This window comes from Streptomyces sp. NPDC021749 (assembly GCF_040640655.1).
GTDB lineage: Bacteria > Actinomycetota > Actinomycetes > Streptomycetales > Streptomycetaceae > Streptomyces.
This window is the reverse complement of sequence record NZ_JBFACE010000030.1, coordinates 56,512-104,293: the sequence shown is the minus strand read 5'-3', so window position 1 is coordinate 104,293 and position 47,782 is coordinate 56,512. Positions and strand designations below refer to the sequence as shown.

At 72.3% G+C, this 47,782-nt stretch carries 47 protein-coding genes and 1 pseudogene (1 of these 48 cut by a window edge); 24 read left to right on the top strand and 24 right to left on the bottom strand.

Annotation, left to right across the window (positions count from 1 at the left end; translation table 11 throughout):
- Window positions 1-87: 87 nt before the first annotated feature.
- The 5 genes from AB0G35_RS26470 to AB0G35_RS26450 form a co-directional block, all read right to left on the bottom strand.
- The gene (locus AB0G35_RS26470; protein WP_360954364.1) at window positions 88-753 is read right to left on the bottom strand and encodes a squalene/phytoene synthase family protein; all 666 of its coding nucleotides are present in this window, start codon (window positions 751-753) and stop codon (window positions 88-90) included.
- A 162-nt stretch (window positions 754-915) separates the two neighbouring features.
- Entirely contained in the window at window positions 916-1,842 is a 927-nt protein-coding gene (tgmB, locus tag AB0G35_RS26465; RefSeq protein ID WP_360954361.1) for an ATP-grasp ribosomal peptide maturase, read from the bottom strand.
- A gap of 6 nt (window positions 1,843-1,848) precedes the next feature.
- Complete coding sequence (gene tgmA, locus AB0G35_RS26460; RefSeq protein ID WP_261953374.1) at window positions 1,849-2,040, bottom strand: putative ATP-grasp-modified RiPP; 192 nt, start codon at window positions 2,038-2,040, stop codon at window positions 1,849-1,851.
- Between the two features lie 283 nt (window positions 2,041-2,323).
- Window positions 2,324-2,599 (bottom strand): hypothetical protein, encoded by a 276-nt coding sequence (locus tag AB0G35_RS26455; RefSeq protein WP_360954358.1) that lies wholly within the window; start codon window positions 2,597-2,599, stop codon window positions 2,324-2,326.
- A gap of 60 nt (window positions 2,600-2,659) precedes the next feature.
- Window positions 2,660-3,697: an AI-2E family transporter gene (locus AB0G35_RS26450; protein WP_360954390.1), complete on the bottom strand. Its 1,038-nt coding sequence runs from the start codon at window positions 3,695-3,697 to the stop codon at window positions 2,660-2,662.
- Between the two features lie 488 nt (window positions 3,698-4,185).
- On the opposite strand from AB0G35_RS26450, the gene AB0G35_RS26445 reads away from it, so the two are divergent.
- Window positions 4,186-4,530 (top strand): EamA family transporter, encoded by a 345-nt coding sequence (locus AB0G35_RS26445; protein ID WP_360954355.1) that lies wholly within the window; start codon window positions 4,186-4,188, stop codon window positions 4,528-4,530.
- Between the two features lie 28 nt (window positions 4,531-4,558).
- Here the strand turns inward: AB0G35_RS26445 and AB0G35_RS26440 are convergent, their stop codons facing one another.
- Window positions 4,559-5,347 carry a DeoR/GlpR family DNA-binding transcription regulator gene (locus AB0G35_RS26440; protein ID WP_360954352.1) on the bottom strand — a complete coding sequence of 263 codons (789 nt, stop codon included), beginning with the start codon at window positions 5,345-5,347 and terminating at the stop codon, window positions 4,559-4,561.
- A gap of 42 nt (window positions 5,348-5,389) precedes the next feature.
- Window positions 5,390-6,439 carry an NAD(P)-dependent alcohol dehydrogenase gene (locus AB0G35_RS26435; protein ID WP_360954349.1) on the bottom strand — a complete coding sequence of 350 codons (1,050 nt, stop codon included), beginning with the start codon at window positions 6,437-6,439 and terminating at the stop codon, window positions 5,390-5,392.
- 460 nt (window positions 6,440-6,899) lie between these two features.
- Between AB0G35_RS26435 and AB0G35_RS26430 the strand changes: the two genes are divergently transcribed.
- Entirely contained in the window at window positions 6,900-7,607 is a 708-nt protein-coding gene (locus tag AB0G35_RS26430) for a hypothetical protein (protein WP_360954346.1), read from the top strand.
- A 41-nt stretch (window positions 7,608-7,648) separates the two neighbouring features.
- Here the strand turns inward: AB0G35_RS26430 and AB0G35_RS26425 are convergent.
- Window positions 7,649-7,984 (bottom strand): annotated as a pseudogene (locus AB0G35_RS26425) (hypothetical protein); the annotation flags it as partial.
- Window positions 7,984-10,224 carry an ATP-binding domain-containing protein gene (locus AB0G35_RS26420; protein ID WP_360954387.1) on the bottom strand — a complete coding sequence of 747 codons (2,241 nt, stop codon included), beginning with the start codon at window positions 10,222-10,224 and terminating at the stop codon, window positions 7,984-7,986. The pseudogene AB0G35_RS26425 and the gene AB0G35_RS26420, both read right to left, overlap by 1 nt.
- A gap of 288 nt (window positions 10,225-10,512) precedes the next feature.
- Here AB0G35_RS26420 and AB0G35_RS26415 point away from each other — a divergent pair, with 288 nt between their 5' ends.
- The gene (locus AB0G35_RS26415; protein ID WP_360954343.1) at window positions 10,513-12,327 is read left to right on the top strand and encodes a TIGR03767 family metallophosphoesterase; all 1,815 of its coding nucleotides are present in this window, start codon (window positions 10,513-10,515) and stop codon (window positions 12,325-12,327) included.
- A gap of 62 nt (window positions 12,328-12,389) precedes the next feature.
- On the opposite strand, the gene dhaM is transcribed toward AB0G35_RS26415, so the two are convergent.
- On the bottom strand, window positions 12,390-12,785 hold the full coding sequence (gene dhaM, locus AB0G35_RS26410) for a dihydroxyacetone kinase phosphoryl donor subunit DhaM (protein WP_360954340.1): 396 nt from the start codon (window positions 12,783-12,785) through the stop codon (window positions 12,390-12,392).
- A gap of 57 nt (window positions 12,786-12,842) precedes the next feature.
- Between dhaM and AB0G35_RS26405 the strand changes: the two genes are divergently transcribed.
- The 10 genes from AB0G35_RS26405 (at window position 12,843) to AB0G35_RS26360 (ending at window position 22,730) form a co-directional block, all read left to right on the top strand.
- A complete protein-coding gene (locus tag AB0G35_RS26405) occupies window positions 12,843-13,619 on the top strand; it encodes an IclR family transcriptional regulator (protein WP_360954337.1) in 777 nt (258 codons plus the stop codon).
- A 467-nt stretch (window positions 13,620-14,086) separates the two neighbouring features.
- Window positions 14,087-14,728 (top strand): dihydroxyacetone kinase subunit DhaL, encoded by a 642-nt coding sequence (gene dhaL / locus AB0G35_RS26400; RefSeq protein ID WP_360954385.1) that lies wholly within the window; start codon window positions 14,087-14,089, stop codon window positions 14,726-14,728.
- 113 nt (window positions 14,729-14,841) lie between these two features.
- Window positions 14,842-15,981, top strand: coding sequence for a 4-hydroxyphenylpyruvate dioxygenase (gene hppD / locus AB0G35_RS26395; protein ID WP_360954334.1), 1,140 nt, complete (start codon window positions 14,842-14,844; stop codon window positions 15,979-15,981).
- Entirely contained in the window at window positions 15,978-17,189 is a 1,212-nt protein-coding gene (locus tag AB0G35_RS26390) for an alpha-hydroxy acid oxidase (protein ID WP_360954331.1), read from the top strand. The genes hppD and AB0G35_RS26390 overlap by 4 nt, the downstream gene beginning before the upstream one ends.
- Window positions 17,186-18,103, top strand: a complete 918-nt coding sequence (locus AB0G35_RS26385; RefSeq protein ID WP_360954328.1) for a phytanoyl-CoA dioxygenase family protein — start codon at window positions 17,186-17,188, stop codon at window positions 18,101-18,103. The genes AB0G35_RS26390 and AB0G35_RS26385 overlap by 4 nt, the downstream gene beginning before the upstream one ends.
- Window positions 18,100-19,419, top strand: a complete 1,320-nt coding sequence (locus tag AB0G35_RS26380) for a PLP-dependent aminotransferase family protein (RefSeq protein WP_360954325.1) — start codon at window positions 18,100-18,102, stop codon at window positions 19,417-19,419. Before AB0G35_RS26385 ends, AB0G35_RS26380 begins: the two co-directional genes overlap by 4 nt.
- Entirely contained in the window at window positions 19,416-20,363 is a 948-nt protein-coding gene (locus tag AB0G35_RS26375; RefSeq protein ID WP_360954322.1) for a DMT family transporter, read from the top strand. The genes AB0G35_RS26380 and AB0G35_RS26375 overlap by 4 nt, the downstream gene beginning before the upstream one ends.
- Window positions 20,364-20,455: 92 nt before the next feature.
- Complete coding sequence (locus tag AB0G35_RS26370) at window positions 20,456-21,550, top strand: prephenate dehydrogenase (RefSeq protein WP_360954319.1); 1,095 nt, start codon at window positions 20,456-20,458, stop codon at window positions 21,548-21,550.
- A gap of 146 nt (window positions 21,551-21,696) precedes the next feature.
- Window positions 21,697-21,954: a WhiB family transcriptional regulator gene (locus tag AB0G35_RS26365; RefSeq protein WP_360954316.1), complete on the top strand. Its 258-nt coding sequence runs from the start codon at window positions 21,697-21,699 to the stop codon at window positions 21,952-21,954.
- A gap of 116 nt (window positions 21,955-22,070) precedes the next feature.
- Window positions 22,071-22,730: an NAD(P)H-dependent oxidoreductase gene (locus AB0G35_RS26360; protein WP_360954382.1), complete on the top strand. Its 660-nt coding sequence runs from the start codon at window positions 22,071-22,073 to the stop codon at window positions 22,728-22,730.
- A 24-nt stretch (window positions 22,731-22,754) separates the two neighbouring features.
- Here the strand turns inward: AB0G35_RS26360 and AB0G35_RS26355 are convergent, their stop codons facing one another.
- The gene (locus AB0G35_RS26355; RefSeq protein ID WP_360954313.1) at window positions 22,755-24,347 is read right to left on the bottom strand and encodes a N,N-dimethylformamidase beta subunit family domain-containing protein; all 1,593 of its coding nucleotides are present in this window, start codon (window positions 24,345-24,347) and stop codon (window positions 22,755-22,757) included.
- A gap of 160 nt (window positions 24,348-24,507) precedes the next feature.
- Here AB0G35_RS26355 and AB0G35_RS26350 point away from each other — a divergent pair, with 160 nt between their 5' ends.
- Window positions 24,508-25,737 carry an aromatic acid exporter family protein gene (locus tag AB0G35_RS26350; protein WP_360954310.1) on the top strand — a complete coding sequence of 410 codons (1,230 nt, stop codon included), beginning with the start codon at window positions 24,508-24,510 and terminating at the stop codon, window positions 25,735-25,737.
- A 102-nt stretch (window positions 25,738-25,839) separates the two neighbouring features.
- Here the strand turns inward: AB0G35_RS26350 and AB0G35_RS26345 are convergent, their stop codons facing one another.
- Together AB0G35_RS26345 and AB0G35_RS26340 are read right to left on the bottom strand one after the other, a co-directional pair.
- A complete protein-coding gene (locus tag AB0G35_RS26345; protein WP_360954307.1) occupies window positions 25,840-26,715 on the bottom strand; it encodes a CoA ester lyase in 876 nt (291 codons plus the stop codon).
- A gap of 4 nt (window positions 26,716-26,719) precedes the next feature.
- On the bottom strand, window positions 26,720-27,793 hold the full coding sequence (locus AB0G35_RS26340) for a CoA ester lyase (protein ID WP_360954304.1): 1,074 nt from the start codon (window positions 27,791-27,793) through the stop codon (window positions 26,720-26,722).
- A 177-nt stretch (window positions 27,794-27,970) separates the two neighbouring features.
- On the opposite strand from AB0G35_RS26340, the gene AB0G35_RS26335 reads away from it, so the two are divergent.
- Window positions 27,971-28,813, top strand: coding sequence for an endo alpha-1,4 polygalactosaminidase (locus tag AB0G35_RS26335; protein WP_360954301.1), 843 nt, complete (start codon window positions 27,971-27,973; stop codon window positions 28,811-28,813).
- 48 nt (window positions 28,814-28,861) lie between these two features.
- Here the strand turns inward: AB0G35_RS26335 and AB0G35_RS26330 are convergent, their stop codons facing one another.
- Window positions 28,862-29,203 (bottom strand): hypothetical protein, encoded by a 342-nt coding sequence (locus AB0G35_RS26330; RefSeq protein WP_360954299.1) that lies wholly within the window; start codon window positions 29,201-29,203, stop codon window positions 28,862-28,864.
- Between the two features lie 134 nt (window positions 29,204-29,337).
- On the opposite strand from AB0G35_RS26330, the gene AB0G35_RS26325 reads away from it, so the two are divergent.
- The gene (locus AB0G35_RS26325) at window positions 29,338-29,649 is read left to right on the top strand and encodes an aminopeptidase P family N-terminal domain-containing protein (protein ID WP_360954298.1); all 312 of its coding nucleotides are present in this window, start codon (window positions 29,338-29,340) and stop codon (window positions 29,647-29,649) included.
- Between the two features lie 193 nt (window positions 29,650-29,842).
- A complete protein-coding gene (locus AB0G35_RS26320; RefSeq protein ID WP_360954295.1) occupies window positions 29,843-30,559 on the top strand; it encodes a hypothetical protein in 717 nt (238 codons plus the stop codon).
- A gap of 56 nt (window positions 30,560-30,615) precedes the next feature.
- On the opposite strand, the gene AB0G35_RS26315 is transcribed toward AB0G35_RS26320, so the two are convergent.
- Window positions 30,616-31,875, bottom strand: coding sequence for a LuxR C-terminal-related transcriptional regulator (locus tag AB0G35_RS26315; RefSeq protein ID WP_360954292.1), 1,260 nt, complete (start codon window positions 31,873-31,875; stop codon window positions 30,616-30,618).
- A 134-nt stretch (window positions 31,876-32,009) separates the two neighbouring features.
- Here AB0G35_RS26315 and AB0G35_RS26310 point away from each other — a divergent pair, with 134 nt between their 5' ends.
- Window positions 32,010-32,924 carry an NADP-dependent oxidoreductase gene (locus AB0G35_RS26310; protein ID WP_360954289.1) on the top strand — a complete coding sequence of 305 codons (915 nt, stop codon included), beginning with the start codon at window positions 32,010-32,012 and terminating at the stop codon, window positions 32,922-32,924.
- An 87-nt stretch (window positions 32,925-33,011) separates the two neighbouring features.
- Here AB0G35_RS26310 and AB0G35_RS26305 read toward each other — a convergent pair whose 3' ends face one another.
- Window positions 33,012-33,614, bottom strand: coding sequence for a DUF6461 domain-containing protein (locus AB0G35_RS26305; protein WP_360954286.1), 603 nt, complete (start codon window positions 33,612-33,614; stop codon window positions 33,012-33,014).
- Between the two features lie 241 nt (window positions 33,615-33,855).
- Between AB0G35_RS26305 and AB0G35_RS26300 the strand changes: the two genes are divergently transcribed.
- From AB0G35_RS26300 to AB0G35_RS26290, 3 genes are all read left to right on the top strand, one after another.
- Window positions 33,856-35,232 carry a M64 family metallopeptidase gene (locus AB0G35_RS26300; RefSeq protein ID WP_360954283.1) on the top strand — a complete coding sequence of 459 codons (1,377 nt, stop codon included), beginning with the start codon at window positions 33,856-33,858 and terminating at the stop codon, window positions 35,230-35,232.
- Between the two features lie 196 nt (window positions 35,233-35,428).
- The gene (locus AB0G35_RS26295) at window positions 35,429-35,977 is read left to right on the top strand and encodes a DinB family protein (protein ID WP_360954280.1); all 549 of its coding nucleotides are present in this window, start codon (window positions 35,429-35,431) and stop codon (window positions 35,975-35,977) included.
- Window positions 35,978-36,105: 128 nt separating this feature from the next.
- On the top strand, window positions 36,106-36,432 hold the full coding sequence (locus tag AB0G35_RS26290) for a hypothetical protein (RefSeq protein ID WP_360954277.1): 327 nt from the start codon (window positions 36,106-36,108) through the stop codon (window positions 36,430-36,432).
- A gap of 125 nt (window positions 36,433-36,557) precedes the next feature.
- Here AB0G35_RS26290 and AB0G35_RS26285 read toward each other — a convergent pair whose 3' ends face one another.
- The 5 genes from AB0G35_RS26285 to AB0G35_RS26265 form a co-directional block, all read right to left on the bottom strand.
- Window positions 36,558-38,831 carry a DUF4132 domain-containing protein gene (locus tag AB0G35_RS26285; protein WP_360954274.1) on the bottom strand — a complete coding sequence of 758 codons (2,274 nt, stop codon included), beginning with the start codon at window positions 38,829-38,831 and terminating at the stop codon, window positions 36,558-36,560.
- 115 nt (window positions 38,832-38,946) lie between these two features.
- Entirely contained in the window at window positions 38,947-40,365 is a 1,419-nt protein-coding gene (locus AB0G35_RS26280) for a cytosine permease (protein ID WP_360954271.1), read from the bottom strand.
- A gap of 88 nt (window positions 40,366-40,453) precedes the next feature.
- Window positions 40,454-42,289: a glycoside hydrolase family 15 protein gene (locus AB0G35_RS26275; RefSeq protein WP_360954268.1), complete on the bottom strand. Its 1,836-nt coding sequence runs from the start codon at window positions 42,287-42,289 to the stop codon at window positions 40,454-40,456.
- A gap of 233 nt (window positions 42,290-42,522) precedes the next feature.
- On the bottom strand, window positions 42,523-43,059 hold the full coding sequence (locus AB0G35_RS26270; protein ID WP_360954265.1) for a hypothetical protein: 537 nt from the start codon (window positions 43,057-43,059) through the stop codon (window positions 42,523-42,525).
- Window positions 43,060-43,135: 76 nt separating this feature from the next.
- On the bottom strand, window positions 43,136-43,756 hold the full coding sequence (locus AB0G35_RS26265; protein WP_360954262.1) for a DinB family protein: 621 nt from the start codon (window positions 43,754-43,756) through the stop codon (window positions 43,136-43,138).
- 392 nt (window positions 43,757-44,148) lie between these two features.
- On the opposite strand from AB0G35_RS26265, the gene AB0G35_RS26260 reads away from it, so the two are divergent.
- From AB0G35_RS26260 to AB0G35_RS26250, 3 genes are all read left to right on the top strand, one after another.
- Window positions 44,149-45,174 carry a trypsin-like peptidase domain-containing protein gene (locus AB0G35_RS26260; protein WP_360954259.1) on the top strand — a complete coding sequence of 342 codons (1,026 nt, stop codon included), beginning with the start codon at window positions 44,149-44,151 and terminating at the stop codon, window positions 45,172-45,174.
- A gap of 144 nt (window positions 45,175-45,318) precedes the next feature.
- The gene (locus tag AB0G35_RS26255; RefSeq protein WP_360954379.1) at window positions 45,319-45,813 is read left to right on the top strand and encodes a potassium channel family protein; all 495 of its coding nucleotides are present in this window, start codon (window positions 45,319-45,321) and stop codon (window positions 45,811-45,813) included.
- 39 nt (window positions 45,814-45,852) lie between these two features.
- Window positions 45,853-46,215 carry an MmcQ/YjbR family DNA-binding protein gene (locus tag AB0G35_RS26250; RefSeq protein ID WP_360954256.1) on the top strand — a complete coding sequence of 121 codons (363 nt, stop codon included), beginning with the start codon at window positions 45,853-45,855 and terminating at the stop codon, window positions 46,213-46,215.
- A gap of 96 nt (window positions 46,216-46,311) precedes the next feature.
- Here the strand turns inward: AB0G35_RS26250 and AB0G35_RS26245 are convergent, their stop codons facing one another.
- The 3 genes from AB0G35_RS26245 to AB0G35_RS26235 all read right to left on the bottom strand — a co-directional run.
- Window positions 46,312-46,476, bottom strand: coding sequence for a hypothetical protein (locus tag AB0G35_RS26245; protein WP_360954253.1), 165 nt, complete (start codon window positions 46,474-46,476; stop codon window positions 46,312-46,314).
- Window positions 46,477-46,793: 317 nt separating this feature from the next.
- Window positions 46,794-47,534: a MerR family transcriptional regulator gene (locus AB0G35_RS26240; protein ID WP_360954250.1), complete on the bottom strand. Its 741-nt coding sequence runs from the start codon at window positions 47,532-47,534 to the stop codon at window positions 46,794-46,796.
- Between the two features lie 37 nt (window positions 47,535-47,571).
- Window positions 47,572-47,782: the end of an alpha/beta hydrolase gene (locus tag AB0G35_RS26235; protein WP_360954247.1), read on the bottom strand. Its footprint extends 704 nt past the window's final position; 211 of the gene's 915 nt are visible here — the last part of the coding sequence; its start codon lies off the right edge, out of view; its stop codon occupies window positions 47,572-47,574.

Below are 47,782 nucleotides of genomic sequence, written 5' to 3'. Positions count from 1 at the left end.
TCTGGCACAACGACAAGACAGGGCAGCCAGTCAAGCGATCACTGACCGCCTATGATCACTGACCGCAACGGCACCCCTTGGACTCATTCATCTAGCGGCGGCGGGGCCGGCCTGGGCCAGGTCCCGGTGCGTGAGTCCGTGCCGGGCCAGGGCGTCCTGGGGGATGCCGAGCCGTCCGTGGGACAGGTCCTCGGCGATGTCGTCCAGGAAGTCGAGGCGCTGCATCCCCTCGATGAAGCTGCGGCAGCCCGCCACGTAGGCCTCCGTGCCGGTGTCGGGCGCGAGCAGGCAGGTGAGGAGCATGAAGGCGGGCAGCGAATAGGCGTCGATGTAGTCCTGGAAGTCCCGCTCGGTGGCGAACCCGGACCAGTCCAGGTCCGCAACCGCCCCGGCGAGGAACTGAGCTACGTACGGCTCCAGTTGGGGGTGTCGCGTGACGGTGTGCCGCAGCACGCGCAACAACGGCTCGTCCGTCGGGCCGGCCGCGAGCGCCGTCCGCACCTGCCCGTCCCATGCGGCGAGCGCCGCGGCACGCTCCGCCACCGGGCCCTGGTCGATCCGGTCGTCCGTGTGGTGCATGAAGGCCGTGGCGGCGAGGACGTCGGGCACGAGCGAAGGGGGGAGCAGCAGCCGCACCGCGGTGTATTCGGCCCGGGCGAACCGCGCGACCAGACGGCGCTGCTCGGTGTAGTCACGCCGGAGCGACGGATCCGTGATCCCCGCCCGGTCGAGTGTCGCCGGCCAGCCGGCCATTCCCGCTCCCCTCGTCGGTGCCGCGACGACCCTAGACGACCTGCGCGGAAGATTGCGCACCGGGCAGCACACCGTCCCGGCACACTCGCCGTACCGTCGCACCCCACGCGCCGCACCGGACGGACGACGATCGCCGTACGAGTCCTCTGATCCCTGGGCCGGTCACGCCGGTTCCTCCGCCAGCCAGGTGGCGATGGCCTGGGCGATGGGCTGGTCGGTGTCGAGCTGGATGAAGCCGAACTGGCCGCCCTGGTTGCATTCGAGGAACCACCAGGCCCCCTCCCGGTCCTCCGCGAAGTCGAAGGCACCGTAGGAGAGTTGGGCGAGACGCAGGTACGCGGCGACCGAGCGCCGGACCGTGTCGGGGACCTCGGTGGGCTTCCAGGCGGCGTTCTGGGTGAAGCGGCTGTCGACCTCGTCCGGGTCGGCCTGCTTGCGGGCGGCGAAGAGCCGGCCTCCGACGCAGGTGAGCCGGATGTCGGCCTGCTTGTGGATGTGGCGTTGGAGCAGCGTGGGGGCGGCGGCCACCCCGGTGAAGTCCACGTCCGGGCCGATGCGCGTGGTGGGCAGCACCATCGGGGGTTCACCGGGGTGTTTGCCGGAGACCGACTTCACCACGAGGTCACGGTGGGTGGCGGCGAACTGCCGGGCGACCGACGGGAAGGTGGTGATCAGGGTGGGCGGGATGGTGAAGCCGCTCTGCTGGGCGAGGTGCAGCTGCCAGGGCTTGTAGCGGGCCTGCGCGGCCGCCACGGGGTGGTTCATCCAGCGTGCCGGGGTGCAGCCGAGCATGCCGTAGAGGGCGTGTTCGGCCTCCGTGGCGAGCCAGGCGGACTGTTCCGCGGCGTGGGTGCCGGGTGTCCCGGGCCGGCGGACCCACACCGAGCGCAGGCTGCGCAGGCTCACCATGCGCTCGCCCGCCTTCAGATGGCCGTGGAAGGAGCGGTGGGCGTAGTCCGCCGACAGGGCGACCCGGCCCGGAAGGTCGGCGGGATCGAGACGGACGAGCGGGACACCGCGGTCGTGGAGGATCGTGACCACCATGTCCGCGGTCAAGTCCTCCTCGCACGTGAGGACCAGGACGGTCATGGACGCTCAGTCGTCGAAGTGGGTCTTGGAGCCGGCCGTGGACGCGGTGGTACCGGTGGCCAGCAGGACCGCCCGGCTGGAGGTGGCCGGGCGCCCGTCGGGCAGTACGTTGAGTTGCCGCGTGGCGTCATAGGTGTACGGGGCCGCGGTCGACGGCGTCACCGCCGGCCGGGCGTAGCTCAACGCAAACGGTCGCATGCTTTCTCCTTTACAAGACCCGGTGACCGCCCGCCGTCGTGGCGGTGCGGTGACGGGAGCCCCCACCTGATGACTCTGCACGGAGGACGCGACAGTCCGATCGAATAGTTGCCAGTTTTGCTCGTTTCCGGCGATCCTCTTGACGGAAATGCGGTGAGAACGTAGCTGCCGACCCGGCACGCACGGTTTGACGGCACGGCACTCGGCCCCCGGGAAGAGCCTTCCCTCTGCCGTGCCGTAGATGGCCCGGATGTCGTCACACCTGACGCGGGGTCAGTGGACCTCAGCCGTCCGCGACCTCGGCGAGCCGGAACGGCCCCGCGGCGCCGGGGCCGAACATCACCGGCAGATTGCGTCGGCGCGGTACGACGACGAGCGGTTCGTCGCGGTACTCGCGGAGGAATTTCTCCAGCGGCTCCCAGATGAGATCCCGGTAGCCGGATTCCGTCCGCTGGTGCTCGAAGGAGAGGGTGAGCGCGGACTCCACGAGGCTCACGCTCACCGAGTCCACCTCCAGCCATTCCCCACCGATCCAGGCTTCGAGCCGCACGTATGACATGACGCAAGAGTGCCCCGGACGGTACGGCTGCCGCAATCCGCGTCCGGGCGCGCGCCGGGCTCAGGGGGTCCGGAAGGATGCGGCCGGGAGCGCGCGCAGCACGCTGTAGACGGACCACGCCACCGAAACGAGCGGTACCGCGACGATCGCGCCGGGCACACCGGCGGTGACCGCGCCGCAGACCACCGAGAGCGCCACCACCACCGGGTGCAGCCGGACCGCGCGGCTCATCACGAGGGGGTGCAGCACATGGCCCTCGATCTGGCCGATGACCACGATCAGCAGCACGACGATCAGCGCGATCAACGGACCCTTGGCGGCCAGCGCCACCACGGCGGCCACGGCCAGCGCGACCGGCGAGCCCACCAGCGGGATGAAGGCGGCGAAGAACTCCAGCACGGCCAGCGGGACGGCGAGCGGCACCCCCAGGACGAACAGCGCGACGCCCACGAGGACGGCGTTGATCGCGGCGACCAGGACGATGCCGCGGGTGTAGCCGGTGAACGTCGTCCAGGCGGCGCGTCCGGCGACGTGGACGGGGCGGCGCCGGTTGCCGGGCAGCTGGCCGCCGAACCAGCGCCACATCCGGCCGCCGGAGTGCAGGAAGAAGACCGTGCAGAACACCGCGAGCACGCCCACCGTCGCCGCTTCGACGAGCCGGTCCACACCGCTCAGGGCCGTGCTGATCAGCGCCGACCGGTGCGTGGAGACGAACCGCCGGACCCACGTCCGCAGGTGTTCGAGGGTCTCGCGGCTCAGGTGGACCGGCGGGCCCTCCAGCCATCGCTCGATCCTGGCCACCCCGCCGTCGAACTCCCGGCGCAGGCCCGCCCACTCCCCCGCGACGTTCGCACCGATCAGACTCAGCACACCGAAGAGCAGCACGATGCCGAGCAGCAGACCGGTCGCGACCGCCGCCGACCGGGGCATCCAGCGGCCGAACAGGCTGGTCAGCGGCTCCAGAAGGGCCGTCAGGACCAGCCCCAGGAAGACCGCCAGGGTCACCAGGTGGAATTTGCCCAGCGCCACGAACACCGCGTAGACGACCGCGCCCACGACGATCAGGCGCCATCCGTACGCGGCGGCGGCCTGCAGCATCGGGGACGGCCCGGCGGGTGCGGCCGGGCCGCGCTGCGTTCCCCCGGCCGCCGTCCGGCGTACGGTCACGGCCCGCCGGCCGCGGCCGGTCCGCAGGACCGTGCCCCGGCCGCCTGACCGGCCGCCGCTCCCAGGGGCGGCGGACGCTCTCCCCCGCTTGCTGCCGGGTCGCATCCGCACCTGGCCGCCACCGCCCTCCGCGCGCCCGTGCCTACCCAGAGGTGGTATCACCCGGCAGCGGTGCCCGAACGCCCGCGGGCCCGCATTCCCCCGAAGGCACGCGACCGTACGTCACCCGCCCGGCGGCTACCGGCCGGGCGGACGGGTGTCCGCACCGGTCCGGCGGGCGAGGAGCTGCCTGATGTGGGCGGGGGTGCTCCTGCTGGTCCTCGTCCGCCCGCGCCGCTCCGCGCCTGCCGGGCCGGGGGCATCCTGCCGACCCAGCGCGTCGCGACCGGGGCACCGGCCTGAACGGCCTGGCCGTCTCGATGCCGGTGGCCGTCCTCGTCGCCAGGCTGTTCGCCGGGCCGTCCGGGCCGGCGTCGGTGACCTGGCCGCTGGTGCTCACGGGGCTGGCGCTGGCGGTGCTGCACCCCGTCATCCGGTTCAGCCTCGAAATCCTCGCCCTGCGCCGGCTCTCCACCACCGCCGTCGGCACCCTGATGAGCCTGGAACCAGCCCTCGCCCTGGTCATCGGTGCCGTCGCCCTCGGCCAGCTGCCCGGTGCGGGGCCGGCGGCCGGGGTCGTCCGCGTCGTCCTGGCCGGCATCGGCGCCACCCGCACCAACAGCCGCGCACCGGCGCCCGGGGAGGGACCGCGGCCCGGCGCGTAACGGCCCTGCCGCGGCGCGTGGGAACAGGTCAGGCGTCGACCACGTCGACCGTCGCCCCACGGTCGCGCAGGGCGGCGAGTTCGGCGGCGGGCGTGCCGCGGTCGGTGACGACGCGGTCGTAGCGGCCGGCGTCGCCGTACGCGTGGGTGGCGGTCTTGCCGAACTTGGTGTGGTCCACGAGGAGCAGGGACCGCTGGGCGCAGTCCAGCATGGCCTCCTTGATGTCGGCGTACTCGCGGATCGGGTGGAAGAGCCGGCCGCCGAGGACGGAGACCGCCGACATCACCGCGAGGTCGGCGCGCAGCCGGCCGAGGGCGCGCAGCACGTCGGGGCCGACGCAGGAGCCGAATTCGCCGCGGTAGCGGCCGCCGAGCAGGGTGACCTCGGCGGCGGGCGTCTCGTCGAACAGCCGGGCCACGCCGAGGGAGTTGGTGATGACGGTGACCGCCTCGGTCCCGGCGATCCGCGCGGCGAGCGGGAACAGCGTGGTCGAGTCGTCCAGGACGACGGTGCTGCCGGGCCGGATCTCGTCGGCGACCGCGGCGCACAGCGCCTCCTTCAGCGGGCGCTGCACGCCGATCCGGAAGCGGGTGGCGGTTTCCATGGTGAGATCCGGGAAGGGGGCGGCCCGGCCGCGTTCCTTGCGCAGCAGCCGGCGCTCGGCGAGCTGGTCCAGGTCGCGGTGCATGGTCGCGAGGCTGACCCCGAAGTGCCTGGCCAGTTCGTCGATCCGGACCTCTCCGCGCTCGACCACGAAGGCCAGTACGTCCTGCCGTCGCCGGTCGACCTCGGCCAGCGACGACCGTGTGGAAGCCATCGGGGCCACCCCTTTCCCGGTCGCACAGCGGCAGCGGCACGCTTACCGCTGCGGATGGATGACGGCCTTCACCGCGGTCGCGTCCGTGGTGGCGACGGTCAGTGCGCGCTCGGCCTCGGCAAGACCGTAACGGTGCGAGACCAGCGAGTCGAGCCGGACCGCACCCGACTCCACCAGCGCGATCGCGGTGGGCCAGGTGTGGGCGTAGCGGAAGGTGCCGGTGAGTTCGAGTTCGTAGTGCTGCACCCGGCCGAGAGGGAGCGGGATCTCGTCGCCGCCCATACCGATGAGCACGACCCGGCCTGCCCGGCCGACGGTGCGGAGGGCCTCGCCGGTCACCGCGGGGACGCCGGAGCACTCCAGCAGCACGGTGGGGGTGAACCCGGCCTCGGGCAGCGGGGTGCGGGAGACGTCGAGGGCGGTGGCGCCGGCCGCCCGGGCGAGTTCGAGGCGGTGCGGGACGACGTCGGTGACGAGCACCTCCCGGGCGCCGAAGGCGTGGGCCGTCCGGGCGGCCACCAGGCCGATCGGACCGGCGCCGGTGATCAGCACCCGGTCCCCGGGGGCGACGCGGGCCTTGCGGCAGGCCCAGACGGCGACCGAGAGCGGTTCCAGCAGGGCGGCGTCCTCGATGGTCAGGGAGTCGGGGACGGCGTGGGCGAAGTCCTGGTGGACGGCGAGGTATTCGCAGAAGGCGCCGTCGACCGGGGGTGTGGCGAGGAAGCGCATGCCGGGGCAGAGGTTGTAGCGGCCCGCCCGGCATTCGCCGCAACTGCCGCACGGGGTGCCGGGCTCGATGGCGACGCGCCGGCCGGTCCGCTGCGGGTCGACGCCCGGGCCGCAGGCGACCACGGTGCCGGCCGCCTCATGGCCGAGGACGAGGGGCTCCCGTACGACGAAATCGCCGATCCGGCCGTGCCGGTAGTAGTGCACGTCGGAGCCGCAGGTGCCGACCGCTTCGACGCGGACCAGGACCTGCCCCGGTCCGGGGGCGGGGACGGGGCGCTCTTCGAGCCTCAGCTTCTCGGGGCCGTGCAGGACGGCGGCGCGCATGGTGGCGGGGATCTCGGGCTGCGCGGTGGTGGCGGTCATGGCGGGCACGGCTCCCTGGTCGTCGAGGATGTGCGCTCTTTTTTAGCAGTGCGAGCTAAACTTTTCACAAAATACGAGAAGACTGTGCGGCCGGTCCACCGTACGGCGATATCCGTCGGCGCAGCGGTGGAAGCCGCGCCTCTTCCCTCCGCGGAAGCCGCGCCCTTTTCCTCCATGGAAGCCGCACCCTCTCCCTCCTCCGCCCGCAGCCCGTCCCCGCCCTGGAGCACCCAAGGAGCAGGCCCGCCCCCTCGTCGAGTCCGATCCGGCCCGGCACCGCGATCGAGGACGGTACGACCCTTCCGGCCGGCCGCCACTGACCGGCCGCCACTGACCGGCCGCCACTGACCGGCCGCCACTGACTGGCCGTCAGCCGCACGGCGGCATCCGGCCACGGCCGCCACCCCGCCAGAACATAGAGTGGCAGATCGGTACATCACATGACATAGCGAGGTCCCGCATGCATGCTCGCCGTCTCGCCACCGCCGCCACTCTCACGCTCACGGCCATCGCGCTCGCCGGCGCCGCCCTTCCGCCGGCCGCCGTGCCCCCGCCCGGCGCCCGGACCACCGTCGTGCGGCCCGCCGGCAGCACCGAGGTTCCCGTCGTACGGGGCACCGCCCGCTTCCGTGTCCCGTCCGCCCTGCTCGCCCGGCTCGCCGCCCACGGCGTGGTCCCCAAGGCGCTGGGCGCCAAGGGAGGGCTCCGCCCACGCCTCGCACGCGACGGCAGCCGCACGCTGAGCCTGCGCGTCTCGGGTGGCGCGGTCACCAACAGCCGCGGCAAGACCGGCGGCGAACTGCGGTTCGGCGCCGCCGGACTGGCCCTCGTACACACCAAGGCCCACCGGACCCTCCGGCTCACCGGCTTCACCGCCGACCTCGGGCAGGGCACGCTCAGCGCCGGCACCGGCCGCGGCACCCGGATCGGGCTGGGCGGTTTCCCGCGCGCCGACCTCAGGTCCGCGCTCGACACCAGGACCCGGGTGCTGCGCCTCAAGGCCCCGGTCACCCTGTCCGCGGCCGCCGCAGAGCGGCTCAACGACGCCCTCGCGACGAAGGCCTTCACCCGCGGTACCCGGCTGCTGGACGTCCGGGTCACCGCCTCGCTCGACCGGACCACCGATCTCCGCACCGCACTCAATCTGAAACGGGCGCACCACGAGTAGCCGGCCTCGGTGATCCGGGGGCCCGGATCGGCACCGTCCGGAGTGGTGTGGCCGAAGAACCGACGGGCGGCCATGTCGTCCGCGTGGCGCCGCGCGGCCCGCTGCGACGCCGCGTTCCGCCGCACCGCCGGCCAGCCGTGTGCCGCCCGCTCCCGTTCCCCGTGCACCCCCGGATGACCTGGTGGACGGTCTGCGGTGCGGCCACGACCGCAGCGGCGCCCGGCGCGGCGGGTCCGGCCGGTCCTCTCGGCGGGGCCACGACCACGGCGCGCGGGGACGGCGTCGGACGACGGACCGGTGCGGGCATTCCGCCGCCGCTCCCCCGCCCCGCGCCGTCCACGCCGTCCGCGCCGCCCCGCGCCGTCCGCGCCGGGCATCACCGGTCGGCCGCGGCGGCCTCCGCCAGGGGTGCCGCCGCGAGCCCGGCCGGCAGCGGCCCGGTGTGGAGCACGCCCAGCCGCTGGGTGGCCCGGGTGAGCGCCACGTACAGATCGCTGGTGCCCAGCTCCTGCGGTTCCACCACGAGCACGGTGTCGAACTCCAGGCCCTTGGCCTGCCGCGGGTCGATCAGCACGACCGGGCTGGTCAGGTCCGGGGTCGGTCCGGCGGACGCGGACGGGAGGAGCGGCAGCAGCTCCGCGTGCCGGGGCCGTGCGGCGATCACCGCGAGCCGGCCGTCCTCCCGGCTCTCCCGCGCGACGGCCTCGGCCACCGCGCCCGCCAGGTCGTCGGTGCGCTGCGCCCAGGGCCGTACGCCGGTGGAGCGGATCGAGCGGGGCGGTGCGAAGTCCGGGGCCAGGGACCGCGGCACCTGGGCCGCGACCTCCATGATCTCGGTCGGCGTCCGGTAGTTGACACCGAGCCGGGCGTGCTGCCAGCGGTCGCCGACGTACGGGGCGAGGATCGTCTCCCAGGCGCCGCAGCCACCGGGTTCCGCGGTCTGGGCCGGGTCGCCGACCAGGGTCATCGAACGGGTCGGACAGCGGCGCATCAGCAACCGCCAGGCCATCGCGGAGAGTTCCTGTGCCTCGTCGACGATGATGTGGCCGAAGGCCCAGGTGCGGTCGGCCGCGGCGCGTTCGGCGGCGCTTCGGTGGTCGGCCTCCTCCTGCCGCTCGGCGAGCAGTTCCGCGTCGACCAGGTCGTGCGCGGCGAGCACCTCGGATTCCTCGTCGTCGCGGTCCTCGAACTCCTGGGTGCGGGAGCCGTAGGAGAGGTCGAGCACGCCCTGGGCGTATGCGATCTGTTCCAGGCGCTCGGCCTCGGCGGCGGCGCGGGCCGCCGAGTCGTCCTCGCCGAGGAGTTCGGCCGCCTCGTCGAGCAGCGGGATGTCCGCGGGCGTCCACTCCCCGCCGGTCCGCCGGATCGCCTCGGCGTCCGCCTCCGGGAGGTGGACGGGCTCGGCGAGGAAGTCCGCGACCAGCTGCTGGGGCGTCAGCTCCGGCCACAACTCGGCAATGGCACGGTGGACTTCGGGGCTGGTGGCGATGGCCTTGCCGAGCTGGGCGATGTCGTCGGCGCCGAGCAGGTTCGGGCCTCCGTAGGGGTCGGCGCCGAGCCGGTCGGTCAGTTGGGCGGTGAGCGCGTCGATGATGCGGAAGGCGAAGTGCGGGCGGGCGAGGTTGTGCGGCAGCCGGGTCTCGCGGGCCCGGCGCCGCGCTTCCTTTGCCATCGGTGCGTCCAGCCGGAGTTCGCCGTCGTCGTGCTCGATGACGATCTCAGGGTCGGGCAGGGTCTGCCGGTCGCGGACGAACCGCGCGAGCGCCTCGGCCATCGCCGCGCCGCCCTTGACCTCGGCGGCCCGGGGCGTGTCGGTTCCGGTCGCGGTCACGCCCGGGAAGAGTTCCGCGGGGGTGGCCAGCAGCACCCCGGTCTCGCCGAGCGCGGGCAGCACCTCGCCGATGTAGCTGAGGAAGGCGGGGTTGGGGCCGACGATCAGCACGGCGCGGCGGGCGAGTTGTTCCCGGTGGGCGTAGAGCAGATAGGCCGCGCGGTGCAGGGCGACGACGGTCTTGCCGGTGCCGGGGCCGCCCTCGACGACGAGGACGCCGTGGTGCGGGGCGCGGATGATGCGGTCCTGGTCGGCCTGGATGGTCTGCACGATCTCGTGCATCCGGCCGGTGCGCGCGCTGTCCAGCGCGGCGAGCAGTACGGCGTCCGCGTCGGTGCCTTCGTGCCCGGTACGGACGGTGTCGGTGAGGTCGAGGATCTCGTCGTGCAGGGCGGTGACCCGGTGGCCTTCGGTGCTGATGTGGCGTCGGCGCCGCAGGCCCATGGGGGTGTGGCCGGTCGCGAGGTAGAAGGGACGGGCGACCTCGGCCCGCCAGTCGATGACGAGCGGGGTGCGCTCGGCGTCGTCGCGGCGGATGCCGATCCGGCCGATGTGGTGGTCGCGGCCGTCGCGGAAGGCCAGCCGGCCGAAACACAGGCCGGACTCCCCGGCGTCGACGGCGGCCAGTACACCGGACTGCTCGGCCACCGCGACGTCGCGTTCCAGCCGCGCCTGGGCGTTGTTCCCCGCGAGCGCCAGGGCCTTTCGTACCGCGGTCGCGGCTTCCGCCCGCATTTCCGCGAGGCGCTCGTAGAGCAGGTCGATGAATTCCTGTTCCCGCTGCAATTCCTCGTTTGACAATTCGACTCCGCTCAAGTACAGTTTGCTTTGGAATTTGGGTCGTGTTCTTGCGCAACCAAGACACAGAAGCCCCCAATATACGCAGAGAAATACCCCGGGCGTCAATTCGCCGCGGGGTATTTTTGCGTCCCCGAATCGACGGGCAACGGGTGTTCCGCGTTCCGGGCCCGTTCAACTTCCGGCCACGCATCCCGCGCACTCTTCGGAACGAGATGTTCCGTTTGGTGACACCACGGTGGCCCGCCATTCCGGCCGCCGTCCACGGAGGGCCCCATGGCCGGTTTGCACACCCCCACCGACCGTCGTCGATTCCTTCTCTCCTCCGGCGCCGCCGTCGCCGGGGCCGGCGCCGCATGGGCACTGCCCGGGCAGCGCCGGAGCAGCGCCCTCGCGGGCCCCGAACCGCGGCGGACCGGTGCGGTGCCGTCGCCGGCCCGGCCCGGGCGGCCGGCGCCGTACGGCGTCACGACCCTGGAGACCACCGCCCGGCTCACCGGCCCCGGCGGCTACCGGCGGATGGCCTCCGGGCCCGGCTGGCCCCTGGTCGTACGGGACGAGCTGGCCGCGGCCGGCCTCCGACGGCAGGACCGCCGGACCCCGCTGGCCTGTTTCGTCCAGCTCACCGATCTGCACGTGGCCGACGTCCAGAGCCCGCTGCGGACCGAATTCCTGCGCGCCGGGTCGCCGGGGTCCTGGCGGGTGCAGGAGGCGCTGTCGGTGGCCGGTGCGGTCTCGCTGGTGGAACAGGTCAATGCGATCCGCGGCGGGCCGCACACCGGGCGGGCGCCGGCCTTCGCGATGTCCACCGGCGACAACATCGACAACCACGAGATGGTGGAGCTGGAGTGGTTCCTCACGCTGATGAGCGGGGGCCGCATCACGCCGAATACCGGCGCCCCGACCTCGTACGAGGGCGTCCAGAATTCCGGGCTCCCGCTCTACTGGCATCCGGACGCCGGCCTGCGCGACCAGGACAAGCGGCGCGGACTGCCGGAGATCCCCGGATTCCTCGACGCCGCGATACGCCCGTTGACCAGCCCGGGGCTGCGCATTCCGTGGTATTCGACACCGGGCAACCATGACGACCTGCCGGGCGGGTGCCTGAATCCGGCCGATCCCTGGCTGAGCGACTACCTCACCGGGGCGCGCAAAATCTTCTCCGTCCCGGACTCCGATGTGGCCGCGCTGGCCCGGGTGCTCAACACCGGTGACGATCCCAAGAGCGTGGTGCTCAAGGAGATCCTGCACCGCAATTCCGCCGGGGGCCGGAGCGTGGTCGCCGATGAACGGCGGCGGATGGTGACCCCGCAGGCGTACCTGCGCGCCCACCTGGATCCGGCCCACGCCGGGGCGGGGCCGGCCGGTCACGGCTACACCGAGGACCACCTCGACGGCGAGCGCATGTACTACACGTTCCCCGTCGCGGAGAACGTGCTCGGCATCAGCCTCGATACGACGTACCGCAGCGGCCACTTCGAAGGGTCCCTGGACACCGAGCAACTGCGCTGGCTGGAACAGACGTTGGCGGCGCACAGTTCCCGCTACTTCGACGCGGACGGCCGGCGGGTGCGCAACCCGGGCGCAACGGACGTGCACGTCCTGGTTTTCAGCCACCACCACAGTCCGAGCATGACCCGGCGCCCGGACGCGGCCCGTACGGACGCGCCGCGGCACGACGGCGCCGAGGTCATCGCCCTGCTGAACCGGTTCCCGAACGTGGTGGCCTGGATCAACGGGCACAGCCACGTCAACCGCATCACCCCGCACCCCCACCCGACGCCGGCCCGGTCCTTCTGGGAGGTCAACACCGCCTCGCACGTGGACTATCCGCAGCACGCCCGGCTGCTGGAGCTGGTCGACAACCACGACGGGACGGTGTCCCTGTTCACCACGCTCATCGAGTCGGCGGCACCGCACCGCACGGATTTCGGCGATCTCTCCGCGGTCGGCCTCGCGTCCCTGTACCGCGAGCTGTCGTACAACGCCCCGGGGCTGGCCGACCGGATGGCGGGCGGGGTGCACGAGGAGATGGCGGGCCGGCCGGCGGACCGCAACACCGAACTCCTCGTCCGCGGCTTCCGGGGGTGAGCCGGGACCGGCCGGATCCGGTCGGAGGTCCCTCCCGATGATCCGCGACCGGCCGGATCCGGTCAGAACTTGGAGGTGTGGCGGGCCTCTTCGGCCGCTTTGAGGACGGTGGGGAGGGCGGCACCGCTCGCCGCGGTGACGGCGGCCGCCACGGCTCCTTCCAGGAAGGGGGCGTCGGCCAGGACGGCGTGGACGTCGGGGTGGTCGGCCAGTACGAGCCGGGTGGCGAGGACCGAACTGCCCAGGTCGGGCAGGACCACCGCGCCGGCTTCGCGGGTGGCGGCGGTGTGCAGCGCACGCAGGATCCGGGGGTAACTCGTGCCCGTACCGCCGTCATCGGTGCCGCCGGCCGGGGCGACCACGACTTCGGGGCCGGCCATCTGCGCGATGAGGGTCCGTACGCCGAAGGCGATCTCCGCACGGTGCGACACAAGTACGATGCCAACCAGCGGTGTCATGAACGAGGACTCTACGGACCGGAACGCCGTTCAGCAATACGGAACAGGAGTTGATCGATGGTCCAGGCTGTGCACAGGGCGATCCATGTGCTCCGGGAGCTCGCCACGGCGACGCCGCGTCTGGGCGTCACCGAGCTGGCCGACCGCATCGGGGTGGCGAAGCCGACCGTGCACGCCCTGCTGCGCACCCTGGAGTCGGAGGGGATGGTCGTCCAGGACCGGGAGACCGGGAAGTACCGGCTGGGCCCCGGCCTGGTGACCCTCGGCAATGCCTATCTGGACTCGCACGAGCTCCGCACCCGGGCAGTGACCTGGGCCGACCTGCTGGCCAACCAGGCCGGCGCGGCCGTCTGGGTGGGCATCCTGACAGGTAGTCAGGTTCTGGTCATCCACCATGCGTTCCGGCCCTGCGGGTCGGTGCAGGTGCTGGAAACCGGGGCCAGCCTGCCCTGGAACGCCTGCGCCATCGGGAAGGCGATCGCGGCGTTCCTGCCCGCCGAGCGGCGCGGCGAGCTGCTCGCGGGCGAGCTGGCCCGGGTGACCGGGGCCAGCATCGACGACCCGGGCTGGCTGGCGACCCAGCTGGACCGGGCACGGGAGACCGGATACGCCCTGGAAGAGGGCGAGTTGACGCTCGGCGACGCGGGGATCGCGGCACCGGTGTTCGACCGCAGCGGTGAAGTGGTGGGCGCGCTCGGTCTGGTGGGCCCGGTCGAGCGATTGTTGGCCGAAACTGCTCGCCAGGAGTGTGCGATCGCGGTGCGCGAGGTCGCCCGCAGCCTGTCGCGGGACCTCGGCGCGCCGCGCAACGCGGGGCTGCGCGCCGCCGGTTGACCGGCCGGGAGGACCGCGGGGGTTCACCGCGGGTTCATCAACGCGCAGCGCTCAGGGGGAACGTGCCCGGCGATTGTGTTGCCTGCGTTGCCAATGAGCCGAAGCCCTTGACGGGGCCGGGGTCACTGCGTTTTGCTTCCTATGGCCATTCGGCAATGCCGAACAGCTTTCGGTAAAGCGTTAGTTATCCGACTCGCCCTCAAGGTTGCGGGCACCGGGGGAACGAAGGAGCGCCTGCCATGCGGAAGCCTGCGGAGAAGACCGACAACTTAGTGCTGTCCGGGCCGGTGACACCGGGGCCGGGGCCGGGGTTCCGCGCATTGACGAGGACTCCGCCACGGCGACCGGGCGGCTCGGACGCTCATACCGGCGGCCACCGGACCAACCGGACGGTACGCCCCGGTCGGTGCAGGACGATCGGCAGAACGGGAGGAGGAGCGGTGGACACGGCGCTCGCCCTCGGCTGGATGCAGCACATCGCCTCGGCCATGCTCCGGGACCGGGACCTGCTCACCCGTCTGGACTCCGCCATCGGCGACGGTGACCACGGGGCCAACATGGCCCGGGGGTTCACCGCGGTACAGGCCGGCCCGGCCCGCTCCGGGCTCGTCCCGTCCGCACTCCTCCCTTCCCCGGACGGCACCGACGCGCCCGGCGAGATCCTCGTCCGGGCCGGGAACTGTCTGATCTCGGTGGTCGGAGGCGCGTCCGGACCGCTGTTCGGCGGCGCGTTCCGGGCGCTCGGCGAGGCGCTCGGCTCCTCCCCCGAGGTCGACGCCCGGCGGTTCGCGGCCGGGCTCGCCGCGGCGCTGGCGAAGATCCAGCAGCTCGGTGCGGCCGTCCCGGGCGACAAGACCATGATCGACGCATACGCCCCCGCGGTCGGCGCCTTCCGGGCCGCCGCGGAGTCCGGCGCCGCCTTCGCCACGGCGGCGCAGGCCGCGGCCGAGGCCGCCGAGGCCGGGATGCGCAAGACCGTTCCGCTGCAAGCCAGGAAGGGCCGGGCGGCGTATCTGGGGCTGCGCAGCATCGGCCACCAGGACCCCGGCGCCACCTCAACCGCCGCCATTTTCCGCTCACTTGCCGAGGCTTCCGGTCACCTCCGGTAGTCCGCTCCGGCCCCTCACCCCCCGCTCCGTCGCCGCACCCTCACGGCGCCGTGCCGAGCCGCGGTGCGCCGGCTGCGGCTGCTCCCACCTCCCGAGCAACAGATTGGATCACTGTGACCGCCCACTCCATCGACCATGTTGAGTTCTATGTGGGGGACGTCAACCAGGCTGCCCACTACTACTGCGGGACCTACGGCTTCCGGGTGGCGGCCGAAGCGGGGCCGCTCACCGGCTTCGCCGGCGCCCGGTCGCTGGTCCTGGCGCACGGCGGCGTCCGCCTGGTGCTGACCTCCGCCCTGCACGCGGACCACCGGGCCGCCCGCTTCGTCCACCGGCACGGCGACGGCGTACGGGACGTGGCCCTGCGGTCGACCGATGCCGTCGCGGACTTCGAGCAGGCGCTGGCCGCCGGCGCCGAACCGGTGGCCGGACCGGAGACGTTCGAGGACGCCGGGGTACGGGTGGTCCGCGCCACCGTCGCCGCGACCAACGACCTGGTCCACAGCTTCGTCCAGCGCGACGGGGACGACGAGGCGACGGCCCACTTCCTGCCGGGGCGGTACCGTCCGGTGGCGGAGGGTGCCGAGGCGGCCGGTCCCGCCCTGCTGCGCTCGGTCGACCACCTGGCCCTCTGCCTGCGGGCCGGCTCGCTGGACACCATGGTCGACTTCTACCAGCGGGCGCTGGGCCTGAAGCACACCTACGACGAGTACATCGTCGTCGGCGGCCAGGCGATGGCCTCGAAGGTCGTCCAGGACGAGACCCGGGGCATCACCTTCACCATGGTCGAGCCCGACCCGGTCGGCGGCCGGGGACAACTCAACGACTTCCTCGACGGGTTCGACGGCCCGGGCGTCCAGCACGTCGCGTACAGCACCGACGACATCGTGCACGCCGCCCGTGAACTCCGGCTCTCCGGCGTGGAGTTGCTCTCCACCCCGGCCGGCTACTACGCCTCGCTCGCGGAGCGCGGCATCGAGGTGGGCATCGACCCGGCGGTGCTGCAGGACCTCGGTCTGCTCGCCGACCGGGACGAGTGGGGACAGCTGGTCCAGGTCTTCACCCGGTCGCCCTACGCCCGCCGCACGGTGTTCTTCGAGCTGATCCAGCGGCTCGACGCCCGCACCTTCGGCAGCGGCAACATCAAGGCGCTGTACGAGGCCGTGGAGCGCGAGCGGTCACGCACCGCCGAGGCCGACGATCCGCGCGACGACGCGGTCGCCGCCGGTGCGCCCGCGAAGGCCGGCGTATGACCGCGCGGCCCGGCCGGGCACCCGGGACCGACGCCGGGGAGGTGCTGCTGTCGCCGGAGGACTACGAGGCGGCGGCCCGCGCCCGACTGGACCGGGCGGTGTGGGACTTCATCGCCGGCGGCAGCGGGGACGAGGTGACGCTGCGCGGCGAACGGGCGGCGTACGACCGCTACCGGCTGCGCCCGCGCACCCTGGTCGACGTCTCCCACTGCGAGCCGGGCACCACGCTGCTCGGCTCCCCGGTGTCCTTCCCCGTCGGCATCGCGCCGATGGCGTACCACCGGCTGGTCGACGCGGAGGGCGAGACGGCAACCGTCCAGGCGGCCGGCGCGGTCGGCGCGCTCACCGTCACCAGCACCTTCGCCAGCCGGACGATCGAGGAGACCGCCCGGGCGGCGTCCGGACCGCTCTGGCTGCAGCTGTACGTGCTGCGCGAGCGCAAGGTCACCGAGTCGCTGGTGCGCCGGGCCGAGGCGGCCGGCTACCGGGCGCTGGTGGTCACCGTCGACGCGCCGCGGATGGCGCGCCGGGAACGCGATCTGCGGAACGGTTTCAGCCTCCCGCCGCACATCCGGCCGGTGAACCTCGACGACGGCCAGGCCGGCGGGCTGCACGCCGGACGGGCCGGCAGCTCCACCCTCGCCCAGCACGCCGCGCAGCACCACGACGCCGCGTTCACCTGGCAGGACCTGGCGTGGCTGCGCTCGCTGACCAGCCTGCCGCTGGTCCTCAAGGGCGTACTGACCGGACAGGACGCCCGGCTGGCGGCCGAGTCGGGCGTCGAGGGCCTGATCGTCTCGACCCACGGCGGCCGGCAGCTGGACGGTGCGATCGCGGCACTGGACGCCCTGCCGGAGGTCGTGGCGGCCGTACCGGACGCCTGTGAGGTGCTGGTCGACGGCGGCATCCGGCGCGGCACGGACGTGCTCAAGGCGCTGGCGCTGGGGGCCCGTGCGGTGCTGGTCGGCCGCCCGGTCCTGTGGGGCCTGGCCGTCGGCGGAGCGGCCGGCGCCGAACGGGTGCTGGCCACCCTCCGCGCGGAGCTGGAGGAGGCGATGGCCCTGACCGGCCGGCCCGTCCTCGACGCGATCGCCCCGGACCTGCTGCACCTCTCCCCCGCCGCGGCGGCACCGTCCGCCGGCCTTCCCCACCTCTCCCCCGACCACTCTTCCCAGCCCCTCCTCACCAACGACAGGGATATGGCATGACTCGCAACGAGACCCCGCGCCCGATGACCGCCGCCGAAGAGGCGCTGTTGCCGACCGATGACGAGGTGCAGTTCTACCAGGAGCACGGCTGGTATCTGTCGAAGAAGCTGCTGACCGACGAGGAGGTCGACACGCTCAATGCCGCGGCCGACCGCTTCTACGGCGGCCACCGGGACCGCACCCTGCCCAAGCGTCCGCCGCGGCTGGCGTACTGGGAGCCGGAGAAGGGCGACGTCCACCGGCACAACGACTACATCTTCTACGAGGACGACACGATCCGGAGCATCCTGTCCAAGCCGGTCATCGCCGCGGTCGCCGCGCGGATAGCGGAAACCAGCCAGATACGGCTGTGGAACAGCACCCTCATCCACAAGCCGCCGCGCGCGGACGACGAGCGCAACATCGTGCCCTGGCACTTCGACCGGCACTACTGGCAGACCTGCACCTCCGACGAGATGCTGACCGCCTTCATCCCCTTCCACGACTGCGACGAGGAAATGGGCACCATCACGATGGTGGACGGCAGCCACCGCTGGAAGGAGACCGGCGGGGACGACACCACCAGCCGGCACTTCGCCGAGCGGGACCGGTCGGAGCTGGAGGACATGCTGGCGGAGAACGCCGCGTTCAACAACGCCGAGGTGGTCAAGGTCCCGGTGAACATCCCCAAGGGCCACATCAGCTTCCACCACTGCCGCACCTACCACGGCAGCGGCTACAACGTCAGCGACCGTCCGCGGCGCGCCATCTCGCTGCACCTCCAGGACCGCACCAACCAGTGGCGGCCCTACCAGCTGTCGTCCGGCGACGTCGTCGTCTACAACAATGATGTGCTGGTCCGTCAGGACGCGCACGGCAACCCCGACTACACCGACCCGGACTTCTGCCCCGTCCTCTGGGAGGACCCCCGGTGACCAACGGCTCCACCCCCACCGTACTTCCGGCCGGCGAGCTGCACGGCTCGCTCGGCGACCCCCTGATGGAGGTGATGAATTTCCTCAACGAGGTCACCTCCCGCTATCCGGAGGCGATCTCCTTCGGCCCGGGCCGCCCGTACGAAGGCCTCTTCGAGGTCGAGCGGATCGGCGAGTACCTCGCGGCCTACCAGCGCCACCTCGTGGACGACCTGGGCCGCACCCCGGACGAGGTGCGCACCCTGCTGTTCCAGTACGGCCGCACCAACGGGCAGATCCACGAGCTGGTGGCCCGGGCCCTGCGCAACGACGAGGGCATCGAGGCGGCGCCGGAGTCGCTGGTGGTGACCGTGGGGTGCCAGGAGGGCATGTTCCTGGTGCTGCGGGCGCTGTTCGCCGAGCCGTCGGACGTACTGCTCGTGCCGTCCCCGTGCTACGTCGGCATCACGGGGGCGGCCCGGCTGCTGGACCTGTCCGTCGCCCACGTCCCGGAGGGCGAGAACGGGACGGACCCGGAGGTGCTGCGCCGTACGGTCGCCGAACTGCGGGCGGCCGGGAAGCGCCCGCGGGCGTTCTACGTCGTACCGGACTTCGCCAATCCGACCGGGACCTGTATGCCGGTCGAGGCCCGCCGGCGGCTGCTGGAGCTGGCCGAGGAGGAGGACCTGCTCCTTCTGGAGGACAACCCCTACGGGTTCTTCACCCGTACCGGCACCGGGCTGCCCACGCTCAAGGCGCTGGACGAGCGGCGGCGGGTGGTCTACCTCGGTTCGTTCGCCAAGACCTGTTTCCCGGGCGCCCGGGTCGGCTATGTCGTCGCCGACCAGGAGGTCGAGGCGGCGGACGGCGGCCGCACCCTGCTGGCGGACGAACTGTCCAAGATCAAGGGCATGGTGACGGTGAACACCCCGGCGCTCAGCCAGGCGGTCATCGGGGGGATGCTGCTCACCCATGACTTCCGGCTGCGCGAGGCCAACAAGCCGGCCGCCGACTTCTACCAGGAGAACCTCGCGGTTCTGCTGGAGAGTCTGGAGCGGATGCTGCCGCGCGAGCGGCGGGAGGCGGCCGGCATTGGCTGGAACGTGCCGGACGGAGGGTTCTTCCTGACCCTCACCCTCCCCGTGCCGGCGGACAATGCGCTGCTGGAAGAGTCCGCCCGCGAGCACGGAGTGATCTGGACACCGATGAACTACTTCTACCCGGACAGTGAGGGGGGCCGGTGCCAGCTCCGGCTCTCCCTCAGTTATCTGACGCCCCAACAGGTCGCCGAGGGGGCCCGCCGGCTGGTGGGTCTGCTGGAACGGAGCTGCCTGTGAACGCCGTTCTCTATGTGGTGACGGTGCTGATCTGGGGGTCGACCTGGCTGGCCATCAAGGGCCAGTTGGGCGATGTGCACCCCACGGTGTCGGTCGCCTACCGGTTCGCGCTGGCCGCGGTGATCCTGCTGGCGTGGGCCCGGCTGCGCGGACTGCCGCTGCGCTACCCCCTGCGGGTGCACGGGCAGTTCGTCCTGATGGGCGGGCTGATGTTCTCCACCAACTTCGTCTGCTTCTACTTCGCCGAACAGCATCTGACCACCGGCCTCGTCTCGATCATCTTCGCGATGTCGCTGCTGGTGAACATGGTCTTCGCCCGCCTCTTCTTCCGGCGGACGATCACCCCGAAGATGCTGCTCGGCGGGGCGATCGGGCTGCTGGGGATCGTCACCGTGTTCTGGCCGGAGTTCCAGCACTTCGGGCTGTCGTCCGGGTCGGGCCAGGGCATCGCGCTCTCCGCCCTCGGCACGCTGGTCTTCTGTCTGGGCAACGTCGTCTCCGGCAAGACCCAGGCCGCGGGCATTCCGGTGGTGCAGGGCACCGGCTTCGCGATGGCCTACGGGGCGCTGCTCACGGCCCCGTTCGCGCTGGTCTTCGGCGGCGGGGCGGCCTTCGACCCGTCGTTGAAGTACACCGGCTCACTGGTCTATCTGGCCGTCTTCGGCTCCGTGGTCGGCTTCGGCGCGTACCTCACGCTGCTCGGCCGGATCGGCGGTGAGCGCGCCGCGTACGCCATGGTGCTCTTCCCGATCGTGGCGCTGTTGCTGTCCACGGTCTTCGAGAGCTTCCACTGGACGGTGCGGGACCTGGTGGGTGTCGCCCTGATCCTGATCGGCAACGCGGTGATGCTGACCAATCCGGCGCTGGTACGGAAGCTGTTCGGCAGGCCGCCGGCCGAGGCGGCGGAACCGGCGGCCCCGGCCCAGGCACCGGCCGACCGGTAGTACCTCCCGAGGACCCTCCGGGCCCGCCCGTTCCCCCATCGGGCGGGCCCGGAGGCGTCCGTCTTCCCCCTTCACGGCCCAGGAGCGTTCTCTTGCACACCGCTTGCGTCGTCGGCACGGGTCTCATCGGAACGTCCATCGCCCTGGCACTGACCGGCCGGGGAGTGACCACCCATCTCATCGACCGCGACCCGGACAGCGTGCGGATCGCCGTCGCGCTCGGCGCCGGCGTCGCCGGTCCGCCGCCGGCCCCGGCGGACGTCGCGGTCATCGCGGTCCCGCCGTCGGAGGTCGCCCGGACCATCGCGGACCACCAGAAGGCCGAACTGGCCCAGGTGTACACGGACGTGTCGAGCGTGAAAACGCTGGTGCACGCCGAGTGCCTGGCCCTCGGCTGTGACACCACCGCTCTGGTGGGCGGGCATCCGATGGCCGGAGGGGAGCGCTCCGGTCCGCTGGCGGCCCGCGCCGATCTCTTCCAGGACCGCCACTGGATACTCACCCCCACTCCGGAGTCCCGGGAGAGCGCGCTCAACCGGGTGCTGGAGCTGGTCTCGCTGTGCGGCGCGGTGCCGGTCCTGCTGCCGCCGGGCGACCACGACCGGGCGGTGGCACTGGTGTCCCATCTTCCGCACCTGATGGCGAGTCTCACCGCCGCCCGGCTGGTGGACGGCGAGGAGTACGCGGTGCGGCTGGCCGGCCGCGGCATGCGGGACGTCACCCGGACCGCGGCCGGCGATCCCGGGCTGTGGACCGACATCCTCGCGGCGAACGCGGCCGCCCTCGGCCCGCTCCTGACCGAGCTGGGCCGGGACCTGACGACGGCGGGCCTTGCGCTCGCCCGGCTGACCGAGGACGTCCCGGAGCAGCACGCCGCCGCCCTGGCGGAGCTGACCGGGGTGCTGCGGCGGGGCTACGCGGGACGGGCGCGGATCGCCGCCCCGCACGGCCCGGCGGGTGCGGGCCGGCACACCGTGCTCTCGATAGCCGTCGGCGGTCCGCAGCGGCAGCTGGACCGGCTGCTGGGCGATGTGGCCGAGGCCCGGGTGGACCTGGAAGGCATGGTGCTGCCCACCACCCCGGCGGTCCCGGACGTGACGGACGGTGCGGTCGAGTTGTGGGTGGCTCCGGACGTGGCGCGCCCGCTCACCGATGCGCTGCGTGACCGGGGCTGGGCGGTCCGCTGAGTTCCGGCGCATTGCCGGGGCGGGACGGGGCACCCGACCACAACGGGGCGTACCGGTACGGAAGTTACCTGCCGGCGTGCGGCCCGGCCGAGCGCCCCCTCAGCGGACATCGACCGCGCTCCGCGGCGCGGAACGGAGGTACCCCCATGGACTGGCGCCATCGCGCCCGATGCCGGGACGAGGACCCGGAGCTCTTCTTCCCCGTCGGCAGTACCGGCCCCTCGCTGCTGCAGATTCAGGAGGCCAAGGCGGTCTGCCGGCAGTGCCCGGTGATCGCCGAGTGCCGCGACTGGGCGATCACCTCCGGCCAGGACAACGGCATCTGGGGCGGCATGGACGAGGACGAGCGGCGCGCCGAACGGCGCCGGATGGCCCGTCGACGGGCCCGCAGCGACTCCTCGTAGGCGGCGAACGTGGCGCGGCTGCCCCGGCGGGTGCCGGGATTCCGGCCGCGCCGCGGATACGCTGCCCCCGCACCGGGCGACCGGACCCGGACGAGGAAAGGACATGAGCCATGGCCCTGCCCGCCGACGCCCACCCCGGTCCGCTGCGCGTACTGGTCCTCGGCGCTTCCCTGCGGACCGCGTCGGCCAACGCCCGGCTGGCCGCCCTCGTGGCCCGGATGATGACCGGATCCGGTGCCACGGTCGATCTCGCGGGGCTGCGGGACTTCGACATGCCGCTGTACGACGGGGACCTGGAGGTGGCGGAGGGGCTGCCGGCCGGCGCGCTGTCGCTGCGGGACCGGATCGAGCGGTCCGACGCCTTCGTCATCGCCTCGCCGGAGTACAACGCCTCCGTGCCGGGCGTGGTGAAGAACGCCATCGACTGGGTCTCGCGGATCCGGCCGCAGCCGTTCAAGACCAAGCACGCGCTGCTGGTCTCCGCCTCGCCCTCGCTGGTCGGCGGCAACCGGGGGCTGTGGGCACTGCGGGTGCCGCTGGAGCACCTGGGTACCCGGGTCTACCCGGACATGTTCAGTCTCGCCGCCGCGCACCAAGGCTTCACGGACGACGGGGAGTTGGCGGACGCCGGACTGCAGCAGCGGCTCGCCGAGACCGTCACGGCCTTCCTCAGCCTGGTCGAGGCCGACGCCCGCTACGTCTGTCTGCAGCGCCGGTGGTACGAGTTCCTCGGCGACCGCACCGAGGCGCCGGTCACCCAGCGCGCCGAGGACTGACCGGGCCCGGTGCGCACCGGTGCGTCAGGTCCCGTAGACGGCGCCCACGTTGTTGATCGGTGCGGGCCGGTTCCCGACGGCCGGCCCCGCGGCGAAGGCGCGGAGCAGGTTCTCGGTGGTGCGGGTGACGAACGTCCTGGTCCGGGCGTCCATCCCGTGGTCACGGCCGTCGTCACCGGTACCGGCCATCAGCGCCTCGACCCAGCGCATCGTGCCGGTGGCGAAGACCCCGGCGCCGCTCGCCACGGTGTAGTACGCGGAGTCCGCGTGGCTGCTGCGGCCGGCGCAGACCAGCGGTGAGTGGGCGATGATCTCCAGTTTCTCCGGGGTGGGTGCCTCGGGGGTGACCCGGTCGTACTCCACTCCCACGACATGGTCGAAGGACGTCCCGCGGCCGGCTCCGGTCCCGGCGAAGAGCCAGTGGTCCGGCTGGTGGACGACGTACGGGGCGTCGGTGGGATAGCCCTCGTAGAAGACACCGGTCAGGGACGACTCGGGGTCGGCGGCGGGTGGCAGGCGGAAGTCATGGGTGGGCGGCTCGCGGTGGTCGGCGAAGAGCGGATCGTCCCGGTAGGCCGTCTTGTAGCAGGTCACGGTGCGCAGCGGGCCGGAGGGGCCGGGGTCCAGCCGCACCCGGCGGAAGCAGGCGTTGGCGCCGAGGAAGGCCAGGTTGGCGCCGGTGTCGCGGGCCCGGGTGACGTGCGCGCGCTGCTGCGGGGTCCAGTACTCGTCGTGGCCGGGCGAGAGGACGGCGGTGGCGCCCCGCAGCGCCGCCGGGGAGCGGTGGACGTCCACGGACGTGGTGTAGGCCAGCGGCAGGCCGAGCCGTTCGGCGAGGACGACCAGGGCACGCTCGTACACCAGGAACTTCTCGGCGCCGTTCGCGTCGTAGGGCCGGTCGAAGCTGACGGCCAGCGACCGCGTCCGGTAGGCGCCGTCCTCGCCCGCGTAGAGGTTGGCACCGCCCCATCGGTTGTACGCCTGCCAGGTCGTGACGGCGTGCATCAGCACGGTCCGGCCGGCCGCGGTCGCGGAACGGACGACCAGCGGGACGTACCGCTGGTGCCCGTGGTCCGCGTCCAGCCGGAGCAGGTAGGCGCCCGGCGGCCAGCCGGCGGTGCGGACGGCGAGGGTGCGCTGCCAGTCCGCGCGGACGGTGCGGGTGGCGGGCAGCAGCCGCGGGCGGTGCTGGCGGTGTCCGGCGATCCGCGGCGAGCGCCAGACGAGCCGGGCCTGGGCGCCGCCGTACCAGCCGACGCGGTAGGCCGAGACCCGGAGGCCGGGCGCGGTGGTGGAGACGTACAGGCCGAATTCCTCGCCCGGCCGGACGCTGACCTGGTCGGTGTAGCCCTCGACCGCGTCGGGCGGGCCGGGCGCGCGCAGCCGCCAGTCGGGGCTGCCGGCCCGGGCCCGTTCCGCGGCGAGGTCGTCGGGGCGGGTGCCGGGGTCGGGGCCGGGGCTGGTGCCGGAGGGGGTGTCGCAGCCGGTGGCCGCGGCGAGGACGAGACCGGCGGCGCCCGCCGCCGCGGCCCCGAGGAAGTGCCGCCGGACGAGGCCGTCGGAGCCGTCGGGCGGGGCGTGCGGGTGCGCTTCGTGGTCCGCGCCGTCGCCGCTCATCCCACCACTCCCGTGCGCCGTCGTGCCCTGACCGGGCCGGTCCGTCCGCTCGGGACGATCATCCGTGGCGACGGCCGGCCGGACGACCGCAGGGGTCCGAATGCGGGTAGGGCTGACGCGCATGTTGCTCTCGGTGCGGAAAGCGGGAAGGGGGAGAAGAGTGCGTGAAGTAACCGATCCGCTGTTGGATCTCGTCCGGCGGCACAGCGAGCCCGTGGTCGCGCAGACGCTCCGCTCGACCGTCGCCGCCGTGATCTCGTACGTCGTCGCGCTGATGGTGAGCAGCGAACCGGCGCCGCTGACCGCGCCCCTGACCGCGCTGCTCGTCGTCCAGGTCACCCTCTACACGACGCTGACCACCAGCATGCGCCGGGTGAACTCGGTGGTGGTCGGGGTCGTCATCGCCATCGGTTTCAGCTCGCTGGTGGGGCTGACCTGGTGGAGCCTGGGGCTGATCATCCTCGCCTCGCTGGTGATCGGACGGTTCGTGAAGGCCGGCGAGTTCGTCCCCGAGGTGGCGATCAGCGCGATGCTGGTGCTCGGGGTGACGACGACGCGGGTGGCGGCGACGGCCTGGGACCGGGTGCTGGAGACGCTGATCGGGGCGGTGGTCGGGCTGCTGTTCAACGTGCTGTTCGTGCCGCCGGTGCTGGTGCAGCCCGCCAGTCAGGCGATCGAGGGGCTGGCCGGCCGGATGCGGGTGCTGCTGCTGAGCCTCAGCGACGAGGTGGTCGGCCATACGCCGGTGGCCGAGGCCGCGGCCCGGCTGCACCAAGCGCGGCGGCTGGACCACGACATCGTGCAGGTGGACGCGTCGCTGCGGCAGGCCGAGGACAGTCTGCGGCTCAATCCCCGGGTCAAGGAGGGGCTGCTCTCCCGGGTGGTGCTGCGGACCGGTCTGGACACTCTGGAGATCTCCGCGGTGGTGCTGCGCACGGTCTGCCGTACGCTCACCGACCTGGCCAAGGCCCGCACCGAGGAGTCGCTGTTCTCGGCGCGGATCGGGGCTTCGCTGAGCGAGCTGTTCCGGCACATGGCCCGGGCGGTGGACAGCTTCGCCGTGCTGATCACCACGCAGGTCAGTGCGAACGCGGACAAGGCGGAGGACCGGCTGGTCAAGGAGCTGGCCGCCAGCCGGGAGAGCCGCGAGACGGTGGCGCATCTGCTGCTCGACGAGGTGCAGGAGCATCCGCGGCAGTGGCAGCTGCACGGCGCGCTGCTGGCGGAGATCGACCGCATCCTGGACGAGTTGGACGTGGAGAAGCGCTCGCAGCGACTGGTGGAGGAACTGGACCGGCAGTCCCGTGAGCAGCGGGAGAAGTATCCGCTGGTGGACAAGTTGCGGGGCCGGCTGCGGCTGGGCCGGTCGCGCCGCTCGCCGGTGCTCTGACGGCCGGCCGGGCCCGGGCCGCGGGAGGTGACACGCGCCGGCGCCCGCCGCGTGGGGCCTCGGCCGTCCACGGGCGGGCGCACTACGGGGCGCCGTCGGTCGCTATGCGCGGCCGGCGACCGCCTCGGCGAGGGTGAGGATCCGGCGGGCGTCCTCGACGTGCAGGTTCTCGATCAGCCGGCCGTCGACGGTGACCACGCCGCGGCCTTCGCGGGTGGCCTCGTCGAAGGCGTCGATGATCTTCCGGGAGCGCTCGATCTGCTCGGCGGAGGGGGCGAAGACCCGGTTGCACGGCTCCAGCTGCGAGGGGTGGATCAGCGTCTTCCCGTCGAAGCCGAACTGCCGCCCCTGGACGCACTCCGCCTCGAATCCGGCGGCGTCCTTCACGTCGTTGTAGACCCCGTCGAGGATCACCTTGCCGGACTCCCGGGCGGCCAGCAGCGCCAGCGACAGCCCGGTCAGCAGCGGGGCACGGCCGGGGACGTGCTCGGCGTGCAGTTCCTTGGCCAGGTCGTTGGTGCCCATGACCAGTACGGTGAGCCGTTCGCTGGCGGCGGCCACCGCGCGGGCGTCCAGCATCGCGCGCGGGGTCTCGACCATGGCCCAGATGGCCGTACGGTCCGGGGCGCCGGCCGCCTCCAGGGCGCGTTCGACCTCCCGTACGGTCGCCGCGGACTCGACCTTGGGGACGACGACCGCGTCCGGGCCGGCCTCGGCGGCGGCCCGCAGGTCGTCGGCGTGCCATGCGGTGCCCGGTCCGTTGACCCGGATCGTCACCTCGCGGTAGCCGTACTCCCCCGAGGCCGCGGCGGCCGCCACCCGCTTGCGGGCGTCGGTCTTCGCGTCGGGGGCGACGGCGTCCTCCAGGTCGAGGATGAGGGCGTCGGCGGGCAGCGACGTGGCCTTCTCCAGGGCGCGTTCGTTGGCGCCCGGCATGTAGAGCACGGAGCGGCGCGGCCGCAGGATCGCGTCGGACACGGACTTACTCCTTGTTCTGCCGGGACTCTGCGGCGGCGTAGGCGTCGCGCAGCTCGGGATCGCGGGCGGCGAGGGCGTCGGCGAGCCGGGCGACGACCTGGCACTGCTTGTAGGTGGCGTCGTCCTGCATCTTGCCGTCAATCATCACCGCGCCGGTGCCGTCGCCCATGGCGTCGATGACCTTGCGGGCCCAGGCGACGTCGGCGGGGGACGGGGAGAACACCCGCTTGGCGATGGCGATCTGCACCGGGTGCAGGCTCCAGGCGCCGACGCAGCCAAGCAGGAAGGCGTTGCGGAACTGGTCCTCGCAGGCGGTGGTGTCCTTGATGTCACCGAACGGCCCGTAGTACGGCAGGATGCCGTGCGCCGCGCAGGCGTCGACCATCCGCGCGAGGGTGTAGTGCCACAGGTCCTGCTGGAAGGTGGCCCGCGGCGCGCTGCCGTCGGGGCCGTGCGGGTCCTCCCGGACGAGGTATCCGGGGTGGCCGCCGCCCACCCGGGTGGTCTTCATCCGGCGGCTGGCGGCCAGGTCGGCCGGGCCGAGCGAGATGCCCTGCATACGGGGGCTGGCGCCGGCGATCTCCTCGACGTTGGCGACGCCGGTGGCGGTCTCCAGGATGGCGTGCACCAGGATCGGCCGCTGGATCCCGGCCTTCGCCTCCAGCTGGGCGAGCAGCCGGTCGACGTAGTGGATGTCCTCGGCGCCCTCCACCTTCGGCACCATGATGACGTCCAGCTTGTCGCCGATCTCGGTGACCAGGGTCAGCAGATCGTCCAGCGCCCAGGGCGAGTCCAGGCTGTTGATCCGGGTCCAGAGCTGGGTGTCGCCGAGGTCCGTCGCCTTGGCGATCTTCACCAGGCCGGACCGGGCCGCCTCCTTGCGGTCGGCGGCGACGGCGTCCTCCAGATTGCCGAGCAGTACGTCCACGGTCGGCGCGATGTCCGGCACCTTGGCCGCCATCTTCTCGTTGCCCGGGTCGAAGAAGTGGATCATCCGGGACGGCCGGAAGGGTACTTCGCGCACCGGTGTCGGTGCACCGACGGCCAGCGGGCGGAAGAAGTCCTTCGGAGAGCGCATGCAGTCTCCCTGGTCGGATAAAGAGGGGTGCGGGCCGCCGCCGGCTGTCCGGCGACGCCATCGGGCCCTCACTCTAGGCCCGTGGACCGGTAACGCTACTGGTCAGTACGTGTGCCGTTGGTCACCGAACGCAGCGCGGCGGCAAGGAACATCGCATTCGCCCCTAAGATCCACTTCGTGCACCTTCGATCTTCCCGCACCACCCGCGCGCTCCTGCTGACCCTGGCTCTGGTCCTGCCGTTCGGCACGGCGTGCTCCGCCGGCCGCGGCCCCCAGGACACCGGCGCGGCAACCCCCCGCGCGGTCCGGCCGCCCACCGCGGGCGCGGAGTTCGACTACCAGCTCGGCGGCCCGTACCCGCCGCCGCGCGGGGTCCGTGCGGTCTCCCGCGACCGCACGGCGAAGCCCGCCTCCGGCCGCTACAACGTCTGTTACGTCAACGCCTTCCAGGCCCAGTCGGACGAGACCCGCACCTGGCAGCAGCACCACCCCGACCTGCTGCTACGGGACGCGGACGGCGGGCCGGTCATCGACAAGGACTGGGACGAGCCGCTCTTCGACATCTCCACGGCCGCCAAACGGACGGCACTCATGGACATCGTCGGCCGGTGGATCGACGGCTGCGCCACGGCGGGCTACGACGCGGTGGAACCCGACAACCTCGATTCCTACGAGCGCTCGGACGGCCGCCTCACCGCCGGGGACGCGGCGGCCTTCGCCCGGTTGCTGACCCGCCGCGCCCACCAGCGGCACCTGGCCGTCGCCCAGAAGAACACCGCGGACCTGCTGCCCCGCCGCAAATCCCTCGGCTTCGACTTCGCCGTCGTCGAGGAATGCGCCCGCTACCAGGAGTGCGGCGATTTCGCGGACGCCTACGAGGACCGGATCTTCGTCATCGAGTACCGCGAGAAGGACTTCACCGCCGCCTGCCGCACCTGGGGCCCGCGGCTCTCCGTCACCCTGCGCGACCGGGACCTCCGGCCGGCGGGCACCAAGGGGTACGTCGATCGGCACTGCTGACGGCGAATCGGCCGGCTCCCGCGGCCGGCCCCTGTCCGGCGGTCGCCGCTACGCCGTCTCGTGACCCGCCGTGCCGTTGATCCGCTCGATCGCCTGCCGGGCCTGTTCCTGCGGGGAGCGGGCGGGCAGCGGGGACACCGTGGTGGTGGCGGCGACCGCGGGTGGCGTCCGTTCCTGGGGCACCGTTTTCACGGGCGCGGCCGGCGGCCGGATCCGCAGCCGGTGGGACGCCGCCTCGTCCAGCGTCACCGGGCGTTTGAAGCGGGCGGCGAGCCGGGTGGCCTCCTGGCCGAGGGCGGCGACGTCCTCCCACTGGAGACGCACCACCAGCGACAGTTGGGCCTCGCCTTCCGGGAGGGCCTGGAGCTGCGGGTTGCCGGCGTCGGTCATGGGCGCTCCTCACTTGGTCGTCCCGTGCCCCCGCGGGGCGCGGTTGCCGGAAGATACGGACGACGGCCCGCGGGCGTTCACTCCCCGTCAAGTTTCGGTGAAAGCCGGCTCAGCAATGGGGGCAGACAGGAGGTATGCCGCATCCCGCTCCCCAGTCGTCCCACCAGTCCGACCGGCCACACGACCTTCCCGACCCCGGGTTCCCGCCCGAGGAGTACGCCCAGCGGCTGGCCGGTACCCGGGAGGCGATGGCGCGCGACGGGCTGGACCTGCTGCTCATCACGGCGCCCGAGGACATCCACTACCACTGCGGCCTCAATCACCAGGGGCCGGCTGGGCATGTACGCGTGCTCCGACACGGCGCTGGTCACCGAGGACGGCTGCGAGATGCTCACCCGTACGCCCTATCCGCACTGACCCGATGCCGTACGCGGTATCCGCACTGACCCGATGCCGTACCCGGTATCCGCGCCGAGAGCCGGCGCATCGCAACCGCGCGCCCCGCCCCCACGGCTCCCGGACCGTGCGCCCGGAACGTGCCACGGGCGCATTGCCCGCGGCACCCGTGCGCCCTGTCGGGTGTCACACCCAGCCGCCACCATGGGCGAAGCAGCCCACAACCGGCTTGGAGGCCGACTGATGGACGCAGGCCGCCTGTCCCGTCTCGACGACGACGCGTACGAACAACTCGTCCTGGACAACGCCCACCCACCCGCACGGGACCCGGAGGTCTGGGCGGCCCTGATCGACCCGGCGCTCATCGACCGCACCCGCGACGCCCTCAACACCCTCTTCCAGCGCAGTTCGTCGGTGCTGCGCAAACGGCGCGAGGAGCGCGAGCGGTTCCGCCTGGAGTGCTTCGCCCGCGGGCCGGCGGGCAAACAGGAGTGGTTCGCCTCGAAGCGGGAGTACGACGCCTGGCGGCACCGCGCGGCGAACTTCAGCCGGACGGTGCAGAACGCCCTGTCGGAGATCAACAAGGCGAAGAAGGAGCTCAACCGCTCCATGAACCACCAGGTGGCGCAGAACCACCGGGACCGGCTGCGCGACCTCGCCTGCGCGGTGCACCGCCACCAGGCCGCGCACGCCCGGTCCGGCGGCATCGCCGATCAGGCCGACTACGAACTCTGGCGTGCCCTGGACCGGATCACCGTCCCGATAGGGCCGGCGAACGAACCGACGTCACTGCGCACGATGCTGGACATCTACTGGAGCGATGTGACCCCGGTGGACGAGGGCCAGGAGCGGCGGGCCCGCGCGGAGCGGGCGATGCGCGCGGCACCGGCCGGCCAGGCGGCGCGGTTCAGCGGCGTGCCGAAGGCCCGACACCTGGGCAACGGCAAGCACCTGGCATAGGAGGCGGACCGTCGACCGTCCGCCACCACGGAGCGCACCGCGGTACCGACCCGCCCCTACGCCACGGCGTGGAAGAGCGCCGCCGCCGCGCCCCGTGATTCGACGCCCAGTTTGGTGAGGATCTTGGCGACGTGGAACTTCACCGTCGACTCGCTGATGTGGAGTTCCTCGGCGATCGCCCGGTTCCGGTGCCCGAGCGCGAGCCGCGCCAGCACCTCCAACTCCCGCTCGCCCAGCGCGGTCAGCGGATCGGGCGCCGGGTCCTGGGACACCCGCAGCGGGATCGTCACCGACACCGTCGTGCCCCAGCCGGGCACCGCGTCGATGTCCAGGCGGCCCTTGAGGACATCGAGCCGTTCCCGTACCCCTCCGGCCGCCGGCGCGTCGGGCGCGAGGGTCCCGGGCCCGTCGTCCCGTACGGTCGCGCGCAGTTCGTCGTCGTTGATCTGCCAGCAGACATGCACCCGGGTCACCGCCTCCTGCTCCAGCGCCTTCATCAGCACGGCCCGGACGACCGCCCGCGCGGTGTGGGCCACGTCGGCGGCCAGGGTCCGCACGGAGTCGGGAGCGCCCAGTTCGAGCCGTACGGGGCTGTGACGCACCAGCGGCCGGAGGGATTCGGCGAGCCGGGCGAAGGCCTGGTCGGCCGGTTCCTCGGCGATCTGCTGGTCCCGTTCGGCCTCCGCGCGCAGTTCGACCAGGGCGGAGACCGCCAGGTCCGTGGCGGTGGCACGGGCCGCCGCATCGTCCAGGGTGCGGCTGCGCAGGACGCCCAGTACGCCGGTGAGCGCAGCCGAGTACGCCTCGCCCAGCTCGGCGATCACCCGCGCCCGGGTGCCGGCGGCGGTCCGTGAGCGGGCCAGCGCACCGGGCACGGCCTCCGCGGCCAGTCGGTCGAAGTGGCTGGTGACGATGTCCCACAGGGCCTGGACGAGCGCCGTGACGCCCTCCTCGACCGGTGCGGCCGCCGCGTCGCGCACCAGCAGCAGGACCGCGCCGCGGGGCGTGGCATGACTGGTGACGGCGAGCACCGGCCGCTCGGCACCGGCCAGATCGAGGGTCCCCTGCCACGGCCGGCCCGGAGTGCCGGCGGCGAGCAGCGGGGCCAGGTCCGCGGTGGCGAGCCGTCCGATGATCTCCGGGTCGCCGGCCGTCTTGAACGGCGAGTGCGCGCAGTGCGTGGAGAGTTCGGCCACCGCACGGTGCGGGACCGCCGCGGACAGCACCTCGGAGAGCCGCGGCAGGATCTCGCCCAGCGGCTGGCGGATCACCTCGTAGGCGGCGGTCAGGGCGGGTACGGCTCCGGTCAGCTCCATGCCGTCAGCCTAGCCAGGCACGACGGAACGGGCGCTGGCCTTTCGGCCAGGGGGGACTGGCCCGACGGCCGGGGACCGGGCACTCCCCCGGGAGCGAGGCTGGAGCCCGCACACCACAAGCGGGGAGATACCACATGAAGGCGATCATTTACCACAGCTTCGGCGGCCCGGAAGTGCTCACGTTCGGGGAGACCGAGAAGCCCGAACCGGGCCCGGGGGAAGTCCGGGTGAAGGTGGTGACGGTCGGCGTCAATCCACTGGACTACAAGCGGCGTTACGGCTGGGTGGAGCAGCACTACCCGACCACCTTCCCCGCGGTGCCCGGTCTGGAGTTCGCCGGGATCGTGGACGCGCTCGGCCCGGGCGACCACGAGGTGTCCGTCGGGGACGAGGTCTTCGGCTGGACCAGCACCGGCGCCTACGCCGAGTACGCGCTGGCCGGGGACATCGTCCGCAAGCCCGCCGAGCTGTCCTTCCGGGCCGCGGCGGCGCTGCCCGTCGCCGGGGAGACCGCGCAGCGGGTGCTCGACGCGCTGGGTCTGGCCGAGGGCGAGACGCTGCTGCTGCACGGCGCCGCGGGGGCGGTCGGCCAGATGGCCGTCCAGCTGGCGGTGGCCCTGGGCGCCACGGTGGTGGGCACGGCCTCGCCCGCCAACCACGACTTCCTGCGGGCGCTCGGTGCGATACCGGTGGCGTACGGCGAGGGGCTCGCCGACCGGGTCCGGGCCGCCGCCCCGCAGGGCGTGGACGCCGTTTTCGACGCGGCCGGGCATGAGGTGCTGCCGCTCTCGATCGCGCTGCGCGGCGGGACGACGGACCGCATCGTCACCATCGCCGACCCGAACGCGGCCGAGCACGGCGTGCCGTTCTCCGCGGGCGGTACGCCCTCGGAGCAGGTCCGCGCGGGCCTGGTCCGGCAGGCCCGGCTCGCCGTGGAGGGCCGGCTGTCCGTACCGGTCGTCGAGACGTTCCCGCTCGCCGAGGCCGCCGCGGCACAGGAGTTGAGCGAGGCGGGCCATGTGCGGGGGAAGCTGGTCATCGAGGTCTGAGCCCGGCAGGTCCGCCTGCGCCAGATGACCTGGGTGCCGTCACGGTCCACGGGGCCGTGACGGCTTTCCCGTTGTCGGGTCGAACGCTCAACTCGGCTGCACCTCCGGCGCGGGCAGCGGCAGCAGGCTGCCGCTCCAGCGCTTCTCGTCGTCCGCGGCCGGGGTGACGCGCAACCCGAAGGCGTTCTCGGCGAGAGCCAGGACGCTGTGCAACGGGGCGGGTTCCCCGCGGACGAGACCGAGCGGGCGCATGAACGCGTCGAGCCGCTGGGGGTCCAGGCCGGTCGGACCGACCGGCTCAAGGGTGTGGAAATCGACGATGGTCTCGCCGTCCACCGCGTACTTGAACCAGTGCATCGGCTGCTCGTTGTGGTACAGCGCGACCGCCTCCGTGCCCTGCGAGACCGCGCACAGGATCCTCTCGTCCAGCCCGTGCCTGCCGCCCTGCTCCCATGCCCACGACCACGCCCCGTCGGTGCCGGTCGTCACCACCGGTTCGTCCTCGTCGAGCAGGGTGTCGGCGAACTCGTCGGCCAGTTCGGCGGCGTCGCGCAGGGCCAGGGTGTCCGGATCGATCCCCATGCGCGCCAGCAAGTCCGTGGGGGACACGCCTTTGCCGAAGGTCAGCGTGTAGAGGGGGACGTCTGCACGAAAGTGGTCCAGCCCCTGCCTTGCACCGGTACTCGTCATGCCCAGGATGCTGTCACGCCGCACTGACACGCCGGCGCTGCAGGGCCCGGCCGGTGGCACCGTGGCGGGCCGACGCCCGGACGAAGAAGTTACCCATGAGCTTTCCGTTATTTCTGGTGTTTTCCGTTATCCCTGTGGTTTCCCGTTGCCCTTGCCGTTCCGACCCTCTACGTTGAGCGGCGCCCTGTTTCAGGGCGCAACTCGCCGCCCCTGCGGCGACGTTCGGAAGGACAAACCCCCCATGCTCAGACGTTCCCCCTCCATACCCGGCACCGGTCGGCACCGTGGTGCCACCGGACGCGAACCGCGCCGCCCCTCGCTGCGCACCGCGGCTTCCGGCGTACTGGCCGTCGCCGCGCTGGCCGCCGCCACGGCCGCGGCGAGCACCGCACAGGGCGCCGCCCCGGCTGCCTCCCCGCAGCCCCGACACACCCAGCGGGTCGAGTACTTCACCGGCCCGGGCGGCCACCCCCGGCACACCTCCGTAGCGGCTCCGAAGCCGTTGTCCCGCTCCCAGAAGACGGCGATCGCCGCCGGCGACGGCGATGTCACGCCGATCGTCCAGAACGGCCCGGTCGGCAGCAAACTGGACGTCGTCTTCATCGGCGACGGCTACACCTCCGCCCAACAGGAGGACTTCCACGCCGACGTCCGCGCCAAGTGGAAGAAGATCAGCGCCGTGGAGCCCTACGCCTCCTACAGCGGCCAGTTCAACGTCTGGGCGGTGGACGCCGTCTCCCACGATTCCGGCGTCTCCGGTGACCCGACCCAGGACGTGGTCCGGAACACCGCCCTCGGCTCCGGGTTCTTCTGCGACGGGACCGAGCGGCTGCTCTGCGTCGACACCGGGAAGGTCGAGGCGTACGCCGCCAAGGCCCCGGCCGCCGACCTGGTGGTCGTCCTCTCCAACTCCACCAAGTACGGCGGCGCGGGCTACAACGACATCTCCTCCCAGGTCGGCTACGACGGGATCGCCACCGCCTCCTCGGACAACGACCGGTCCGATCAGATCGCGGTGCACGAGACCGGGCATTCGCTCGGGAAGCTCGCCGACGAGTACGACTACGGCGAGTCCGGCACCTACTCCGGGCCCGAGCCCCAGCAGGCCAACCTCACCACCCTCTCCGCCGACCAGCTGGCCGCACAGCGTCAGAAGTGGTACCGCTGGCTCGGCCAGGAGTCCCCGGACGGCGGCCCCGTGGGAGCCTACGAGGGCGGCGGCTACTACCAGTACGGGCTCAACCGCCCCACCGAGAACTCGATCATGCGGAGCCTCGGGCGGGAGTTCAACCTGCCCGGCCGCGAGGCGATGATCGGGGGCTTCTACCGGTTCGGGAGCGTGCTCAGCAGCCCGCTGGCCACCGACCGGGCGCTCACCCGCGGCACCCGCATCCGTGTCACCGTGCCCGCGTCCGCGCAGCTCAAGTGGTACGTCGACGGCCGTGAGCGGAAGTCCGCGCGCGGCCGGACCACGGTCGTGCCGCGCAGCCTCGGCGTCCCGGCCGACGGCCGCCGGCACACCGTCACGGCCCGCGCCGCCGACCGTACCGCCGCGGTCCGCGACCCGGCGCTGCGCCGCCTGATGGCGGGCAAGCTGAGCTGGCGGATCGCCCCGTAGCAGCCCCGGAGTCAGCACCCGCCCTGGGGGTGACGGGCCCGCGCGGGCCCGTCACCCCCAGCAGCGTTGTCAGTGGCCCCTGCCACACTCGGCGACATCCACATCCGGAACCGTCCGAGTCCGAGAGGACCCGACCGCGAGGCCGGGAGCCTGATGCCGGGAGCCCGGCGCCGGGGGCCCGGAAGGGAGCCAGACGATGACCGGCCGAGCAACCCCTGCGCACTACTCCCCCCAACTGGACAGCGATACCCGCCGCCCGACGCCCGCGACGGGCGGTGAGCGGGAGACGCTGAATGCGGTGCTCGACTGGCACCGCGCCACCTTCGCGCTCAAGTGCGCCGGCCTGTCGACGGAGCAGCTCTCCGAAAAGGCGGTGCCGCCCTCCGGGCTCTCCCTGCACGGCCTGGTCCGGCATCTGGCGGGCTGCGAACGCTGGTGGTTCCGGATCCAGTTCGCCGGTGAGGAGCTGCCCTTGCTGTACTACTCCGACGACGATCCCGACCAGGACTTCACCGCGCTCGACGGTGATGCCGACGAGGCCTTCGCCGTCTGGCGGGCCGAGTGCGAGCGGTCGCGGGAGATCGTCGCCGCCGCGCCATCGTTGGAGGAGACCGGGATCCGCAAAAGAACGGGCGAACCGGTCTCGCTGCGCAGCATCCTGGTGGACAGGATCGCCGAGTACGCCCGGCACAACGGCCATGCCGATCTGCTGCGCGAACGACTCGACGGCACCATCGGTCGATAGCCGGCGCCACGGAGAGCCCCCATGTGACTCAGGTCACACAGGAGGGTGTCATACGTCGAAGTGCCCTTCTCCGTGTACGGGGTGACGGGCCCGCACGGGGCCCGGACCTACGGGGAAAGGACATCAACGTGCGCAACAGGCGAGTTCTCACCACCGCGCTGGCGGCCGCCGCGCTCACGGTCGCCGGTCTGGGCGGCGCTGCCCAGGCCCACGCCACCACCGGCGCCAAGACCGCCGCACGGTCCCAGGCCACCGCTGCCCAGTCCGCCGCTTCCGTGCGGCACCAGGTCCGGCCGATGGACGGTCCGCCCGGCACGGTGTGGACCGGCAAGAAGTTCTGGACCCTCAGCGGCTGCCAGGCGGCCGGTACGGACCTGGTCGCCAGCGGTAAGTGGGCCGATCCCTTCTGCGACGGCTCGGGGCTCCAGTGGGACCTGTGGGCCCGTCCGCTCTAAGCAGCTCACGACACCGGTAGGCCACCGGTAGTCATGGGCGTACCTTGCGCTTCAAGGGTCGTCCCCGCGCAGATCCGCGGCTGCGCGGGGACGACGCCGTTCCGGCCAGGGCCGAAGCCCTCGGCTCAGGTACCGGCGCCTGCCATGAGGTGCTCCACCGTCCGCACCACGCGTTCCAGAAGCGTCTCGTCGTAGGGCAGGAACGGCAGCGGAACCGCCCGCCGTCCCGTCGGCAGGCTGATCTCCACGGGATCACCGTCCCGGGTGACCCGCCCGGTGGCCAGGTGGATGCCGTAACGGCCGTCCAACAGCAGTCGCCTTTCGCCGAGTTCGACCCGGCCGGTCGCTATCTGTGCCGCGAGGATGCGGCGCAGCGCCTCCCGGCGCATCCGTGCGCCCTCGCCCAGCGGCAGGTCGTAGAGGCGGTTCAGCTGCTGCCGGGCGCCTGGTTCATGGCCGTGGGATGCGCACCAGCCGAAGCTGCCGGCACTGACCAGCAGGTCGACGGCGCGCAGGATCTCCGAGAGCCGCACGGCATCGACCTCCGCCAGGGGCTGGGGACTTCCGTCGGCGTGCAGGAGCTTGACCTCCAGCGCCTCCGCCCAGCCACTGGCACCGGGATAGAGCGACCCGGCGATCACGAAGCACGCCGTCAACTCGCCCGCCCCGCCGACGGGCAGGACGAGTACGTCGTCCTCGATGTTCCAGCCCTGGCGCACGGCCAGGCCGAGGACCGCCTCGACCCGGACGAGGTGACCGTGGAACATGGCCGTGGTGTGGGCGAAGTCCCCGGTGGCGTCGGGGCGGTAGTGCTCCCGGTAGGCCTGGCGGAACGGCTGGCGCAGCCCCAGCTCCGCGATCCGGTCGCGCCAGGAGCGCCGCTCGTCGGCGGTGGCGCGGGCCGGGTGCCAGAGCCGGACCGCGGCGGACCCGGCCGGCTCGGGGCCGTCGTCGATCGACTCCGCCGCGGGCAGGACGGCCCGCCACTCCCCCGGCGCGTACTCGACCTCCCAGATGAGGCGAGCGGCGGTGCCCCGGACCACGGGACTGTGGGCAAGGGCATCGCGCCAGCGGTCGTACCGATGGACCGTGCCCTCCAGATAGCCGCCTTCCACTCCGCGGATCAGTGTGCGTATCTGGGTGCGTGCCTTCGCCAGCAGGTCACGAGCGGCCGCGACCTCGTCGGGGTGGTCCCGCCGGGCGGCGGCCGGCAGGGACGCAAGCGCCCGCCCGTCGGCACGTTCCCAGGTCAGGGTGGCCTCCTCGCCGACCGTGAGAAGGGCGGTGTACGGGCCGCAGGGGAGGCGCCGGGTCCCGTCGGCGTCGAGGCCCAGGTCCGGTATGCGCAGGGCGAGTTCGGGACGTCGGGCGAGGTTGCGTTCGGCGCGCCGCAGTGTGCGGTCGAGCTTCTTGGTGACGCCGGCGTGCCGGACGACGCGGCGGGCCTCACGCAGCGCGGCGAGGGATTCGGGGGTCGGGTGGGCCTCGACGGCCTGGGCGAGACCGATGCAGGCGGCCTGCGAGGGCAGGGTCTTGGCGGTGGTCGGGGCCACCGCGCTGTGCGGCAGGAGCGTCGCGAAGAGCTGCCCGGCCCATGGTTCGTCACGCCGCAGGGCCCGTCGGGCGGCCCGCCACAGCGTGTTGGTGTCGGCGCCGGTGAAGGCCTTGTCGGCGGCGTAGGGGATCCGGCCGGCATGCACGGCGGCGAGGTGGTCGGCCGCGGTGCCAAGCACCTGGCGGGCCAGCTCGGTGTGCAGTTCCTCGGCGGCCGGCCCGAGCGCGGCATCCGTCAGCACCGGCCACTCACCGGTCAGCGGTGCGTACCGCCGGTCCTCGGCGACCAGGGCCCGCTCACGGGGTCCCGTCGCGAGCAGCACCTCGATCTCCGCGGAGCGCAACGGGCTGTCGGCGTAGCAATCCCGCAGGCGCCCGGCCAGCTCCCGCTCGGCCTCCGGGCCGGCCAGCGCGGCCACCGCCAGGGCGGCATCGGCGGTTTCGCCGACCTCGCGCCCGGCGGCCTCCACCAGGATGGCCGCGGGCTTCCGCAACGCCTCCTCGTCCCACGCTTCGGTGCAGCGCAGCAGGCCGCCGGCCGCGAACCGCACGTCATGGGGCCGCGGGGACTGGGACTCGGCCAGTGCCAGGAAGAGTTCGGTGAGCGCGAGGGAGGTGAACGAGGGCTGCACGTCGCTCCAGGTGACCCTGCGGGCGACCTGGCGGGCGTGGTCGGGCGCATCCTCGTCGGCGAGGGTGCGGTACGCGACCGGCAGCAGCATGCCCAGCTCCGCCGACGTCAGTTGGGCGCAAGCGGCCCAGAGGCCGCCGGACCACCCAGCGTCCGGCTCCGGCCCGGTCATGGCGGCGCGCAACCGGGCCGCGTGCGGTGACAGTTCGTTCATGTCGACGACCGTAGCCCCAGGGTCTGACAATGCCCTCTGACCTGCACCGCAGCCGGTGAACCCGCCGCAGCGCCCCGCCCCGCCCGCGAAGTGGCGGTCGCCCCGGCCGGCGTGCTCAGGCGCGCACCGCCTGGACCGGCGCCCCGGGCTTCCGCGCCCCCGCGCCCCGATGGCGCAGCGCCCACCGCAGCGGCGCGTACACCGCCACCGACACCGCGAAGGCCACGTAGTACGCGAGGTCGGCGCCGTGCAGTGCGGCCGCTACCGGGCCGGTGAAGAGAGAGGTGTTCATGAACGGCACGGCGGCGGCGAACGCGGCGAGGAAGGCCACGCAGCCGGGCCACCACGGCTGCGGCCGGCCGCTCTCGGCCGCGACGTCGATCGGCGCGCCGCCCCGGGCGGTGGCCCGCACCCGCGCGTCCACGAGCACGATGCCCACGAAGCCGGGAATCCAGTAGCCGACGAACAGCAGCAGGTGCTGGAAGCGGACGGTGGTGTTCGCCGCGTGCAGCCACAGCACGAGCAGGAAGCCGAGGACGGCGGCGGCCGCGGCGGCGAGCGGCCTGGGCACCCGTAGGCCGGCCGCCTGGAGGGCCAGCGAGCCGCTGTAGTCGTTCATCGCATTGCTGCACACCGCCGCGGCCGCGAGAGCGAGCAGGCCCAGAGCGCCGAGGAATCCGCCGCCCAGCAGACCGTGCACGCCGGCGGCGGTCTGGTCGGTGAACAGCCCGGCTCCCCACAGCCCCAGGGTCTGCACCCCCACGCAGGAGACCACCATGCCCAGCAGCGAGTACCAGAACATCCGCGGCCGGGAGGTGCTGCGCGGCAGATAGCGGCTGAAGTCGGAGGCGTACGGCGCCCAGGAGACGGCCAGGCTGAGCGCCACGGTGCTGGTCAGCGCGCATGCCCCGAGGCGGTCGGCGCCGTGCGCGGTGCCCGGCACCGGCAGCGGCACACCGGTCAGCAGCTTGGCGCCGAGGACCAGGAACGCCGCGCCCAGCACGAAGGTCATCACGGTCTGGAGCCGGTGCAGCACCTCGTACCCGAAGACCCCGACGGCGCCCTGCAGGAGCAGCACCGCCAGCGCGCCCGTCCAGAACGGCCAACCGAGCAGCTGCGCCAGCGCCTCCCCGCCGGACAGCCCGACGAGGGCGTCCCAGGCGACGGCCGTGAGCCACTGCAGGACACCGGGCAGCACCACCCCACCACCGAACGCGAGCCGCGCCAGCGGCAGCTGCCCGGTGCCGGTCCGGCTGCCCCATGTGCACAGGTACGCGGCCGGCAGCGCGCCGACCACCGTGCCGAGGACCATCGCGACCAGCGCGGTCCAGAAATCCAGGCCCAGCGAGACGCCCACCGCGCCGGTGAAGACCCCGGTCATGGTCAGGTTGGGCGCACACCACACGGTGAACAGCCGCGCCGGAGTCCCGTAGCGGTTGCTCTCGGGCACCGGCTCGATGCCGTGCCCCTCCACCGCCAGGTCCCCGGCGCGGCCGGGCATCCGCCCACGGAACGCGGAGTCTTCGATGGTCATACCTCTCCCGGCATCAACGGCAACGCCCCACCGTAGGCGGCGCGTTCTGCCGTGCCGCCACCGGGGAGGCATCAGCGGGGAACGGTCGTCAGCCCAGGGCCCGGTCGAGGTTGAAGGCGGCGCTGATCAGTGCCAGGTGGGTGAAGGCCTGCGGGAAGTTGCCGATCTGTTCGCCGGTGCGGCCGATCTCCTCGGCGTACAGGCCCAGGTGGTTGCCGTAGGTGAGCATCTTCTCGAAGGCGAGCCGGGCCTCGTCGACGCGGCCGGCGCGGGAGAGCGCCTCGACGTACCAGAACGAGCAGATCGAGAAGGTGCCCTCCTCACCGCGCAGGCCGTCCGGGCTGCTGCGCGGGTCGTAGCGGTAGACCAGCGAGTCGGACACCAGGTCCTCGCCCAGCACGTCGAGGGTGGAGAGCCATTTCGGATCGGTGGGCGAGATGAACTTGGCCAGCGGCATCATCAGCACGGCGGCGTCCAGAACGGTGTCGCCCTCGTGCTGGACGAACGCCTTCCGCTCCGGGGACCAGCCCCGGTCCATGATCCTGCGGTAGATCGTGTCGCGGGTCCGCCCCCACCGGAGCACGTCCGCCGGCAGCCCGCGGTGGCTGGCGATCCGCATCGCGCGTTCGATGGCGACCCAGCACATCAGCTGCGAATACAGGAAGTTCTGCGTCTTGCCGCGGGTCTCCCAGATCCCCTCGTCCGGCTGGTCCCAGTTCTCGCAGACCCAGTTGACCAGGTGGCCGATGGCGTCCCAGTGCTCACTGGACAGCGGCTCACCCCACTTGTCGTAGAGGTAGAGCGAATCGATCAGGGCACCGTAGATGTCCAGTTGGAGCTGCTGGACGGCGTTGTTGCCGATACGGACGGGGGCCGAGCCCAGATGTCCCTCCAGATGGGACAGCTCCTCCTCGGGCAGTTCGCTGCGGCCGTCGATGCCGTACATGATCTGCAGCGGGCCGGCCGCGCAGCCCTCGGGCCGGATGTTGCCGGAGAGGAAGTGCACAAACGCCCTGGCCTCATCGGTGAAGCCCAGTCTGAGCAGCGCGTAAATACAGAAGGCGGCGTCCCGCACCCAGGCGTAGCGGTAGTCCCAGTTCCGCTCGCCGCCGATCTGCTCGGGCAGGCTGGTGGTGGGGGCGGCCACGATGGCGCCGGTCGGCGCGTACGTGAGGAGCTTGAGGGTGAGCGCGGAGCGGTGCACCATCTCCCGCCAGCGCCCCCGGTACCGGGAGTGGGACAGCCAGCTGCGCCAGTACCGCACCGTGGCGTCAAACAGCTCCTCGGCCTCCGCCGCCGGACAGGCCCGAGGCTCCAGTCCTCCGCCGATACGGTCGAGCGCGAACACCGCGGCGTCGCCCTCGTGCAGCTTGAACGAGGACCAGGCGTCCGGGCCGTCGATCTCGACCGGAACGCTGGACGTCAGCGCCAGCGCCAGCCCCGGGGACTCGAAGACCGTATGGCACCCGTGGCTGCTCACGGTGTGCGCACGCCGGCCGTAGTCGAACCGGGGAGCCACCCGGGCGATGAACGGAAGCGTGCCGCGGACGCACAGCACCCGGCGGATCAGCCGGTGCCGGTCCGCCTCGCGCGAGTCGTCGACGATCGGCATGAAGTCCTGGACCTCGCCGACGCCGTTGTCCGCGAAGAAGCGCGTGATCAGGATGTTGGTGTCGGGGAAGTAGAACTGCTTGGTCCGGGCGGGCACGTCCGGCGCCAGAGCGAACGCCCCTCCGCGGTCGGCGTCCAGGAGGGCGGCGAACACACTGGGCGCGTCGAAACGGCTGCAGCAGTACCAGTCGATGGTGCCGTTCGTGCCGACGAGTGCGGCCGTCCGCATATCGCCGATCAGGCCGTGTTCGGCTATGGGGATGTAGCGCGGCGCGTCCGCCTTACTGGGACGCAGGCTCTCACCGGCGGCCATGAGACCTCCCCGGCACTGGGGACAGGAGGGCTCCGTTCAGGTTACCTCCGGGCCGTGACACCCCGCGAACGAGGCCGGGGCGGGGGCGGGCCCCCCGCAGCGGTCGGGATCATGGCCGGCCCGGCCCCGCCGGCCGGGTGCGCTTCGCCGCCGCGGCAAACGTTGCAGAGGGCAACGAACCACGGCGACCAGCCTTGCCCGGACGGGCACCGGGACGGCGATCACGCCCCGCGCTACTCGGCCGGGTCGGCTCGCGCGGGGTCGGCTCGCGCGGGGTCGGCTCGCGCGGGGTCGGCTCGCGCGGGGTCGGCTTGCGCGGGATGGGCCGCCGTCGCCAGCCGCGCCACCACGCTGTCCGCCAGCGCCTCCGCCTCCTCGCGGTCCAGGCCGCGCTCGACGGCGCGCTCAAGGATGTGCGTACGCACCAGCGTCAGCTCGTCCCGCGCCAGCTCGATCAGCACCCGGTCCGGCGCGGCGGGAGCACGGCGCAGCAGCCTGCGCAGCCCTGCCCGCCCGCGTGCCAGCACGTTCTCCGTGGCCATGTCGACCCCGCGCCTGGCCGCCTGGTCGAGGACGAGCCAGACCACCGGCGTGACCAGGGACACCATCTCCGCATAGCCGAAGCCCAGCGGTTCCCCCCGCCGGCCCTGCCGACCGAGGGTCCGAACGACCCGGTCGTCGTCGAACTGCCGCAGGCTGTCGACCAGCGGCAGCTCGTGCGCCGCACGCTCCGCCACCACCTCGCGGACCACATCACGCACCTTGACCATCAGCAACCCCCGTATCCCTGCCGCACGTTGAGACCATTGCAGCATGGTCTGCCCCGCCAGCAAGCAGCAGATTCCGTCACTCCCCGCGGACCCGGTACAGATCCCGTAGCAGCGCGATCTCCGCTCCGTGGTGCAGCAGTTCCTGGTTGACCCACCAGACGATGTCGATGAACGGGTCCTCGGGGTCGCTGCCGTGCGGGTAGGTGCTGTATCCGACCGTGTCCAGTGCATCGTCGTCGGCACCGAGCAGGGTCTTCCGCCACGCCGTGGCGCCGGCGTGGAAGGCCGCGATCGCCCCGGCGGCGTCTCCGCTGCTGCAGTAGTCGTCCCGGGTCAGCGTGCGGCCACCGGATGTGTGGTCGGCTCGCAGGGTCAGGACTTCGCTGAGGTGGCTCAGGCGCCAGGCGAGGGTGGTGAAGGGCGGCGGCACGGGGTGCGGCGCGGGAGCGTCGTCCCGCCCCCACTCGCCGGTGCCGGCCAGCATCGTCGCGCCCGGCCCCGGCCCGTCCGTACGCCGTCGCACCGACCAGCAGCCGGCCACCGGCTCCCAGAGGTACTCCTCGTCGGTCATGACGTCGACCTCGACGTCCGTGCCGTTCCCGCTGTCCATGACGGGCCCGGTCAACCGGTCCGCGAGTCGCCGGTACGCGAAATCGAACTGCTCCAACAACGGGATCATGCGGGACGGTACGGACATCGGACACTCCTTGCGCGGGGCTGAAGGGGCGGAATCGATCACTTGGCCCACCACCCTGTCACAACGACGCCCCTGTCCGACGTGCCAAAGCCCGAGTTGCCGCAAGTGGCCCGCAGAGCAGACCTGTTGACACCCGTCGCAGGCGCCCGCCGACGGCTCTCCCCCGCCGGGTGGCCGCCGCCCGCGGAGCCGTGCGCGTACCGCATCCGCCACGCCCCCGGGACGGGCTGGTCGGCACGCCCTCTCGCCACACCGGACCTTCCCGTAGGACCATGTCTCGCCCGCCCGGATCCACCACGCCCGTCATCCGCACGCGCACGCCGTAAGCCGCCCCCTCATCCCCCGCCCTCGGCACTCAACGCTCGGCCAGCATCCCCGGGAGGACCCCGATCATGCCCAGACCGATCGCCGTACGCGGCCGCCGCCCCCTCCTCCTCACCACCCTCCTCCTCGGACTCACCGGACTGTTACTGATCGTCCCGCCGGCCCCCTTCGCCCCCCTCGCCCACGCAGCCGGTGCCTCCCACCCGACGGCCGCAACGTCCGCATCCGCCTCCGCATCGGACGATGACGTGTACTGGACGCCGCAGCGCATGGCGGCCGCCGAGCCGGTCACGGCCGGCACGCGTGGCCGAGCGAGCCGGAACAGCAGCCTCCGCGCAGCGCACACGTCGGCGGAGGCGGATCCGGTGCCGCCCAGCCACCCGTTCGACGGCCTCCCGCAAGTCGGCACCTTCTTCTGGACGGACGGCACCCACACCGGCCGCTTCTGCGGGGGAACGGTCGTCCGCAGCCCGCTCCGCAACCTCGTCGTCACCGCCGCACACTGTCTGCGCGCGCCCGACCCGAAGCGCCATCTGTCGTTCGTGCCGCAGTACCACGACGGCCTGAAACCCCACGGGATCTACCCCGTCGACCGGATCTACCTGGACCAGCGCTACTACGACCTCGGTACGGACGGCGGCGCGCGCTGGGACTACGCGGTCGTACGGCTCGGGGTCCGCGCGGACGGGGCCGAGGTGGAGGACGTCACCGGCGGGTACGACCTGGTCCCCTATCCCGGATACCACCACCGCAACGTACGGCTCATCGGTTACCCGGGGCACAGTGACACCACCCAGCCCAAGCCGCTGGACTGCACCTCGTCCACGCACCGCTACACCAGCACCGACCCGGCCGCTCCCGGCGACTTCCTGGAGATCGCCTGCGCCGGCTATATCGGCGGCACCTCCGGCGGGCCCTTCCTCGTACGGGACTTCACGGGTTACGCCCTGATCGGCGTCATCGGCGGCTACCACACCGGCGGTGACGTCCCCGACGTCTCCTACAGCTCGTATTTCACCCTCGACACGCTGGCTCTCTACCTGCACGCCGTACACGGCGACACTCCGGCCGCACCCCGCGTTCCGTCCTCCTGACGAGGCCGCGGTACCGCCCGCTGTTAATCTCGACGCATCTCGGCATCGCCGTGAGAAAACCGGCTTTCCGCCGGAGAGCCGGTTTTCCGCGAGACGCCATTGCATTCCCGTCAGACTGGCAGTGGAAGGTGATGACCCCCGTTGGTGCCGTCGTTTCTTGCGTCCGCCCTGAATCGCCTCTTCAAGAACGAGGCATGGCGCCGGCTGCACGCACGGGCCGCTTTCTGGGTGACCATGGGCATGGGCGCACTACTGCTCAGTGGCGCCGCGCTGACCGTCGTCGCCGAATCGGGCGCGGCACGGGCGAATATCACGTCGTACCCGAAAGCGCTGTGGTGGTCGATCGAGACGGCGACCACAGTGGGGTACGGGGACTTCTATCCGGTGACGGTATGGGGCAGGGTCATCGCGTCCCTTTTGATGCTGGGCGCCATTACGGCGTTCGGCGTCGTCACGGCCGCCCTCGCCACCTGGTTCGTCGGCCGTGCGGAGCAGGACGCAATCCGGCTGGGCAAGGCGATCGGCAGCCACGCGCGTGAAGACGCGGAGGCGCTGCGGGCGGAGCTGCGAGTGCTGCACGCGCGTTTCGACCACGTCGAGAACCTGATCCGGGGCCGCGGTCCCACCGGGTCTTCCTGAACGCTTCGGGAGCGTCGTCGACGGGGCTAAAGTAGTGACGTGATCGATTCCTCCGACGTCCGCCGCATTGCCCTGTCCCTCCCGGAAACGGTGGAGAAGGAAGCCTGGGACATGCCCACGTTCCGGGTGGCGGGAAAGATGTTCATCACCGTTCCCGACGACGAGACGTCATGCGCCGTGCGCTGCCCGATCCATGAGCGGCAGGAACTGATCGCCGCGGAACCGCACAAATTCTGGGTGCCGCCGCATGAGGCGAGTTCGCACTGGGTGCGGGTCCGGCTGGCCGAACTTGAGGATGTGGACGAACTCCGGGACATCCTCGTGGATTCCTGGCAGCAAGCCGCCCCGGCGCGGTTGTTGGAGACCTACCGCCCGGGCAGGAACAGGAACGACCCATCGTGAAAGGCGCGGTTGCGATCGACCGAGCGGGCAAACGCCGGAAGGAAAGAGTGTGCGCCTGAGCGAGCCGCTCGCGGGGCGAGTGCCGGCGCACGCCCCCTATTGGTGGTGACGGCGACGCAGATCGCTCCAGTCGAGGGCCTGGGACGCCTTGAGTTGGGAATGTTCCGCCGCCTCACGGGTTGCGGCGAGGACATCGCCGTGCTCCTCGACGAGCTCTTCGTAGATGGGCGTGGCACCGGAGGGCTGCATGGCGGTGGTCATGTCGGTGATTCCTTCTTTTTCCTTCTACTGACGCTGGTTCGGCTCGGTAGGAATTCGCCGCCCCGGGAAGAAGGGAGCACCTGTGGGGTCAGCCGGCCGCGGCGGATCGACGGAAACCTTGGTGCGCAAAGGGAGGTTGTCCCCACTGATACACCGCTCCCCCGTGCGGCGCTGGCCATCGTGTCATGCGCGCGGCGAGCGCGCAAAGATCATCCCAGAGCCTGAGACTGTTGATCACCGTTGATGAGCGAACGCACGGTTTGTGCGCGGGAGGGATACGCGCGAAGACGGCCGGACGCCACCAGGGAGCCGGAACGTCAGCTGTCGCGCCCGGCGGTTCGGCGCTGCTCGGCACGGTGGGCGAGCGCACTGAGGATGCGTTGCCATGCCGGTGATGCCTCGTCGAAGATCCGGGAGAAGACCAGCTCCAGGTTCGCTGACCGGCTGCTGTCCCGTTCGTGCGTGATCTCCCATGCGTCCAGGTCGTCGATGAGCTTGTCCAGGCGTGGATCGTGCGGATCCCAGTCGACCGATTGATCACAGGCGAGATACAGGCGCGTCGTCTCGGGGTCGTCGAATCTGCTGTTCTTGTCCCGTATCCGTTGCGGCATGGAGCGCGGGTCCAGTGCCTGCAGCAGGATCCACGAGTCGCGCTCAAGTCGTACCCTCCGTTCGCTGACCCCGAGGCTGCGCATCCGGTCCAGGATGGCGACCACCTCCGGGGGCAGGACGAGCCGTTCGCCGCTTGCCAGTTCGGCGATCCGGCTGCGGTATGCGGTGAGCTGGTCGATCTTGCGCTGCAATGCGGCGTCGATGTCGGTGAGGGCCGCGGCGAATTCGGTCGGCTGCGCATGCAGCAGCGCATCGATACGGGCCAGCGGAACACCGGCATCGGCGAGGGTCCTGATCCGGATGAGATCCACCGCCGCTTGTGCGCTGTAGCGGCGGTATCCGGAGGCATCGCGTTCGGGCTCGGGCAACAGGCCGAAGTGGTGGTAATGGCGAACGGTGCGCACGGTCACGCCCGCTGTCGCTGCGAGTTGGCTGATCGTCAGCACCGTTCACCTCTGATCGTCGGGCCTGGGCGTGCCGATTCTAGGGGCGAGCCGCCCGGTCGAGGACGTCGCGGACCGCCTGGACCACGGCATCGGGGCGGTCGAAGCAGAGCCGGTGGTGGAAGGTGTCGGAGAGGATGCGTTGTTCCCCTCGCGAGACCGCGCTCACCAGGGCGGCGTCCATGGCCGTCTTGGCGTCGTTCATCTCGTGCTGCATCCGCTCCGACGTCAGCGCCTGCTGGGCGGCGTCC

Coding starts and splice junctions, on each gene's coding strand:
- AB0G35_RS26470 (WP_360954364.1), bottom strand. CDS start 753: ATGGCCGGCTGGCCGGCGACACTCGACCGGGCGGGGATCACGGATCCG.
- tgmB (WP_360954361.1), bottom strand. CDS start 1,842: ATGACCGTCCTGGTCCTCACGTGCGAGGAGGACTTGACCGCGGACATG.
- tgmA (WP_261953374.1), bottom strand. CDS start 2,040: ATGCGACCGTTTGCGTTGAGCTACGCCCGGCCGGCGGTGACGCCGTCG.
- AB0G35_RS26455 (WP_360954358.1), bottom strand. CDS start 2,599: ATGTCATACGTGCGGCTCGAAGCCTGGATCGGTGGGGAATGGCTGGAG.
- AB0G35_RS26450 (WP_360954390.1), bottom strand. CDS start 3,697: ATGCTGCAGGCCGCCGCCGCGTACGGATGGCGCCTGATCGTCGTGGGC.
- AB0G35_RS26445 (WP_360954355.1), top strand. CDS start 4,186: ATGCCGGTGGCCGTCCTCGTCGCCAGGCTGTTCGCCGGGCCGTCCGGG.
- AB0G35_RS26440 (WP_360954352.1), bottom strand. CDS start 5,347: ATGGCTTCCACACGGTCGTCGCTGGCCGAGGTCGACCGGCGACGGCAG.
- AB0G35_RS26435 (WP_360954349.1), bottom strand. CDS start 6,439: ATGACCGCCACCACCGCGCAGCCCGAGATCCCCGCCACCATGCGCGCC.
- AB0G35_RS26430 (WP_360954346.1), top strand. CDS start 6,900: ATGCATGCTCGCCGTCTCGCCACCGCCGCCACTCTCACGCTCACGGCC.
- AB0G35_RS26415 (WP_360954343.1), top strand. CDS start 10,513: ATGGCCGGTTTGCACACCCCCACCGACCGTCGTCGATTCCTTCTCTCC.
- dhaM (WP_360954340.1), bottom strand. CDS start 12,785: ATGACACCGCTGGTTGGCATCGTACTTGTGTCGCACCGTGCGGAGATC.
- AB0G35_RS26405 (WP_360954337.1), top strand. CDS start 12,843: ATGGTCCAGGCTGTGCACAGGGCGATCCATGTGCTCCGGGAGCTCGCC.
- dhaL (WP_360954385.1), top strand. CDS start 14,087: ATGCAGCACATCGCCTCGGCCATGCTCCGGGACCGGGACCTGCTCACC.
- AB0G35_RS26390 (WP_360954331.1), top strand. CDS start 15,978: ATGACCGCGCGGCCCGGCCGGGCACCCGGGACCGACGCCGGGGAGGTG.
- AB0G35_RS26385 (WP_360954328.1), top strand. CDS start 17,186: ATGACTCGCAACGAGACCCCGCGCCCGATGACCGCCGCCGAAGAGGCG.
- AB0G35_RS26365 (WP_360954316.1), top strand. CDS start 21,697: ATGGACTGGCGCCATCGCGCCCGATGCCGGGACGAGGACCCGGAGCTC.
- AB0G35_RS26355 (WP_360954313.1), bottom strand. CDS start 24,347: ATGAGCGGCGACGGCGCGGACCACGAAGCGCACCCGCACGCCCCGCCC.
- AB0G35_RS26340 (WP_360954304.1), bottom strand. CDS start 27,793: ATGCGCTCTCCGAAGGACTTCTTCCGCCCGCTGGCCGTCGGTGCACCG.
- AB0G35_RS26330 (WP_360954299.1), bottom strand. CDS start 29,203: ATGACCGACGCCGGCAACCCGCAGCTCCAGGCCCTCCCGGAAGGCGAG.
- AB0G35_RS26325 (WP_360954298.1), top strand. CDS start 29,338: ATGCCGCATCCCGCTCCCCAGTCGTCCCACCAGTCCGACCGGCCACAC.
- AB0G35_RS26320 (WP_360954295.1), top strand. CDS start 29,843: ATGGACGCAGGCCGCCTGTCCCGTCTCGACGACGACGCGTACGAACAA.
- AB0G35_RS26315 (WP_360954292.1), bottom strand. CDS start 31,875: ATGGAGCTGACCGGAGCCGTACCCGCCCTGACCGCCGCCTACGAGGTG.
- AB0G35_RS26310 (WP_360954289.1), top strand. CDS start 32,010: ATGAAGGCGATCATTTACCACAGCTTCGGCGGCCCGGAAGTGCTCACG.
- AB0G35_RS26305 (WP_360954286.1), bottom strand. CDS start 33,614: ATGACGAGTACCGGTGCAAGGCAGGGGCTGGACCACTTTCGTGCAGAC.
- AB0G35_RS26300 (WP_360954283.1), top strand. CDS start 33,856: ATGCTCAGACGTTCCCCCTCCATACCCGGCACCGGTCGGCACCGTGGT.
- AB0G35_RS26295 (WP_360954280.1), top strand. CDS start 35,429: ATGACCGGCCGAGCAACCCCTGCGCACTACTCCCCCCAACTGGACAGC.
- AB0G35_RS26285 (WP_360954274.1), bottom strand. CDS start 38,831: ATGAACGAACTGTCACCGCACGCGGCCCGGTTGCGCGCCGCCATGACC.
- AB0G35_RS26280 (WP_360954271.1), bottom strand. CDS start 40,365: ATGACCATCGAAGACTCCGCGTTCCGTGGGCGGATGCCCGGCCGCGCC.
- AB0G35_RS26275 (WP_360954268.1), bottom strand. CDS start 42,289: ATGGCCGCCGGTGAGAGCCTGCGTCCCAGTAAGGCGGACGCGCCGCGC.
- AB0G35_RS26270 (WP_360954265.1), bottom strand. CDS start 43,059: ATGGTCAAGGTGCGTGATGTGGTCCGCGAGGTGGTGGCGGAGCGTGCG.
- AB0G35_RS26265 (WP_360954262.1), bottom strand. CDS start 43,756: ATGTCCGTACCGTCCCGCATGATCCCGTTGTTGGAGCAGTTCGATTTC.
- AB0G35_RS26260 (WP_360954259.1), top strand. CDS start 44,149: ATGCCCAGACCGATCGCCGTACGCGGCCGCCGCCCCCTCCTCCTCACC.
- AB0G35_RS26245 (WP_360954253.1), bottom strand. CDS start 46,476: ATGACCACCGCCATGCAGCCCTCCGGTGCCACGCCCATCTACGAAGAG.